Here is a 57,671-nt window from a genome sequence, read left to right as displayed (position 1 = left end):
TGCCGCCGCGCGCCGACAGTTGGCGGGCGATCAGCGCGGTGCGGCCGAGTTCGCGGCTCCACAGCGGGACCAGCTGGGCATGCGCCGATCCGGTGACCGGATCCTCGGCCACCCCGAGATCGGGTCCGAAGACGCGGGAAACGAAATCGACCCGCTGCCCCTCGGATTCGGCGCCGCGCGCGGTGATCACCGCGTCGAACGCGATGGCGGGGAAGGCGGCGAAATTCGGGCGGGCCGCCCGCACTTCGGCCGCCGAGCCGACCACGATCACCTCGTCGAATCCGGTGTAGGCGCGCACGGGGCGCACACCGAGCGCCGCCACCAGTTCCGGATTCGGCTCCACCTCGGTGGATTCCAGTGCGGGCAGGGTGAGCACGTACTCGTCGTCATCGGTCCGGTCGACGTGCAGCCATCCGCTGCGGGTATAGAAACTGACCCGGTCCGCGCCCGGATGCACATCCTCGATCACCTGCGCCGCCGCGGCCATGGTGGCGTGTCCGCACATCGCGACCTCGAGCGCCGGGGTGAACCAGCGCAGGTGGTAGGCGGGCCACTCCCCCGGTGGCCCGTCCGCCTCGGCCGGTAGCCGCGAGGTGTAGAAAGCGGTTTCGGCCAGGTTGTTCTCCACGGCCAGGTTTTGCAGCAACTCGTCCGGCAACCACTCCGACAGCGGCATCACCGCGGCCGGATTTCCCGAGAATGGGGCATCGACGAACGCGTCGATCTGGTGCAGCAGTACCTCCATAGTGGGAGAAGGTACTCCAACACCGAATCAGCGCTTCGCACAAGGCATCTCGCGGCGCGGCGGGTCGGTCGTCCAGTTATCGGGCGGCGGCGGGTCCACCCGGTGTCGGGTGGGCTTCGGTGCCGGTGATCCGCGCGCTCACCCAGAACGCGATCTCCACCAACACGATTCCCACCGCACCGCAGAGGACCGCGAAGGTGGTGAGTGCGATATCGGAGGGGTCGAGTTTGAAGAAGTGCCGGGTGAACGGGACGGTGAACAGGAAGACATACGCCGCCACGGACGCCCCGATCAACACGTACTTCCACCACACGAACGGCCGCGCCACAATGGCCAGCACCCATACCGCGATCATGATCAGGGTGATCAGCGCCGTGGTGCTCGCCTGCACCTTCTCGGTCTCCGTGGCATGCGGCCCGGCGTAGGCATAGAGGTAGGACACGAAGGTGCACGCGCCGATCACCACACCCGACGGAATCGCCAAACGCATGACGCGCCCGACGAATCCGGAACGCGCCCGCTCGTTGTTGGGGGCGAGGGAGAGGATGAACGCCGGAATGCCGATGGTGAACCAGGCCGCGATGGTGACGTGGCGCGGCAGGAACGGATAGCCGAGCGGGTCGTAGCCGAACATCTTGGAACCGACGCCCGCCACACCGACCATGAAGGCCAGCAGCACCGAATACACGGTCTTGGTGAGGAACAGATTCGACACGCGCTCGATATTGCCGATGACCCGGCGGCCCTCGCCGACCACATAGGGCAGCGTCGCGAACTTGTTGTCCAACAGCACGATCTGCGCGACGGCGCGGGTGGCCGGACTGCCCGAGCCCATGGCCACGCCGATATCCGAATCCTTCAGCGCCAGCACATCATTGACACCGTCGCCCGTCATGGCGACGGTGTGGCCCCTGGATTGCAGCGCGCCGACCATGGCCCGCTTCTGATCGGGACGGACCCGACCGAAGGTGGTCTTGCGCTCGAGCACATCGGCGAGTTCGCTTTCGGCCTCGGGCAATTCGCGCGCGTCGACCGGGTGGTCGCCGCCGGGCAGGTGCAGCGAGGAGGCCACCGCGCCCACCGAAACGGCATTATCGCCGGAGATCACCTTGATCGAGACATTCTGCTCGGCAAAGTATTCGAGGGTTTCGCGGGCGTCGGGGCGCACCTTCTGCTCCAGGACCACCAGCGCGGCCGGAGTGACGACACCGGGCGCGTCGGCGGCGTCGACCGGGCGGTCGCTGGCGGCCAGCAGCAGGACGCGCAGACCCGACGCGCCCAATCGCTCGGCGACGCGGGCGTCCTCGGAGGCCGGATCCAGCAGTACGTCCGGGGCGCCGAGCAGCCAGTTGCCGTGCTCGCCGTAGGAGTAGCCGCTCCACTTCTTGGCGGAGGAGAACGGCGCGATGGCGGTGTGCGCCCAGCCGGGACCTTCGGGCAGTGCCTCGCGGATGGCCTGCACACTGGCATTGGGCCGGGGATCCGCAGCGGCCATGGCGGCCAGCGCGGACCGGGCCGCGTCCTGCTCGCCGTGGCCGAGCGGGCGAATCTCGCTGAGCCGCATACCGTTCTCGGTGAGGGTGCCGGTCTTGTCGGCACAGACCACGTCCACCCTGGCCAGTCCCTCGATGGCGGGCAACTCCTGCACCAGGCACTGGCGCCTGCCCAGCCGCACCACACCGACGGCGAAGGCGATGGAGGTCATCAGGACCAGGCCCTCGGGCACCATCGGCACCAGCGCGGCCACCATGCCGGTCAGCGCGGGCCGCCACGACTCCCCACTGGAGAACAGTTGGTTGTAGATGATGAGCAGACCCGCCGGAATCAGCAGGTAGGTAATGAATTTCAGGATGCGGTCGATACCCGTGCGCAATTCGGAATGCACCAGGGTGAATTTGCTGGCCTCGTCGGCCAGTTTGGCCGCGTAGGCGTCCTTGCCGACCTTGGTGGCGCGGTAGGAGCCCGAGCCGGAGACGACGTAGCTGCCCGACATGACGGTGGCGCCGACCGCCTTGTCGATCGGGTCGGCCTCGCCGGTGAGCAGCGACTCGTCCACCTCGAGCAGGGCGGACTCCTCGACCACGCCGTCGACGACGATCTGGTCGCCGGGGCCGAGTTCGATCAGGTCGTCGAGGACGATCTCCTGCGGCGCGACCTCCTGCGCCTTGCCGTCGCGGCGCACGGTGGGTTTGGCCTGGCTGACGATGGCCAACTGGTCCAGCGTGCGCTTGGCGCGGATCTCCTGGATGATGCCGACCGCGCTATTGGCCACGATGAGCAGGCCGAACATCCCGTCGACGATCGATCCGGTGGCGAGCACCAGTAGGAACAGCACGCCGAGGATGGCGTTGATCCTGGTGAAGATGTTTGCCCGGACGATATCGCGGACCGAGCGCGAGGCCCGGTCGGGGACGTCGTTGGTGCGTCCGTCGCGGCGGCGTTGTTCTACCTCGGCCGCCGTCAGACCGATCGCACCCGATGCCTGAACGGTTATGGACATGTCAGCCAGCGTAACGGGCCGGTCCGAGCGGCCCGTTCGCAAACCACTCCGAGCGGCCCGCTCGCACACCGCATGGGGCAGGCCCGACGGGTTCCCCGCCCCCATGTGCACAACCCGATTCGAGCCCGGCTCAGCCCGTTACGTCGCGCACATTCGCCACCAGTTCGTGCGGATCCCGATCCGGATCGGCGATGCCGAAGGCGATGATCCGCTCGGGATGAATCCGGATGATCGCCCCGTCGATACCTCGCAGCGGTCCGTACGCGGAATCGGTCGGTTCGGCGATGGCCTCGCCGCGCCCGCGAATCTCCAGGCAGCGCACCCGCCACGGATCGACCGAGACGACATCGTCGACCACGAAGGCCACGCGCCCGTTGGCCGCCACATTCCGGAACTTCCGGGTGCGCGCCATCTGGATACCCGCGATATCGATCGTGGTGCCGCCGGGCCGATAGCGGAATCCCACCGGACTCACCTGCAGGGTGCCGTCCGGCTGGACGGTGGCCAGCCGCCCGAGCCGCTGCCCGGCCAGATAGGCCCGCTCTTCCTCGGTGAAAACCATGGCTGTCCCTTTCACGAAGTCGATCCGACGCCACCAGCTTTCAACATCATCCACGGTTCAGGTCAACTACCAGTCCGTATTGATGTGGCCCGGAGTCCAGGTGCCCCAGCGCCGCACCTGATCCACCGCGACCTCGGCGGGTTGCGCGGTGGGGTCGACCGGAACGTACTGCTCGATCGAACCCCAGTCCCGATTCCAGTCGGAGTCCAGATACGCGGGCAGGGTGCGCGAGGTGAACAGCAACTGCGTCCATCCCAGCGGGCCGCCGCCGTCGTGCGCCTGCCACAGGTTGGTGATGGTCGCGCCATTGCGGTCCGGCAGGATTCGATACTTGGGCAGGTCGGAGACACCGTCGTGGGTGGGCACCGGATTCTGGCACGGGAAGTTCAGTCCGACCGACCAGTCCAGCAGCACCGGAGTCTTCGAACCCACCAGGGCGTTCAGGGTTTTCGTTTGCGGCACCCGCGGCGGGGTGACGGCGAACCACTGATCCCGATTCGGATCCTTGTCCTCGCCGACCAGCCGCACCACATCGGTATCGCCCGGCATCCTGTCCAGCGGGACCCGCAGGTTCCGCCACATCGGCGCGGGTCCGATATCGAGGGGCACGGCCCGTCCTTCGACGGCGACCTGCCCATCGGCCCCCAGGTGACCGTATTCCACTTCGAGCCGCTGCCCCGGCCGGACCAGACCGTCGGGGTCCACGGAGTGGATGCGTCCGGCCACCGCGATGGCGATGATCTGCCCCCGGCTGCCATTGACCGGATCCGGCAGCCGGTACCAGTCGCTGGTCAGCGTGGCGGGCAACTGGTCACCGTCGCGGTAGCTGCCCAGCACCGGCGTGGTCGCCGGATCGAGGCCGAAAGGCAGCGCGATAGTGCTGCCGTTGATCCCGCTGCCGTGCGAGGTGTCCGAACCGGAACCCGCCGTCTTCGCCGCGTCGCGCAACTGATTCGGATCGCTGGACACGGAATTGGCCCGACCCGTGGTGGATTCGACCTCATCGGAGGTCAGCACCGGCGCGACCCCATTGGGGCTGAATCCGGTGGACTCCGCACCGCCGAGCCCGGCGGCGATATCGGCGGACAGCGGACGCAGCATGGAGGCGTTGGGATCGGTCTCCACCAGCACCTTGTCGGCCAGACCGCATCCGCCCTGGAAGGTCGCCGAAAGGTTCGACTGCGCCAGGGAATACGACGGATACTGCGCCACAGCGGCTTTCGCGAACGACAGCAGCAGGAACAGCACCATACCCGCGGCCGCCACCGCCAGTACGGGCACCCGCGTGAGCCAGGCGAAGCGGCGGCCGGGTCGCGAATCCGGCCGGATGTGGAACCACCCCGCCGCCAGCAGCGCCAATGCCGTCAGCCCGACGAAGACGGTGGACAGGCCGTGCCCGTGATACGACGGCGCCTTGTCCCACCACGGAATGCCCCACGACGAGACATACCAGTACCCGTTGGCGGCGACGAAAGTCATTGCCAGCGCGAAGAATACGACCGCGGCGAACAGCGCCCGATTGCGCAGCGGGCGCAGCACCGCCGGACCGACCGCCACGGCGGTGAGCGCCACGACGCAGGTGGCCAAACCGGCGAAAACACCGAACTGGTGGGTCCACTTGGTGGGCGCGAACATCATGAAGCCCATGGCGGCGACGGTGATCCCGACGACGCGTCGGGCAGGCCCCATCGCCGTTCCCGGAATGTGCCCGCCCCGACGCAGCATGGTGGCCGCGCACACGACCAGCCCGAGCAGCATGGCGAACATGCCGAAGCGCCGGGTCAACCAGCCGTCGGCGTTGAACTGGAGCAGATACTGGTAGCGCAGGTATTCGGCGAACCAGGAGTCGCCCGGTCCGATCAGCCCGTGCACGTAGGTCATCTCCATGGTCGCCGCGAAGGTCCGGTCCGCGAAGACCACGGTCAGGATGATGGCCCCCGCCGCGGCCAGCGGCAACAGCAGCGCCAGGTAGCCGACATCCTTGGCGCGCCGCAGCACCACCGCGGTCATACTGCGCGCGCCCGCCAGCAGCGCGCCGACGCAGATCAATCCGGAGGGCGCGACGGTCAAGGTCAGCGCGGCGAGGAAGAGGGCGAGCGCGGCGGGCAGCAGCCGCCGCGTGGCGATGGCGCGTTCGACCGAGACCCAGGTGAGGATGACACCGCACGCGACGAACGGTTCACCGCGCAGGCCGTTGTTGTAGGGCAGCCAGAAGGCGAGGAAGACCAGCGCGGCCGTCCACACCGCGATCCTGTTGTCCCGGAAGACCGTTCCGAGTCGGGGCAGGACCTCGCGGCTGATCACCCACCAGGTCAGCACCGCGACCAGCAGCGTCGGCAGCCGGACCCACAGGCTGGCCGTGGAGATGCGCGCCATCCAGCCGATGATGTCGGTGTAGGGCGTGTAGAACGGTCCCTCGTCCACCGAGAACCAGCGGTAGTAGTTGGACATGTAGCCCGAACTCTGGGCGCCGCGCGCCATGCCGAGGATGTAGCCGTCGTCGGAGGTGTTCGCGCCGAGGAAATGCCAGATCAGCAGCACACCGAAGACAATGAGGTCGCTGGGTCGCAGCCGCCACCACCGCTGGGGCAGGAAGCGGCGGGTGCGGCGGCCGTCGCGGCGGTCGAGTTGATGCAGGGCCGCGAGCGCGACCACCGTGGCCAGCACGGCCAGCACCATGACGACGAATTTGAGCACCGTCGGGGAGGTGGAGAAGCGCGAGTCGACCGCGACGTCCACGTGCAGACCCTGCGGCGGCATCCCCGTGAGCTCGGTGAACACCCCGACAGCCTGCGGGCGCAGATCACCGGCGGTCACCTTGGCGGCATCGTCGGCGCCGGTGAGACGCACCGAGGCCCGCGCGGCGTCGATGGCGATATCGAGCCCGCAGGCCCGCTCGCGCACCTCGTTCAGCGGGGCCGACCACAGCAGCGTATTGCGGGAGACCACATCGACCCGGCCGGGCCGCTCCCCCGCGTCGGCGACCACCTTGACGACGAAGCCGTAGTGCTCGATATCCGGGGACTGGCGGGGAATGGTGGAGACCGCGACCCCGCCCGCATGGTCGAGCGCGGTGAGCGCCGCACACGGCACCTGAAGCGAAAGATCAAGCGGCGCATAGGAAAGCAGCGGCGACTCGACATTGGTGAGCGCGCCCGCCTGCGGCCAGCTCACCCGAGCGGCCTCCTGACGCACCGGCAGGAACGGAACCGCCACCGCGAGCAGCAATCCCACCAGGCCCGCGATGATCGCGACCGGTCGAGCCCATCCCCCGCGTTCAGATCTGTTCGCCGTACCGCGTTGGGAATCCTCGACGGACGGCTGCCCCGCCCACACCATTGTGTCAGCCACGGCAGGAGATGTTAGCGGTGCGACATCGACGTCGAATACCCAAGTGGGGTGAGCGATTTCACAAATATGACGAAAAAAGCCGGGCCACCAGGAAGTTCGTGGGCTTCTCGGAGAAGCTGAGAACTTCCGGTGACCCGGCTCGGGGCGAATCAGGCGGTGCAGGCCACCGACTGCAGGTTCGCCAGCGACAGCATCTGGCAGGCCCAGGTCTTCTGCACCTTCCACTTGCCGTTCTCGGCGACGAACGGCACGTCGACGATGTTCTCCTGGCCGTTCAGGCTGAACTTGGCCTTGGCGTTGACGGTATCGCCGAAGGCGGTCACATCGGTGACCTCGACCTTCGCGTTGACCTGCTTGTAGGCCTCGCTCAGGCGGACCGGCAGCTCCGGATCGGCCTGCGCGCCCTGCACCATCTCCAACTTCTCCGCCACGGGAACCGCCGGATCCAGCGCGCGCTGCAGTTCGGTGTTGAGTTCGGCGGCGCTCGGGGTGGGGGGCAGGTTGGACGCGGCCGCCTTGACACTGGTGGTGGTCTTGGCCGGTTTGGCCGCACTCTTCTTGTCGTCGTCGCCGCAGGCGGTCATGCTCAGGGCGGCGAGGATGGCCAGGCCGGCGATTGCGATGCGTCCAGTCTTCTTCAACTGCTCGTCCTTTGCGTTTCTGGTCGGGTACGGGTCGAATTCACCAGGCGGCGGATGCCCGAACCGCGGCACCGCTGCACGAGGTAACCAGGCTACCCGTCAGCCCAGTGAGCCGAGCGGATCGGCCCGCGACAAACTGATGTCGTCGGCTGCGAACGTACGCGCCGGACCCGGCCCTGTCGAACTGGTCTCGAAGCGGACGGTCACCACGCCGAGGCCCGCGCCCTGCACCCAGCCGTGCCCGAAATCGGGATGGGCGACATCCAATCCGGGATACCACAGCCGTTCCCCCGACGCTACCCGCGACGCGGCGACCGAACCGCCGGGACCCGAAATCGGCTGCGGCTCTTGCATTTCGGAGATGGGGTCGCGATCCAACTCCGGAAACAGCGACTCCTGGCGCACGGTAGAGAACCCGGCGTAGCCGACCCCGACCAGCCGGATCGGCCCGAGTTCCACCGGGTCGATGGCCGAGCGCTTGGCCGCGGTGGTCAGGGTGGCCAGATCCGTTGTGGCGTAAGGCAGGGTGAACGACCGGGTGACGATCGACATATCGGACTTCTTGAGTTTCAACACCACGGTGCGCACCGCGCGCCCGTCCTCGGACAGCCGCCGGTGCGCGGCGGCGGCCATCGCCTCGATGGCCGTGCGCAATTGGGCCAGGGTGCGGATGTCGTGCTCGTAGGTGGTCTCGGCGCTGATCTGCTTGGACTCGTTGCGCTCGGCCACTGGGCGGTCGTCGATGCCGCAGGCCAACCGGTGCAGCGCCGTGCCGACGGCGCCGCCCAGGATGGCGGCGGCCTCGGCCTGCGGCAGCGCGGCGAACGCACCGACGGTCTCGATGCCCAAGGTGCGCAGCCTGGCCTCGGCCACCGGGCCGATCCCCCACAGTTTGCGCACCGGAAGCGCGGCCAGCAGCCCGCGCTGCTCGCTCGGCGAGATCACCCGTATCCCATCGGGTTTGGCCAGACCGGAGGCGATCTTGGCCAACTGCTTGCCCGCACCCGCGCCCACCGAGGCGGTGAGTCCGGTGCGCTCGCGCACCGCCGCGCGCAACCGGGCGCAGAAGGCGAACACCTCGCCGACCGTCGCACCCGCCAATTCCTCGGGCTCGCCGAACGCCTCGTCGTAGGACAGCGTCTCCAACACCGGGATACGCGCGCGCAAAGTATCGAAGACCTGCGTGCTGAGGACCCCGTACACCGACCCGCGCGCCGGAATCACCACCGCCGCCGCCCCTACCAAGCGCCGCGCCTGATGCATCGGCATGGCCGAACGCGCGCCGAACACCCGCGCCTCATAGCTGGCCCCCGCCACCACCCCCCTGGCGCCGCTGCCGCCGACCAGCACCGGTCTGCCGCGCAGGGTTGGCCTGGTCAGCTGCTCGGCCGAGGCGAAGAAGGCGTCCATATCGATGTGCAGCACCCAGCGACGGCCACGCTCGCCCGCCCCCGGTAGGGGCGCGTCCGCTGCGACGCGACCGGCATCGTGGGTGCTCACGCCCCGGAATCTACCGGTGGGCACCGACAGCTTCGGCACACCAGTCTGTGCTGGGGATAGCAGTTGCGCGACACGCCGATATGTGATGATCGGACCCATGAAGATCCGCAAGGCCGTGATCCCGGCCGCCGGAATAGGCTCCCGGTTGCTCCCGCTGACCAAGGCCATCCCCAAGGAGATGCTGCCGGTCGGCGACAAACCGGTCATCGAGCATACGGTTCGCGAGCTGGTCGCCTCCGGCATCACCGATATCACCATCGTGGTGAGCGGTGGAAAATCCTTGATCCAGGACCATTTCCGTCCGAATCCGGCGCTGGTGGCGCAGTTGCGCGCCGACGGGAAGACCGCGTACGCCGACGCCGTCGAGGAGGTCGGCGAACTGTCGCGCCTCGGCCACATCACCTACCTGGACCAGCACGGCCCCTACGGCAACGGCACCCCGGTCCTGAACGCGGCCCGCCACCTCAGCGACGAACCGATGCTGGTGCTCTGGCCCGACGACGTCTTCGTCGCCGAGGTCCCGCGCGCCCAGCAGCTCATCAACGCCTACGACCGCACCGGCGCACCGGTGCTCGCCCTGATGCCGATGGATCCGAGCGAATCCCAGCGCTACGGCGTCCCCGTGGTGGCCGACGACCTGGGCAGCGGCCTGCTGCGCATCGCGGGCCTGCGGGAGAAGCCCAAGCCCGAGGACGCGCCGTCGAATTTCGCCGCCATCGGCGGCTACGTGGTCACCCCCGGCATCATCGACGAACTGCGCGCGCAGACCAAGAGTTGGTACGAGCACCGCACCGGCGAGGTGTACCTCACCGACGCCATCAACGCGCATGCCGCCGATCACGCCGTATTCGCCCAGGTGATCCAGGGCCGCTGGTACGACACCGGCAATCCCGCCGATTACCTTGTGGCGCAGTTCGCTTCGGCGCTGGCGCATCCGCAGTACGGCGGGCACCTGCGTCGCATGGCCAACGAATTGGCTTGATCCGCGCCCGAGATCGGCTCGGCACTGCCGAAATCGGCTCAGCCGCTACCGAATCGACTCGACTCCCGCCGAGCGATTCGGTGGCGCGGGACCTCGCCTCGTCGTCCGCGCGTGCCGCGCACCCGCACCGATCGCCGCCGGTCAGAACCGGCGGATGGCGTAGACGAAGAACTGGCTCAATGGGGCGAGTCCGACCGGCACACCCCAGTCGTAGGCGTTGAGTATCTGCCCGAAACCCGCGTAGATACCGACGTGCGAGGCGTCCTCGTTCAGGATCACCACATCGCCGGGCGAGAGCGCGCCCAATGGCACCGGCAGGCCCACTTTCGCCTGCTGCCAGGTGGTGCGCGGCAGTTGGACACCCACCTGCCGGAAGGCCCACTGGACCAGCCCGGAGCAATCCCAGGCGTCGGGTCCGACGCCGCCCCACTCGTAGGGTTTCCCAGTCTGTGTCGCGGCGGCGATCAGCGCGCCGAGCCCGCTGCCGCTGGGCAGCGGCAGCGCGGCCGAACCGCTGGAACTGCCGGAGGCCGACCCCGAGGACGATCCCGCCGATCCGGAGGCGGATCCCGATCCGCTGCCGGAGGCCGCGCTGCCGGTATCGGACCTGGCCGTCCCGGCGAGGAGCGCGGTGGCGACCAGACCGGTCGCGAAGCCGAAGAGGATGCGGCGCAAAGGCTTTCGGGTCACGTTCTCGACCTCCCGGCGATCGGCCGCGCCCGATGTGCGTATCGGGCGCGACGACTACATCAGGGTCAAGCGATTGAACGTTTACTCGCGTCTCACAGCTTTACTGTCACCTCAATAGCAACAGAGCCGATTGTGCCGCGCGCCCCGAAATCCGATCCGGGTTTCAGCAAATCTCCAGCATGTGATCTTGATCACATGCTGGAGATCGCCCTCAGACCTTGGCGATCGAGACTCGAACGCCGCCAACCACATCCGCCGCGTCCGGACCCGCAGGCCCGAAGCTCAGCGCGGTGGCCAGGATCTCGCCCGCGATCAGATCGCGATGCCGCCGCGCCCACTGCGCGCGCTCGGCGGGCACCTCGAGCACCACCGAGATCCGATCGGAGACATCGAGCCCCGAGGATTTGCGAGCCTCCTGCAGGTCACGAATCAGGTCACGCGCCCACCCCTCGGCCTCCAACTCCTCGGTGACCACCGAATTCAGCACCACCAGACCGGCATTGCCCGGCAGCGCGGCGGTGGACTCGGGTTCGGCCGCCACCAGGCGCCGGGTGTACTCCTCGGGCAGCAGCGCGATCCCGGCGGCGGTGACCGTGCCGTCGGCCGACTCCTGCCACTGGCCCGCCTTCACCGCCTTGATCACCGTCTGCACCTCTTTACCGAGGCGCGGACCGGCCGCACGCGCATTGACTACCAACTCGAAACGGCCGTGCGCGGCCACCTCCGAGGTCAGGTCGACCCGCTTGACATTGACCTCGTCGGCGATGATGTCGACGAAGGGCCGCAAACGCTCGGCATCCTCGGCGGCGATGGTGACCTCGGCCAGCGGCAACCGCACCCGCAGATTCTGCGCCTTGCGCAGGCTCAGCACCGTCGAGCACACCGTGCGCACCTCGTCCATGGCCGCCACCAGTTCCCCGTCGCGCGGCAGTTCGTCCTCGCGCGGCCAATCCGCCAGATGCACCGACTCGCCGCCGGTCAGCCCGCGCCAGATCACCTCGCAGATCAGCGGCAGCAGCGGCGCGGCCAGCCGGGTGACCACCTCGAGCACCGTGTGCAGGGTGTCCACCGCGTCGCGGTCCTCGTCCCAGAAACGCGAACGCGACCGGCGCACATACCAATTGGTAAGCGCGTCGGCAAAGCCGCGCAGCTCGTCGCACGCGCCCGCGACATCGTAGGTCTCCAGCGCCTCGGTCATCGCGTCGCGGGTCGCCGCCAGCTTGGCCAGGATGTAGCGATCCAGCACATGCGGCGAATCCGTGCGCGACACACCGGGTTTCGAGGCGTAGAGCTGCAGGAAGGTCCACGCGTTCCACAGCGGGCGCAGCGCGTGCCCCACCCCCTCGCGAATACCGCGCTCGGTGACGATGAGGTTGCCGCCGCGCAGGATCGGCGAACTCATCAGGAACCAGCGCATGGCATCGGAGCCGTCCCGGTCGAACACCTCGTTCACATCCGGGTAGTTGCCCTTGGACTTGCTCATTTTCAGCCCGTCGTCGCCGAGCACGATGCCATGCGCGACAACGGTTTTGAACGCCGCACTATCGAACAGGGCGGTGGCCAGCACGTGCAGCGTGTAGAACCAGCCCCTGGTCTGTCCGTTGTACTCGACGATGAAATCGCCGGGGAAGTGGGTGTCGAACCACTCCTTGTTCTCGAACGGGTAGTGCACCTGCGCGTAGGGCATCGACCCCGATTCGAACCAGCAGTCGAACACCTCGGGCACCCGGCGCATGGTCGACTTGCCGGTCGGATCATCGGGATTGGGCCGAGTCAGCTCATCGATCATCGGGCGGTGCAGATCGGTCGGTCGCACACCGAAATCGCGCTCGAGTTCGTCCAGCGATCCGTAGACGTCCAGGCGCGGGTAGGCCGGATCGTCGGAGATCCACACCGGGATCGGACTGCCCCAGTAGCGATTGCGACTGATGTTCCAGTCCCGCGCGCCTTCGAGCCACTTGCCGAACTGGCCGTCGCGGATGTGCTCGGGCACCCAGGTGATCTGCTTGTTGAGCTCGACCATCCGATCGCGGAACTTGGTGACCGCGACGAACCAGGACGGCACCGCCATATAGATCAGCGGCTGACCGGAACGCCAACTGTGCGGGTAGGAGTGCTCGATCGTCTCGTGCCGCAGCAGCTTTCCGATCGCCTTCAGATCCTTGAGGATGACCGGATTCGCGTCGAATACCATCAGCCCCTCGTACGGGGGCACCATGGAGGTGAACTTGCCGCCCGCGTCCAGCGGCTGCACCACCTCGAGACCGTTGGCGGTCGCGAGTTCCATGTCCTCCTCACCGAAAGCCGGTGCGAGGTGCACGATTCCGGTGCCGGAGTCGGTGGTGACGTAGTCGGCGAGCAGGACCCGGTGCGCGCGCGGATGGCCGAGGAAGAAGTCGAAGGGCGACTCGTAGGCCAACTCGGCCAGGGCCGCGCCGACGTATTCGCCGAGCACCTCCGGCTCCGCACCGAGTTCGCGCGCGTAATGCCCGACCCGCTCGGCGGCCAGCAGGTAGCGTTTGCCGTCGGTGCCGCGCACCTGCACGTATCGCACGTCCGGATGCACGGCGATAGCCAGATTGGATGGCAGGGTCCACGGCGTGGTGGTCCAGATGAGCGCGTTCACGCCGTCGAGGTCGTGCAGCGGATGGTCGGCGGGCACCCGCAGCGGCATATCCACGGTGGCCGCCGGATCCTGGCGCATCTTGTACGCGTCGTCGAGCCGGGTTTCCTGATTGGACAGCGGAGTCTGCTCATACCAGCTGTAGGGCAGCACCCGGAATCCCTGGTAGATCAGCCCCTTGTCGTACAGCGACTTGAATGCCCACATGACCGACTCCATGAAGTCGAGATCGAGGGTCTTGTAGTCGTTGTCGAAGTCGACCCAGCGGGCCTGACGCGTCACATAGTCGCGCCACTCGCCGGTATAGCGAAGCACCGAGGTTTTACACGCGGCGTTGAATTCCGCCAGGCCCATGGCATCGATCTGTGATTTGTCCGTGATACCGAGCTGCTTTTCCGCCTCGATTTCGGCGGGCAGGCCGTGGCAATCCCAGCCGAATCGCCGATCGACCCGTTTTCCGCGCATGGTTTGAAAACGCGGCACCAGATCCTTGACGTATCCGGTCAGCAAATGACCGTAGTGTGGCAGCCCGTTGGCAAAGGGGGGGCCGTCGTAGAAGACGAACTCCTTCTCACCACCGCGGTTTTGGATGCTGGCGCGGAAGGTGTCGGCCGCCGCCCACGCGTCGAGGACGCGGCGTTCCATCTCCGGGAACCCGCTGCCCGCGCCGCCGCTCAGGTCGAGCCGCGGATAGGCGCTGCTCGTGGAAGTGTCGTCCGCCATCGCGGTGCGTCTCCTCGTGCCGTATCAAGATCCGTGGGCACGGGGACGAATCCGGCGCCGGTGCGCCGAAACCGCGGTACCACCCCGCTTGTCCGGCGGCCTGCGCCGGACCTCTCGTTCTGAGCTGTGACGGGCTCACCCGTTCGGTTCTACTGGGCGACGGGACGGACCCGTGCGCCGTTCTTCCGAAGACTCCCCGGTGATGGCCGGATCGATGCCGTTGACATGTTTGATTCTAGCCGGCGCGGTCAAACCCTTAACGGTGCGACCAGCCTGCCACGCCGAACACCTTAGGTCACTCAGCGTTTGGCGTGCCGCCCCGGTGGGGGCGTGGCGTCGCCGTCGGGTCTGCGCATGGCGAGTGCGCTCACCAGCAACAGCACCGCACCGATCACGCACACGATGATGCAGCCCCAGGCCCAGATCACCGAACCGGTGGTCAGCGCGGTCACGAGCAGGGCGAAACCGATCGCGGCAAGGACGAGCGTCAAGACGAGCATGTTGTCCCCCTAGGCATGCCAGGCAGCTCGACAGGACCTCTAGCTACTTCGAACTCGGGTGGCCGGGCGGCCTTTTACTTGCCACCCTTGACGAAGGTCGCGGGCTGCAGGTTGTTGGCGGTGTCGACCGCACCGAATTCGCCACCGTCCACCGGAACCGCCGAGCCGCGGTTCTCCAATTCCTCCAGCTGGGATTCCAGGTAGGACTTCAGCCGCACCCGGTACTCCCGCTCGAAGGTCTTGAGCTGCTCGATCCGGCTTTCCAGCACACTGCGCTGCTGAGTGATGGTGGCCATGATCTCGGTGTGCTTGCGCTCGGCATCGGCCTGCAGGGCGTCGGCCTTCTCTTTGGCCTGCCGTAGCTGATTGTCCGACCGGCTCTGCGCGTCGGTGAGCATGGCGTCGGCCTTTTGGCGGGCATCGGCGACCATGGCCTCGGAGCGGGTCTTGGCATCGCCGACGAGTCGCTCGGAATTAACCCGAGCATTGGCGAGCAGGCCCTCGGCCTCGGACTTGGCATCGCTGGTGAGCCTGTCGGCCATCTCCTGGGCGAGGCTGAGCACCTTGGCGGCCTGCAGGTTCGCGTCCGCGCTCGGCGCTTCCTTGGGAATCGGCGCGGGCATCGGCGCCGGCGGGGCGACCGGCACCGGCGGCTTCATCGGCTCCGGCGGTGGCGGCGCTTGTTGCACAGGCGGTTTCACGGTTTGCGGAATAGGTGCCGGGCCGCGATTCTTCTTGGCGTCGGCCAATTCGGCATCGAGTTCGGCGACCCGCTGACGCAGATCGGCGTTCTCCTCGATCAGACGCGAGAGTTCCTGCTCGACCAGATCCAGGAAGGCGTCGACTTCGTCCTCGTTGTAGCCGCGCTTCCCGATCGGCGGTTTGCTGAACGCGACGTTGTGCACATCGGCTGGGGTCAGCGGCATCGAAGGATCCCTTCACGCGTCTTTTGGAGATCTAGCAGATCTAACGAGCTATCTTCTCGGGCCATTCTGTCACACCGCGGCTACCGGGTGCCGAGGCTGCCCACGATCGTCATCAGCGTGAAGACGACGAATAGCAGGATCAAAATCGACAGATCCAGGCGAATTCCGCCCATTGACACCGGAGGTATCAAGCGCCGCAACAGTTTTACCGGCGGATCCGTGATCGTGAAGATCAGCTCCAGGATCACCACGACGAAGCCGGTCGGCCGCCAGTCGCGAGCGAAGTTACGGATGAACTCGATGACAACGCGACTGATCAGCAACAGCCAGAAGATGAACAGTACGGAGTACAGCACCGCGAACAAGGCCACCGGTTCACTCTGCCCGAAAATCCGCGTCCCGCAAAATGTCCGCGCCGCACCACCGGCGACAGGTCCGATCCGATCCCCCGATCACGAGCTTATTTCTGGTTGTAGAAGCCGGTTTCGGCGATGCGCCTGCGTTCCTCGGCCGAGACGTCCACATCGGCCGGTGAGAGCAGGAACACCTTGGTGGCCACCTTGTCGAACGAACCACGCAGCGCGAAGGCCAAACCCGCGGCGAAGTCGACCAGGCGCTTGGCGTCGGCGTTGCTCAGATCCACCAGATCCATGATCACCGGATTGCCCTCGCGGAAGCGTTCGCCGATGATCCTGGCCTCGCTGTAGTCGCGCGGGCGCAGCGTCGTGATCTTGGACAAGGGACCTCCGTCCTCGAAGATCCCCGGCCGCCGGGCGGGTTCGGGGCGCACGCGCTCCTCCAGCCGCCGCTCCTCGGCCTCAGGATCGACGGCGAGCGCACCGCGGGTGGCTCCCCGCAGCGGCGGCGCGCCACCGCCCGCGCGGAATCGGTTCGACGAGGGGGCCGATTCGATACGGGTGGGACGCCGCGACGACTCGTAGCGGTCGTCGGCATAGGGCTCGGCGTACTCCTCGCGGCGGGCGGCCGGATATCCGGCCTGATACGGCGATTTGTAAGCCGGTTCCGGATAATCGGATTCGTCCTCGAACCGACCCGGCGCGTACCGGTCGTCCTGATAACGGTCCTGGTATCCGCCACGTTCGGGATAGTCGCGACGCGGACGACGAGAGCCGCGTTCATCGGCCTCTCGGGCCGCCGCGCGGGTATCACCGGAACGGGTGTCCGGCTCGGCGACGTAATCGTCTTCGTATTCCTCGAGGGGAACCATGCCGAAGTACGCCTTGAACTTGTGCAGGGTGCTCATGCCCGCACCTCGCTTGCACTCGACGCAGGCACGAGCACGCTCGCAGCCGCATTAATTCGCCGCTCGCTCATCGCCTCCACCTCGCTGACGCTCCGCTCCGGCACGAGCACACTCGTGGCTGTAAATATCTGCCGCTCGCTTCGCTCGCTCATCTGGTCGACCTTCCTTCGGCCCCGGTGGCGGCCGGGTGTTGAAGTCTTGCGCAGCCCTCGTCAGTTCTCAGCATATGTGTCAAATGTGACTGATGAGGTTTCTTTGCTACGCCGAGGTTATCGGTCGAGCGCCCATCAAGGCGGTACCGACACGCACAACCGTCGACCCGTACGCGATGGCGGATTCGAGATCTCCCGACATTCCTGCGGAAAGTTCGGTCGCCTCGGGATGATCCGCGAGCAACATCGTGTGCAAAGTCGCAAGACGGGCAAATGACCTATCAGACTCCGCCCCCAAGGGCGGAATCGCCATGAGACCCGCTAATCGCAGGCCCCGCGACGAAGCGATCAGATCGGCGAGCGCACCCACGTCGGCCTGCGCGAGACCACCGCGTTCCGGATCGGAATCGAGACTCACCTGAAGCAGGACCCGCAGCGGTTCGGCGCGCTCGCCCGCGTCGAGAGCGGCCGACGCCGCACCGTCAAGGGCTGTTGCCAGACGTTCGCTGTCGACCGAATGCACGGTATGTGCCCACCGGGCCACCTGGCGGGCCTTGTTGCGCTGCAGGCGGCCGATCATGTGCCACCGAATGTCGGCGAGCGCACCCAGTTCGGCCACCTTCGCGGTGGCCTCCTGCTCGCGCGACTCACCGAATTCGCGCTGCCCCAGTCCGTACAGGATCTCGACGTCGGCGGCCGGGAAGAATTTCGTCACCGGCAGCAGGCGCACCGACCCCGGCGCCCTACCGGCAGCGCCGCGCGCCGCCTCGATGCGCGCGAGCAGACCGTCCAGATTGGCCGACAACTCGGCCGTGCGCCGATCGACCCGGCCGGCAACGGATTGCGCACTCATGCCCGATCCCCCGGCTCCATCCAGATCGCCCCGGCCAGTCGACCCGTCGGCGCGCCGCGCCGATGACTGAACAGGGTGCGGTCCTCGATGGTGCAGCGCGGATCCTCGGCGACCGCACCTACCCCGGCCTCGGTCAACTGGCGGCGGATGCCCGCGCGCAAATCCAGGGCCGGGGTGCCGCGCACCGTGGTGGTGGCGCTACCGGGCAGGTGGGTCTCCACATCGGCGCGCATGGCCGCGGGCACCTCGTACTGCCGCCCTGACGCCGCCGGACCGAGGAAGGCGCCGATGCGGTCGATCCGCGCGCCCACCGAGACCATCGCCTCGAGTACTCGGGGCACGATGCCGATGCGGGCGCCGATCCGGCCCGCGTGCACGGCGGCGAGCACCCCGGCCTCGTCATCGGAGAGCAGGATGGGGACACAGTCGGCCGTAACGACCACCAGGGCCAGATCGGGCACGGTGGTGACCAAGGCGTCGGTGGCGGGCACCGGTTCGGACCTCGGTCCGTCGAGGATCTCGACATTGCGGCCGTGGATCTGTTCCATCCAGACCAGCCGCTCGGGCGGTAGCCCGATCCCCTCGGCCAGACGAGTGCGATTGCGCCGCACGGCGTTCGGATCGTCGCCGACATGGTCGCCGAGATTGAACGAGTCGAAGGGCGGGGCGGAGAAACCGCCCGCCCGCGTGGTCACCACCCGTCGGACGGTGAGCGTCGGCGCAGATGTCATGTGTCCGAGGGTAATAGGCCCGCGGAACTGGGCGGTAACCTCACGCGGCGATACCCCCGGAGGCTGGGAATATGCCGACGGCCCTACCTTCTTCGGGTAGAGCCGTCGGTCGATCAGCGACGCATGAAGTGCGGGACGTCGACATCGTCGTCGTCGTCCGGGGGCGCGATGTGGTCGCGGCTGTTGTTGGTGACCGTCGGATCCTTGGGGGCCGGGCGGTCTCGGTCGGTGAAGGAAAGCCGGCTCGACTGGGCAGGTGTCTCGGTGCGGGACACCGGGGTGTACTCGGCCCGCGGCGTCGGAGTGGACACGGCCGCGGTGTAGGTGGACGACGAGGACCCGGTGCGGGTGACATCACGATGGTTCTCGAAGGTGCGCCGGGCCGGGCCGCCCCCGTCGAATCCCGCGGCGATCACGGTGACGCGCACCTCGTCGCCGAGCGAATCGTCGATGACGGTGCCGAAGATGATGTTGGCCTCGATATGCGCGGCCTCCTGCACCAGCGAGGCGGCCTCGTTGATCTCGAACAGGCCGAGATCCGAACCGCCCGCGATCGACAGCAGCACACCGTGCGCGCCGTCCATCGATGCCTCGAGCAGCGGTGAATTGATCGCCGACTCCGCCGCTTTCACCGAGCGACCTTCGCCGCGGGCCGAGCCGATACCCATCAGGGCGCTGCCCGCACCGGACATGACGCTCTTGACGTCGGCGAAGTCGACATTGATCAGGCCGGGGGTGGTGATCAGGTCGGTGATGCCCTGGACACCGTTGAGCAGCACCTCGTCGGCGGAGCGGAACGCGTCCATCAGGCTGACCGCGGCGTCGCCGAGTTGGAGCAGTCGGTCGTTCGGGATGACGATGAGCGTGTCGCAGGATTCGCGCAGCAGGTTGATACCCACTTCGGCCTGATTGCCCCGGCGCTTGCCCTCGAACGAGAAGGGCCTGGTGACCACGCCGATGGTGAGCGCGCCGAGTTTGCGCGCGATGCTGGCCACCACGGGCGCGCCACCGGTGCCGGTGCCACCGCCCTCACCCGCGGTCACGAAGACCATATCGGCACCCTTGAGCACCTCTTCGATCTCGTCCTTGTGGTCCTCGGCGGCCTTGCGGCCCACCTCGGGATCCGCGCCCGCGCCGAGGCCGCGGGTCAGTTCGCGGCCGACGTCGAGTTTGACGTCGGCGTCGCTCATGAGCAGTGCCTGGGCGTCGGTATTGACGGCGATGAACTCGACTCCCTTGAGTCCCTGTTCGATCATCCGGTTGACGGCGTTCACGCCGCCGCCGCCGATACCGACGACCTTGATCACTGCAAGGTAGTTGTGCGGGGGCGTCATGGGCTCTCGCCTTCCTTCGATCTCAAGCCTGTCGTTTGCGGATGCGAGACATTATTCGCGCGGGCGGCGCCACCGCCACAGCGGTCCGCCGCTCGGGTGAACCGAGCGAACCCTAAACCTCAACCATAGGGTTAGCGTTATGTCAAGTATCCGACTGGTGCGGAACGCTATTCGCAGCCGCCGCGATCGGCGTGCAGGCGCGCCGAAACAAGAGACAGAATCTTGTGTGATCCCTCTCGTCTCACCACTCCGCACACCGTATCGTGGGACGGTTGCCCCCCTGCCCGGAACTCCTCCGGTAGCGGACCTTCGAAAACTCGCTGGGCACAATGGGTATGGATCACTTTACCGTGACAAGATTGGGACTCGAAACGTCGAACACCGTTCCCTCGCGGGTCAGTAGCACCACCACCACCGCCGCCTTGCGCGCGACCTCGTTGGCACCGCCCCACAGCACCGTGCGCCCATCCTTCAGATTCAGCGCGATATCCGAAATCGAGCGCGCCGCAACCTCGTTCACCTGAATGGTGAGCGCGGGCGGCAACGCCGCCACCACGGTGACCGCGGCCTCGGTCACCGGATCCGCACCCGCCGGATGCGCGGTGATCAGCTTCGGCACACCGATGGGCGGGGCCTCGATGGCGTACTCGACGCCCTGCGCGTCGACCAGGTGCGCGCCCTGCGGACTGTCGAAGTACAGCGCCGGAACTCGCTCCTGCACTGTCACCTTCACCGTCGAAGGGAACAGGCGCTGCACCCGGACCGACCGCACCTTCGGCAGCGCGGCCACCCGCCGCGCCATGGCCTCGGTGTCCAGCCGCAGCATCGAACGGCCATCCGGGATCTCGAGCAGTTCGCGCACGCTGTCCTCGGAAACCGCGGCGGCGCCGTCGATCTCGACGGTGCGCGCCGCCAGCACGGGGGTGAACCAGGCCGCGGCGGCCAACGCGAGCACCGCGACGACGGCCACCGCGATCCACAAACGCGTGCGCCGCACCGCCATCCGGCTCACCGCCGCGCGCACCCGCTCACCGCCCGCTGTGCGGACGCGCCCTGAGCCCGTCGAGGATCTGACCACCGAGCATGGTCACATCACCCGCGCCCATGGTGATCACCACATCGCCGGGCAGCGCCAACCCGGCCACCTGACGGCCGACGCGCGACATATCCGGTTGGTAGTGCACGGGTTCGGTGACGTACTGGGCCACCAGCGCGCCATTCACACCGGGCAGTGGATCCTCGCGCGCGCCATAGACATCGAGCACCACCACCTCGTCGGCCAGGCTTAGCGCCGCGCCGAAATCGGCGGCGAAAGTGGCCGTGCGACTGTAGAGATGCGGTTGGAACACCACGATCACCCGACCCTGGCGCGAGCGCGCGCCATCGCGGGCCTCCTGCTCGACCAGTTCGGCGGCGGCGCTGAGCACCGCGCGCACCTCGGTGGGATGGTGGGCGTAATCGTCGAAGACGCGCACGCCGTTCTCTCGGCCGGTGAACTGGAACCGGCGGTGCACACCGCCGAAACCCTCCAGCCCCTGGACGATCTCGCCCACCTCGGCGCCCGCGGCGTGGGCCGCGAGCAGCGCCGCGAGCGCGTTGAGCGCCATATGTCGACCCGGCACCGACAGTCGCAGCGTGCGCGGGGCAGGCTCGTCGGCCAGTTGGAATTGGGCCAGCCCCCCTACATCGCGCGGCTCCCAACTGTGCAGCCGCACCCCGACCGGCACCGGAGCGTCGGCCAGTTCGCCGGACCCGTAACCCAGGACGCGCACACCCTTTTCGGCCAGGCGGGGGCCGACGCGGGCGGCCAAGGCGCGCGAACCCGGATCGTCCAGGCACACCACCAGCAGCCCGCCCGGACCGAGCCGGTCGGCGAAATCGTCGAATACCTGCGTGTACGCCTCGGCCGTGCCGAAGAAGTCCAGGTGGTCGGATTCGATATTGGTGACGACCGCGACATCCGGGTCGTATTGGAGCAGAGAGCCGTCGCTCTCGTCGGCCTCGGCGACGAAGATATCGCCGGTGCCGTGGTGAGCGTTGGTGCCCGCCTCGTTGAGCTCCCCGCCCACCGCGAAGGACGGATCGACCCCGCAGTGCTGCAGCGAGACGATCAGCATGGACGTGGTGGAGGTCTTGCCGTGGGTGCCCGAGACCAGCAGGGTGCGATGCCCCCGCATGAGCGCGGCCAGCACGGTGGGGCGCAGCAGCACCGGGATGGCGCGCCGATTCGCCTCGACCAGTTCGGGATTGGTCTTCGGGATGGCGGCGTAGGTGGTGACCACGGCGGTGGGGCCGCCGGGCAGCAGATCCAGCGCGGTCGCGTCGTGGCCGATGCGGACCTGCGCACCCCTGGCGCGCAGGGCGAGCACGCCCCGGCTCTCCTTGGCGTCGGATCCCGAGACCGCGCCGCCGCGCGAGAGCAGGATCCGCGCGATACCGGACATCCCCGCGCCGCCGATGCCGACCATGTGCACCCGCCGCAGTGCGGCGGGCAGCTCGGAACGCTGCTCCTGCGCCGTCATCGGCCTGCCACCTCCCGCACGATGCGCGCCACCGTGTCGGCGGCGTCGCGATGTCCGGCGCCCGCGGCGGCGCGGGACATCTCGGTCAGCCGTACGGAATCCATGAGCAGTGGAATCACCTCGTCGATCACGTACTTCGGCGTCAGTTCCGGATCGGGCACAATTCTGCCACCGCCCTGGCGGACCACCGGCCTGGCATTGAATTCCTGTTCACCATTGCCGTGCGGCAGCGGTACATAGAACGCGGGCAGACCGACGGCGGAGATCTCGGCGACGGTCATCGCGCCCGAGCGGCACACCGCCGCGTCGGCGGCGGCCAGCGCCAGATCCATTCGGGACAGGTAGGGCACCGCCGCGTAGCGCGCCGCACCCTCGCCCTGGCTCGGCAGGTCCAGCGAATTCTTGGGTCCGTGCGCGTGCAGCACCGAGATGCCCGCCGCGAGCAGTTGGGTCGCCGCGCCCGACACGGCCTCGTTGATGCTGCGCGCGCCCTGCGAACCGCCCGTCACGAGCAGGACCGGTCCCTCGGCGGGCAGCCCGAAATGCGCGCGCGCCGCGCCGCGCAGCGCCGCCCGATCGAGGGAGGTGATGGACTCGCGGACCGGAATGCCGACCACCTCGGCCCGCGCCAGACCGGAATCCGGTACGGCCGCCAGCACCCTGGCCGCCCGGCGCGCGCCGATCTTATTGGCGATACCCGCTTTCGCGTTGGCCTCGTGCACCACCACCGGCACCTTCCGCCTGCGCCCGAACACACCGGAACCGGCGGCCAGGTAGGCGGGCAGCGCGACATAGCCGCCGAACCCGATGATCACATCGGCCCCGACCTCGTCGATGACGGCGCGGGTCCTGGCCACCGAGGCGCGCACCCGACCGGGCAGGCGCAGCAGGTCGGCGGTGGGTTTGCGCGGCAGCGGCACCGGCGGGATCAGCTCCAGCGGATAGCCGCGTTCGGGCACCAGCTCGGTCTCCAGACCGCGTCGGGTCCCCAATGCCGTGACCCGGATCGAGGGATCCAGTCTGCGCAGCGCGTCCGCCACCGCCAGCGCGGGTTCGACATGGCCTGCGGTGCCACCACCGGCGACGATCACCGACAGCGTCGGCAGGTCGGAACTCACCTCGGTCTACCCCGTTCTCTCGCGTGCGGCATCGGATAGTTCGGCTCCCACGCCCTGGTCGCGCGGGCGGAGCTGGTGCCGCGGCTCTCCTGGCCCCGGCGGCGCGGCTCACCGCCGGCCAGCGTACGGCGGGCGGCGGCCTGCCGCGACGGCAGCGCCGCCGCCGCGCCGCGGCGCGGTGGCGCGCCGGATGCGGCGCGCGCTCTGGCCACACCGGCCCGAGCGGGCGAATATACCTCGGGTTTGGGCAATCTCAGCAATCGGCTGAACCGGCCGTCCTGTCCGGCGCGCAGCGCGGCCACCGCCTCGGGTTCGTGGCGGGCGGCGCTGGCCAGGATGCCGAACATGAACAGCGTGATGGCCAATGAGGAACCGCCCGCCGACACCAGCGGCAACTGCAAGCCGGTGACGGGCAGCAGATTGACCACGTAGCCGATATTGATCAGCGCCTGCGCGGTGATCCAGGTGGTGGCGGTGGCGGTGAGCAGGCGCAGGAACGGATCCGCCGACCGGCTGGCGATGCGCAGACCGGTATAGACGAACAGCGCGAACAGGCCGAGCACCAGGGCGCAGCCGAGGAAGCCGAGTTCCTCGCCGATGATGGCGAAGATGAAGTCGTTGTGCGAATTCGGCAGGTAGCTCCACTTGGCCCGGCTCTGGCCGAGCCCCCGCCCCCAGATACCGCCGTCGGCCAGTGAGTAGAGCGCCTGGCGCGCTTGGTAATTGATGCCCTGCGGATCGTCGCCCGGATTGAAGAACGCGCGCATGCGATCGGAGCGGTAGCCGGCCGAGAGTGCCAGCACCAGCGCCGCGACCAGACCGGAGGCCGCGATCGTGACGAACAGCCGCACCGGCAGGCCGCCGAACCACAGCAGCGCGGTGAGCACGATGCCGAGCGCGATGGTGGTGGACAGATTCGGCTGGCGCACCACCAGCAGACACACCAGCAGACCGGCGGGCACCAGCGGCACCAGGATGTCGCGCAGACCCGCCGTCTCCGAACGGCGCGAAGCCAGCAGGTGCGCACCCCAGACCACCAGGGTCACCTTCACGAACTCCGAGGGCTGAATGGAGATCGGACCGAGCACGAACCAGCGCCGCGCGCCCTGCGCCTGGGTGCCGATCCCCGGTATCAGCACCAGCACCAGCGCCAGCACCGACAGCGCGAACAGTGGAAACGACCACTGCCGCAACCGCTTCAACGGAATGCGCAGGGCCAGGTAGAACAGCACGCAACCGATCCCGGCGAACATTGCCTGCTGCACGAACAGCGAATAGGCCGAACCGGCCTCGGCGTAGGCCTCGACACTGGAGGCCGAGAGCACCATCACCAACCCGAGCACGGTGAGCAGGGTGGCGATGGTGACGATCAAGTGGAACGACGCGAGCGGACGCGCCAACCAAGCCCCGAATCGGGTGCTCACCGCTCGCCCGCGTCGCTCGGTCACGACTGCCGCCCGATGTCACCGTCTTCCAGCGCGTTGACCGCCGCGGCGAAACTGCGGCCGCGGTGGGTGTAGTCGGCGAACATATCCAGCGAGGCCGCCGCCGGGGCGAGCAGCACGGTATCGCCGCCGCGGGCGAATCCCACCGCGACGGCGACGGCGCGGGCCATGATGGCATCGGCCTTGTCGGCCCCCCCACCCATCGGCATCGAATCACCCATCGGCCCATCGTCTCCCGAGTCCACCTCGACCACCGGGACCTCGGGCGCGTGTCGCGCGAGCGCGGCGGCGATCGTCGGGGCATCGGCCCCGATGAGGACGGCGGCGACGAGTCGGTCGGCCACCTCCTCGATCAGATCGTCCACGTGCGCGCCCTTCAACTGACCGCCCGCGAGCCAGATGACCTGCTGGTGGGCCAGGATCGCCGAGCGCGCGGCATGCGGGTTGGTGGCCTTGGAATCGTCGATGAATTCCACGCCGCCCACCTCGCGCACCAGCGCCGAACGGTGCGGACCCACCCGATGCTCGAGCAAACCCTCGCGCACGAACTGCGGCGCCACATCGATGGCTCGGGTCAGCGCGGCGGCGGCCAGTGCGTCGGCCACCCCGGCCGGACCCTGCGGGCTGATATCGCCCACCTCGGCCAGGATCGCGGCCTTGGTGAAGGCGCGGTCGAGGAGTTTGCCGTCGACCACGCCGAGTTCGCCGTCGGCCGGGACGCCGATGCGGAACCCGACGGTGCGGCGGGCCTTGGATTTGCGGGCCAGGCTGGCGGCCACCGGATCATCGAGGCCGACCACCCCGATCCGACCGAACAGCGCCCTGGCCTTGGCGGCGGCGTAGGCGTCGAGGCCGCCGTGCCAATCCAGGTGATCCTCGGCCACATTCAGCACCACGCCCGCCTCGGGACGCACCGAGGGCGCCCAATGCAGTTGGAACGAGGACAGTTCCACCGCGAGCACCTGCGGGCCTGGATTGCGGCGCAGTGCGTCCAGGATCGGCAGCCCGATATTGCCGCAGGCCACGCTGGCGATACCGGCGGCGCGCAGGATGGCGTGCACCATCGAGGTGGTGGTGGTCTTGCCGTTGGTGCCGGTCACCACCAGCCACTTGCGCACCGGCCCATAGATTCTGGCCTGATCCACCCACCAGGCGAATTCGACATCGCCCCACACCGGGGCGCCCTCGGCCACGGCCGCGGCCAGCACCGGCGAATCCGGCCGCCAGCCCGGACTGGTGATGACCAGCGCGAACCGGCTCCAATCCGTGGTCTCCAGCGAGACCGACGTGGCGATCTCGAGTCCGAGACCCGCCGCCTCGGCCAGCGCCGCCGCGCCCGCGTCGGTGACCACCGGACGCGCGCCGATATCGCGCAGCGGTTCGATCAGTGATCGACCCGATACGCCCCAGCCCGCGACGAGAACGTCACGGCCGCGCAGGAATTCGAGCATGGGTCCCGGTGAACGCAGAGCCCGAGGAGAGTGTTCGACCATCGTTGTGCTTCACCCGACCGCTGAGAGGTATTCGCTGTAGAACAGACCGAGGCCGACCGCAGAGGCGATTCCGGCCAGTAGCCAGAATCGGATGATCACGGTCGTCTCGGCCCATTTGCTCAATTCGAAGTGATGATGGAACGGGGCCATTTTGAACAGCCGGTTGCGGGTGGTCCTGAACACCACCACCTGCAACACCACCGAGGCGGCTTCGGCCACGAACAGCGCGCCGATCACGATCATCAACAGTTCGGTCCGGCTGGTGATGGACAGTCCGGCCAACAGACCGCCCAGCGCCAGCGAACCCGTATCGCCCATGAAGATCTTCGCGGGCGCGGCGTTCCACCACAGGAACCCGATGCAGGCCGCCGCGGCGGCCGCGCACACCAGTGCCAGATCCAGTGGGTCGCGCACGTTGTAGCAGCCTGCCTCGGGTTTGGTGGAGCAGGCGTGGTAGTACTGCCAGAACGTGATGACCACGTAGCCGCCGAGCACCAAACCCATGGAGCCCGCCGCGAGCCCGTCCAGGCCATCGGTGAGGTTCACCGCGTTCGACCAGGCCACCACCACGAAGCAGACGAACAGCAGGAAGATGATCACGCCCATGGACACCGTGGTCACATCGCGAACATAGGACAGATGCCTGCTGGCGGGGGTCAAACCGTTGCGCCCCTTGAACTGCAGCGCCAGTACGCCGAAAACCACCGCGGCCCCGAGCTGCCCGACATACTTGCCCGCGGCCGTCAGACCCAGATTGCGCTGCTTGCGGATCTTGATGAAATCGTCCAGGAAGCCGACGACGCCCAAGAAGGTCGCCAAGCCGAGCACCAGCAGCCCCGACGCCGAGGGACCCTCGGCGCGATAGCCGATGCCGATCAGATGCGAGCCGAGGTAGCCCGCCCACATGCCGATGACAATGGCCACCCCGCCCATGGTGGGGGTGCCGCGCTTGGCCTGGTGACTGGCCGGGCCGTCGACCCGGATCTCCTGACCGAAACCCTGCTTGGCGAACATCTTGATCAGCAGGGGCGTCAGCAGGATCGACACCGCCAGCGCGATCGCGGCGGCGAAAAGTATCTGCCTCACAGCTGCTCCTCTGTGCCCTGCGCACCGGTCAGATGTTCGGCGACCTCCCAGAGACCCACCGACTTGGATGCCTTGACCAGCACCACGTCACCCGATTCGACCGCGGCGTCGAGCAGCGCGATGGCCGCGCCGATATCGGGAACGAGGACCGACTCCTCGCCCCACGAGCCTTCCATGACCGCGCCCTGGTGCATCGCGCGGGACGGGCGTCCGGTGCCGACGACCACCAGTCGGTCCACGTCGAGGCGCACGGCCAGCCGTCCGATGCGGTCGTGTTCGACCACCGATTCCGGTCCCAGCTCACCCATTTCGCCGAGGACGGCCCAGCTGCGGCGCGGTGTCGCGCCCGCGCGGGACAGGGTGACCAGCGCCTTGAGCGCGGCCCGCACCGAATCCGGATTCGCGTTGTAGGAATCGTTGACCACCGTGATGCCGCCGGGGGTGGTCCGCACATCCATGCGGCGGGCCGAGGCGGCGTGCGCGCCGGACAGCGCGGCGGCGATCTGCTCGGGTGTCGCGCCGCATTCCAGCGCCACGGCTGCCGCGGCCAGGGCGTTGCCGACCTGATGTTCACCGTGTACTGCCAGTTCGACCGGGACCGAGCCCTTGGAAGTATGCAGGGTGAAGCTCGCGCGGGCCTCGGCGTCTAGTCGGATGTTCTCGGCGCGAATCTGCGCGCCCGCCACTCGACCGAAAGTGAGCACGCGGGCCGTGGTGCGCGCGGCCATGGCGGCCACCTGCGGGTCGTCGGCATTGAGCACCGCCAGGCCGGTGGCCGCGAGTGCCTGCACCAGTTCGCCTTTGGCCTGCGCGATGCCCTCGCGGCTGCCGAATTCGCCCAGGTGCGCGGTGCCCACATTGAGTACGACGCCGATCGCGGGCGGCGCCAGGCGCGTCAGGGCGGTGATGTGGCCCGGTCCGCGGGCGGACAACTCGAGCACCAGGTAGCGCGTCGCGGCGTCGGCGCGCAGCGCCGTCCACGGATGGCCCAGTTCGTTATTGAACGATCCGGGCGGCGCGACCACGGGGCCGAGCGGGGCCAGCACGGCCGCGAGCAGATCCTTGGTGGAGGTCTTGCCCGCCGAACCTGTCACCCCAATGACGGTGAGACCGCCTGCCGCGACGAGCCTTTCGACGCTGACGCGGGCCAACTCACCGAGCGCCCGCAGCACCGCGGCCCCGGAACCGTCCGAATCGCCTTCCAGGGCAACCGAAGTCGCGGGGACCGCACCGGGACGCGGCGCGACCACGATGGCGGGCACACCCACCGGCCTGGCCGCCAGCACCGCGACCGCACCCGCCGCGACGGCCGCACCGGCATGGTCGTGGCCATCGGTGCGCGCACCGGGCAGCGCCAGGAACAGATCGCCGGATTCGATTCGGCGCGAATCGAATTCCACCTTTCCGGGCACTCGCGCCTCCGGATCGGGGACGTCGTGCAGCGTGCCGCCGACGACCGCCGCGATCTCCCGCAGTGTCATCTCGATCATGAAACCGTCAAATCCTCTGTGGTTTTCCGCCGCTGCAGCGCGGCGGCCAATACTTCGCGATCGTCGAACGGATATTTCACACCGAGGATCTCCTGCCCCGGCTCGTGGCCCTTGCCCGCGATCAGGATCGCGTCACCGGGACCCGCCCAGGCCACGGCGGCCTCGATGGCGGCGGCCCGGTCGCCGATCTCGCGGATCTCACCGCGTTCGGCCTCCGGAACCTCCAGCGCGCCCGCGCGTATGGCCCCGCGAATCGCGGCGGGATCCTCGCTGCGCGGATTGTCGTCGGTGATGACCAGCAGATCGGCGCGCGCGCCCACCGCGCCCATGTACCGGCGTTTGCCCGCGTCCCGATCGCCGCCCGCGCCGACGACGACAGCCAATCGGCCAGGGGTCGAAGCGGTTTCGGCGGCGAGGTGGCCGCGCAGGGTAGCCAGCACCGACTGCAATGCGGCAGGCTTGTGCGCGTAGTCGACCACGGCGAGGAAATCCTGTCCGCACTCGACCCGCTGCATGCGGCCCGGCACCTCGACCCTGGCCAGCGCGGCGGCCGCCGCGGCCGGATCAGCGCCCGCCGCAGCGCAGATCGCCAGGGCGAGCAGGCCGTTGGCGACGTTGTAGTGGCCGGGCAGGCGCACCCGCACCGGGAATTCTCCGACCGGACCCACCGCCGTGAACTCCTGCCCACCGCCGTGCTCGCGGACACCGCCCGCGACCCGCCAGTCGTCGCCGCTGCCGGGACTGCTCGCCGAGACCGTGATCGGCTCGGCCAACCCCTCGGCCAGCCTGCGACCCCATTCGTCGTCGACGCAGATCACGGCGCTGCGCGCGGCGATCGGCGAATCCGCCTCGAACAGGCGGCGTTTCGCGGCGAAGTAATCCTCGAAATCGGCGTGGAAATCCAGATGATCCCTGGAGAGATTGGTGAACGCGCCCACCGCGAAGCGCACCCCGTCCACCCGGCCCAGCGCCAGCGCGTGGCTGGACACCTCCATCACCACCGCCGCCACGCCGCGCTCGACCATCAGCGCGAACATGGCGTGCAATTGCGGCGCCTCGGGGGTGGTGAGGGCGCTGGGCACCCGCTGCCCGCCGATGCGCGTCTCGATGGTGCCAATCAGCGCCGTGGACCAACCAGCCGCCGCCAGCCCGGCCTCCACCAGATAGGCGGTGGTGGTCTTGCCGGAGGTTCCGGTGATGCCGATGATGCGCAACTTCTCGGAGGGGTTGCCATAGACGGTCGCGGACAATTCGCCGAGCACCGCGCGGGGCGCGGCGCGCACCAGCACCGGAACGGGCAGCGCGCCCACGATTTCGGCGCCGGCGGGATCGGTGAACACCGCCACCGCCCCCCGCGCCACGGCCTCGCGGGCGTAACTCGCCCCGTGCGCCCGTCCGCCCGGCAGCGCCACGAACAGGTCACCTGGCTCGACCGCCTCGGAGCGCTGCTCGATTCCCGTCACCCGCACCGCATTATCCGGTGCGCCGCCCCATCGCGCGGCTACGGCGGAGGCCAACGCCGCGAGCGGTGTCGCGGGCGGGCGTGCCGGGCGCAGGACGCGCGGTTGACCGGACTGCACAGAAATCAGGCTCCTCTCAGCGGCGGCGATCGATGCGTCAGATTACCGGCGGCGGACCACCGCGCGACGACGCGGCCCGGTCCGCAGTCCCGGCGGCACCAACCCTACGGTGTCGCCGAATCGGGTTCGGCACCGCCACGCTGCCCGGTGACTCGCCGCGCCGGACGCGGTCGCCGCGCGATCGCCGAGAGGTCGAGCGAACACGACAAAACGGGCAGGAGCGGCGGGATTCGGACGCGGCCGGGCGACTTCGGCGCCGCCGCGCGATCCGCACTCAACCCGCTTGCAGCACAAAGTGTTTCGACGGCTCCAGCGACGGCGGGACCCGATCGCGCTGCAGCGCCCACGAGGCGATGCTGTGGAACAGCGGCGCCGCCGACTGACCGCCGCTGCCATCGGAACTGCGCACCGGATTGTCCATCATGAGTCCGATGACATAGCGCGGATTGTCCGCGGGCGCCATCCCCGCGAAGGTGATCCAGAACGACGAGGTCGAATAGCAGTGGCAACCGGGATCCACCTTCTGCGCGGTGCCGGTCTTGCCCGCGATCTGATAGCCCTCGACGGCGGCGGGCCACCCGGTGCCATTCTGCATGGCGTTCATCGGATCTCGCTGCACCACCGACTGGAACATGGTCCGCAGCGTCGCGGCCGTCTGCGGGCTCACCACCCGCACCCCGTCGGGGCGCGGCTCCTCGGTGCGCGCGCCGTCGGGGGCCACCTTGGCCTTCACAATGCGCGGCGGGATGCGCACCCCGTCATTGGCAATGGCCTGGTACATCCCCGTCATCTGCAGGGTGGTCAGCGAAAAGCCCTGCCCGATGGGCAGATTCGCGAAGGTGCCGCCGGACCACTGATCGCGCGGCGGCACCACGCCCGCGCTCTCGCCCGGCAGGCCGACACCGGTGCGCTGACCGAGCCCGAAGCGGTTGAGCATATCGGCGAAACGCTGTTCACCCACCCGCTGCGCCAGCATGAGCGTGCCGACATTGGAGGACAACCCGAAGATGCCGGTGCTCGTATACGGCGCGACACCGTGCGACCAGGCGTCGTGCACCGTCACACCGGCCATTCGGATCTCGCCCGGCACCTGCAGGACCTCGTCCGGGGTGGTCAAACCGCTCTCGATCGCGGCGGCGGCGGTGACGATCTTGTTCACCGAACCGGGTTCGAACACATCGGAGACCGAGGGATTGCCCATATCGGCCGTGGCCCAATGCTGCGCGCCGAGCCGCGGATTGAAGGTGTTGTCATTGGCCATGGCCAACACCTGGGCGGATTTGGCATCGAGCACCACCGCCGAGACGCTGTTGGCCCCCGACAGCTCCTTGGCCTGCTGCACCTGCTGCTGCACGTAGTACTGCAGATCCGAATCCAGGGTCAGCTCAACGCCATTGCCGTCCACGGCGGGCACCCTGTCGCGCCAACTGCCGGGGATGACCGCACCGTCGGAACCGCGATCATAGGTGTGCGAGCCGTCGGTGCCCGCGAGCACCGAATCCAGCGAGGATTCCAGGCCGATCTGACCGTGCCCGTCCCAACCGGTCGCACCGATCACATTGGCCGCCAGCGAACCGCCGGGATGTTCGCGCATCGGCGTGGTCTCCGCGCCGACCTCGGGAAACTGCCTGCGGATCGCATCGGAGACCAGGGGGTCCACCCCGCGCGCCAAATAGGCGAAGGCGTCGTCGCTGCGCAGTTTGGCCAGCAGATCCGCCTCGGCGGGCGCGTTCTGACCGAGTTTGTCGTGAATGGTCTTGGCGATGGCCTGCAACCGCTCGTCCGGATCGGGAGCCTTGTCACTCTTGGCCCTGGCGTCGGCCAGATCCTTGCGCACCCGGACCGGCTGGAAGGTCAGCGCCTTGGCGGCGATGGAGAAGGCCAGCGACTTGCCATTGCGATCGGTGATCGGTCCCCTGGTCGCGTAATCCGGCTCGTAGGTGGTGCGCTGACTGGCCGCCTGCGCCGAGAGTCCCGGCGCGGCGATGCTCTGGATCCACAGCAGTTGCAGCGCCACCACCAGCAGCGCGATCAGCATGATGATGCGACCGAATCCCAGCCGCAGCCGCAGCGGCCGATCCGGCCCCCCCGACCGCTGCTTCGGCGCGGACGACGGCCCGCGTCGCTGCCGCGGCGCGGGCCTGCTCTGCCTGCGAGGTGGGGCCTGTCTCGTCACTGCGCCGCACCAGCGGGCCGCGCCGGATTCGGCGCGGGCACGGCCGCCTGCGGGGCGGTCGAATCCGCGGCGGGATCGGCAGGCACGGCGGGACCTGCGGGCGGATTGGCGGCGAGCAATGGCGAATTCGCCTGGGCCGGGGCGAGACCCGGATTCAGCGGAGCCGGAGCAGGCTGAGCCGCATTCGCGGGCAGCGGTGCGGCCGCCGAATTCACGGGCGGATGGGCCGGATTCACCGGACGCTGCGGCTGATTCGCCGCCGCCTGAGTCGAATTGGCCTGGGGCTGGGCCGGATTCACCGGCGGCAGTGCCGCGTTCGCGGCCGGACCGGGCACCGCCGGAGCCGATTGGGCCGCCTGCACCGCGACCGAATTGGCGGCAGGATTGGACGGCTGGGCCGGATTCGGCTGCGGGGTGGGCGGTTTCGGAACCGGGACGACGCGTTCGCCGCGCGCCTGGGCGTTGCCGGTCTGCGGCGCGGCCGGGGCGGTGGGCGAGACATTCAACGGCGGGACCGGGGCGCCCTGGGCCGGGGTCGGCTTGCCGACCACGGTGATCGCGCCGTCGGGGGCGATGACCAGGCGGGCCGGATCCTTGGCCGGGATCATACCGAGTTCCCTTGCCTTGGCGGCCAGTTCGGGTGCGGAGTCGGCCATCTCGACCTCGCGCTGCAGAGCCGCCCGCTCCTCGGACAGTTTGCGGTTGGTCGCCCTGGCATCGCTGAGTTGGTAGCTGTCCTCGGCGGCGCGGGTGGTGAGCAGCAGGGTCAGCGCCAAACCGCAGCCGAGCAGGGCCAGGATCGCCGCGACGAACGGGATGCGAGTCGCCATGCGCGATCCGGTGCGGGTCCGCAGCGCCGGACCGTCCCCCGACTGTTCGGCGCGCAGTTTGCGCCGCGCGTAGGCCCGTTGCGCCGCGCCGGTTTTCACCTTGTCGGCAGCTTTGGCGCGGCGGGCGACCCGACCCGGCGCGGCCTCGACTCGCGTGCGAATGCTCATACCGTCCCCTCCTGTGTCTGCGCGGAACACCCGCTTGCGACAGGGCCGGGGCGGGCGCACTCGCTCATCGACCCTCCTCGATGCGTTCGGCGGCCCGCATGCGCACCGGGGCCGCCCTCGGGTTCTCCTCGATCTCCGCTTCGGTCGCCTTCTCCGCGCCTCGGGTCAGCATCCGGAATTCCGGTCCCATGCCGGGCAATTCGACCGGTAGACCCACCGGGGTGCGCGAGACCGTGCGCGGGGCCAACTCCTGTTTGACCACGCGATCCTCGAGCGACTGATACGACATGATCACGATCCGACCGCCCACCCGCAGCGCATCGAGCGCGGCGGGCAGCGCCGACCGCAGCGAATCGAGCTCACCGTTGACCTCCACCCGCAGCGCCTGGAAAGTGCGCTTGGCCGGATGCCCCCCGGTACGCCTGGTCGCGGCCGGAATCGCGTCGTAGAGCAGTTGCACCAGTTCGGCGCTGGTGGTGAAGGGTTTGACGGCCCGACGGCGCAGCACCTCCGAAGCGATCCGGCCCGCGAATCGCTCCTCCCCGTAGGTTTTCAGCACCCGCGCCAGATCGCCGTGGCTATAGGTATTGAGCACATCGGCTGCCGTCAGACCGACCGAGGGATCCATCCGCATATCCAGCGGCGCGTCCACCGAATAGGCGAACCCGCGCTCGGCCTCGTCCAACTGCATGGACGACACCCCTAGATCCATCAGGATGCCGGAAACCGATCCGGTGACCGCGAGCTCCGCCTGGCGCAGCGCGGCGGCGATACCGTCGTATCGGGTGTGCACCAACGTGATTCGGTCCGCGTAGGGCGCCAGCCTGGCGCGCGAGAGGCGCAGCGCCTCGGTATCGCGATCCAGCCCGATCAGGCGCAGTCGCGGATAGGTCCGCAAGAAATACTCGGCGTGCCCGCCGAGACCCAGCGTGGCATCCAGATAGACGGCCCCCGGCTCGGCCAGCGCGGGACCCAGCAGCGCATCGGCGCGCCCGAGCAGCACCGGGACATGACGGGGGCCGTGCTCTTCACGGTTCACCTCGACCTCCCGGATGCCGCCTCACTTACGGTCGTCTTGTCACACTTGATATTTCGCGGCAGCGGGTGCCACGTGGTCTCTGACCGAAGTCGGCACCTGGCGTCGGGGAAGTACGTCAGGGTCCGGTCCGGGCAGAGGCCGCGGGGCACCCGCCGCGCTCGGGTTAGAAAATTCCGCCAAGCGACTCGTCTCTGGCCTGCGCGTAATCCTCCTCGTGCTCGGCGAGGTAGGACTGCCACGCCTGCTCATCCCAGATCTCGAGGAAGTCGACCGAGCCGATCACCACGCAATCCCTGGTGAGATTGGCGTAGCGGCGATGGTCGGGCGACAGCGTGATCCGGCCCTGGGAATCCGGACGCTGTTCATCGGTTCCGGCCGCGAGAGCCCGAACGAAGGCGCGTGCTTGCGGATTGCTGCGAGACGCCGCGGCGGCACGCCGCGCCAGCGCGGTGAACTCTTCCCTCGGGTACACGGCAAGGCTGTGGTCCTGGCTCTTCGTGACCATCAACCCTCCCGCCAGATCGTCTCGAAATTTCGCGGGCAACGTGAGTCGCCCTTTGTCGTCCAACTTCGGTGTGTAGGTACCGAGAAACACCTCGATACCTCCCTACTGGATCACCTCAGCTGAACGGTCTCTCCTGTAGTGCGCGCTCCACATTACCCCACTTTCCCCCACTTTCAATCGAAACCAGCGGTGATCTGGCTCCCCGCCGTGGCAATTGCCCTGGTCATCCCAGCTATCACGGGGTGGGAGAACTTTTTGCGTGTTCTGCCGACACGCGCGGCCCGCCGACACGATCGCCCGGAAACACCCAGCAAATCCCGCCATCGACCCGTTCGGACCGGTTTCGCGGGGCTGTGAGGTGGGGTGTGGGGGAAGGTGAAGATCGACACGGGCGGAGGGTGGGAGGAACACGGGCGGAGGGTGGGAGGAACACGGGCGGAGGGCGGGAGGAACACAGGCGGAGGGCGGGAGGAACACAGGCGGAGGGCGGGAGGAACACAGGCGGAGGGCGGGAGGAACACGGGCGGAAGGTGGGGGGAGGTGGAAATCCGATGCCGAAGATCACCGGCGGATACCCGAAAAGGCGGCGGCGTCGCATCGGAATCCGATGCGACGCCGCCGCCTGTCCAGAACGCTCGGCTACGGCCGGGCTAGTCCTGCTCGAACCGCCTGCGGAAGCGATCCTCCATTCTTTCGGAGAATCCGCCCGCCTTGCGCTGGCGGCCCGGCCCGCCGGAACCACCACCGCTCGGACCGCCGGGCTGCTTGTGGGCATCGCCACCGCGACCCGCGCCGCGCGCCATACCCTTCGCGCCGCCGACCAGCAGCAGCACGCCCGCACCGAACATGACGATGAATCCGATCAAGCTGATGATCGGAAAGCCGCCGGGCTTCACGGGTGCCGCGATGCCTGCGACGAGTAGAAACAGGCCGAAGACGAACATGGCCGCGGCCTGAAGTCTGCGGCGACTAGAGGTGGAACGAAGACGTCCGCCGCGGACGGACGAGGCGAACTTCGGATCCTCAGCATAGAGAGCGCTCTCGATCTGTTCGAGCATGCGCTGCTCGTGCTCGGAGAGTGGCACGGTACCTCCCCCGGCACTAGGACGTTGGCTGTCGCCTCCGGGTAGGCGACAGACGGCCGATTTTTCGGACCATCTGCCACCAATGATACGAGTTCGATCAGGGCCGTACCACCTACTCCGGCATAACTAAGCGGTCATGCCGTCCGAGATCCCCGGCGCGGGCCGCAAACGCGAGGCAGTGGCCAGCACATCTTCCACGTCGTGCAGGAATGCGCCCACCCGCGAGGCGAACTCGTCGGCGGTGTGATCATCGACATCGCGATCGAGTCCGGCCTCGAGCGCGGCGCGCAACTCCGAGCGGGCGGCGAAATAGTCGGCCCACATCACGAATTCGGGTGCGGCGCGCTGCATCAGCACCCAGGCGTTGCGCGAACGCGCGCGAGGAGCCATATCCGCACCCGTATGGGCGAGCACGGCGCCCGCACCGCGCAGCGCGGCCAAATACCCGGTGCGGAAACGCTCGCGCGGGTCCGCCTCGCCCGCCGCCTGCATGAGCAGACCGTCCGCCCGCCGCAGCAGGGCACCGGCGCGTCCGGACTGTCCGGGATGATTGTTGCGACCAGACATCAGTCGTCCCTCCACCATCGGCCACCCTCGGCCCCTGATGCGCGCCGTACCCGAGAGGATCGCACCGCGCGGACCGAACAGGTATTCGAACGTTTGAATTGAGCTTGAATATAGAGACACCCACCGACAACTTCTTCCACGCAGGCTCGACCCGACTTCCGAACCGGCGTGGCCCGACGAGAGATATGACAGCCGTCAAGCCGAATCACGCCCCAGCCCCCGTCGTCGTCGACCTGTCCGTGGCGGCGCTGCGCTCCCGACTGCACGACGCGCTCGCGGTCTATGTCGCCGCCATGGACTATCCGCATGGCACCGAGAAGCACCGCGCCCCCATGTGGACCGAGCACACCACCCGGCCAGGGTGGCAGGCCGTCGCCGCCGTGCTCCCCGACGAGTCCGGACAGATCGATCTGCGCCGCGCGCCGATCCTCGCCATCGCCTACGGCTATCGCGGTGCGCCGCACCAGTGGTGGCATCAGCAGGTCCAGAGCGGGATGCGCCGCTCCGGTTGGCCGGAAAACGCCGCGCGCGAACTGCTTTCGGACTATTTCGAACTGACCGAACTCCACGTGCACCCGGCCGCGCAGGGGCGCGGCATCGGCGGGGTCCTGCTGGGCAGGCTGCTGCGCGAGCGGCGTGAGAGCGCGGTGCTGCTGTCCACCCCCGAGGTGGCCGAGGAGGACAACCGGGCCTGGCGGCTGTATCGGCGAGCCGGATTCGGTGACGTGGTGCGGAATTTCGTCTTCGCGGGCGACAACCGGCCCTTCGCCATCCTCGGGCGGCGCCTGCCGATGTCGGAACCGGTGCCCGCGCCGTGACCGCGCCAGGGCCTGTCCTAGTGGTCGGCTCCGGACACAACGCGCTGGTCGCCGCCTGCTATCTGGCGCGGGCGGGCGAGCAGGTGGAGGTGCTCGAGCGCGATACCGTGCTCGGCGGCGCCGTCTCAACCGTCGAGCGCTTTCCCGGACACAGGGTCGATCGCGGGTCCTCGGCGCACATCATGATCCGGCACACCGGGATCATCGAGGAGTTGGCGCTCGAGCAATTCGGGCTGCGGTACATCGATTGCGACCCTTGGGCTTTCGCGCCCGGTGTCGACGGGTCGGCGCCGCTGGTCTTCCATCGGGACCCGGCACGGACCTGCGCCTCGATCGAGGCGGCCTGCGGTGCGCGGGAGGCCGATGCCTATCGCCGGTTCGTCGAGGTGTGGGGGCCGCGCAGCGCGCGGGTGATGCGGGCGTTCGGGGGTCGGGCCGCGGCGGGGCCGCTGCTGCGGTCCATTTCGGGTCTCGACCCGCGCGGCGCCGAGGGGTCGCGCGGGCGCACCGACGGCTCGGCCATCTCGCGGGAATTCCTCCAGTCCGGGGATGCGTTGCTGGACAGTTGGTTTCGCGACGAGCGGCTGCGGGCGGCGCTGGCCTGGTTCGGTGCGCAGTCCGGGCCGCCCATGTCCGAGCCGGGTACGGCGTCGATGGTGGGGTTCGCGGCGCTCATGCACACGCTGCCGCCCGGACGGGCGGTCGGCGGCAGCGGCGCGCTGAGCGCCGCCCTGGTGGCGCGGCTGCGCGCCGACGGCGGCACGGTCACCGCCGACGATGCGGTGACCGCGCTGCGCCGCGAGCGCGACGGCTGGCGGGTGCGCACCGCGTCGGGTCGAAATCTGTTCGCGCGCACCGTGATCGCGGGCACCCATATTCTGACCACGCTGGATCTGCTGCAGGCGGGCGGATTCGACGCGGGCCTGCTGGCGGACTGGCGGCGGCGGATCCGGGTCGGACCGGGCATCGGCATGGTCGTCAGAGCCGCGACCTCCGCACTCCCCCACTATCCGGGCGCGACCATCGACGAAAGCGCCCGAGGGCTCCAGCTTCTCGCCACCGATCGACGGCAACTCCGCCTGGCGCACGGCGCGGCCCTCGCGGGCGACCTGCCGCCCCGACCGGTCGTCCTGGCCATGAGTTTCAGCGCCCTCGATCCGAGCATCGCGCCCGCGGGCGAACACCAGTTGACGCTGTGGTCGCAGTGGCACCCCTACCGCCTCGCCGAGGGCGCCTGGCCCGAGCACGCCGAACGTGAGGCGGATCGCATTGTCGCCGAGGTGGATTCGCATGCGCCCGGCTTCGCCGACACCGTACTGCGCCGCCATATCCAGACCCCGGTCGACCTCGAGCGCGAGATGGACCTGCGCGGCGGCAATGTCATGCACGTGGAGATGTCGCTGGACCAGATGTTCTTCTGGCGGCCGCTCCCCGAACTCGCCGACCAGCGCGTTCCCGGCGCCCCCGGCCTCTATCTGACCGGGGCCTCCACCCATCCCGGTGGCGGCGTCTCGGGTGCGAGCGGCCGCACCGCCGCCCGCTTGGCGCTGCGCGATCGTCGACGAATTCGGCTGCCGCGCAGACGATGACGGTGCGCGACCGGCGCGGAGCGGGCCTGCTCGGCGATCGGGTCCGGTAGGGGGCTCCGCCGCCGTTTCGGGTCGCCGACGGCGGCATATTCCACTACCTCGCCGGTAGGGCGGTGTCGCGTGGCATTCGGGGTGGACGGCCTGGCACGATGTGAGCCGTGCAGCCGAGTCCCCACACCACCGTGCCCGATGCTCCGAACCGTTCGGCGCGCCGCAATCGCCTGCGACTGCTGGCCGCGCTGCTGCTCGCCGCGCTGGTCGTGCCCGTATTGGCAGGCTGCCTGCGGGTGCAGGTGTCGATGGGGGTGTCCTCCAACGACCGGGTGTCGGGGCGGATCGTGGCCGCGGTGGTGCCCGCGAGCGCCGATGACAAGGGACCGCAACTGAAGGCCCCCGACGCGATCTCGTCGAAGGTGCGGGTGGAGAAGTACGCGCAGGACGGATACGTCGGCAGCCAGGTGTTCTTCGACGACCTGTCCTTCGGTGAGGTCCAGCAACTCAGCGGCCTGTCCGACCAGACGCAGGGCATGTTCACCCTCCAGTTCGCCCGCAGCGGCGACCTGGTCAGCATGACGGGGCGGGTGGATCTGAAATCCGTTCCGCCGCAAGGGTCCGACGTACAGTTCACCATCGCCTTCCCCGCCAGGGTCGCCAAGACCAATGGCACCCGCGACGACGATTCCACCGTGTCGTGGAAGCTGCCGCCCGGCGATGTGTCCACCCTGCGCGCCGAGGTCAGCTACGCCGATCCCAACACCCGATCCTTCGCGGGCTGGGCGGGCATTGTCGGCGGTATCACCCTGGCGGTAGCGGCCGTGGTGGCGGCGGTCGCCTATATGGATCGCAATCCCGCTCCGGCACAGGGCTATCCGAGGGTGCGGCTGTCACTGTCGCGGTGGTGGCGCGAGCGCAGTCGACGCTGACCGTCTACCTCGGGCGATCCGGGGCAACCCCGGATCATGCCTGTCGCAGCGGTATAGGCGCGATCGAACCACTCGCCATGGTCGCTCGTTGGTCAGCAAGAAGGTGACGCCCGGATGACCTACGCAACGGCGGTGATTCCGACGGTCGGCAGGAAGAAGCAGGATTTGCCGCCATTGTCGACTGTGCCGTATACGGCTGCCAGCACGGTGCCCGAGCCGGTGTCCACGGGGACCGCGCGGACGCCGCCGACCGGCAGGGCCGCGAAGAAGAACTGCTGGATCGCCTGTTCGGCGGCGGGGCGGATCTCGGCGGGCACCGAGGGCGGGATCATGGCGCGCACGATATCGCCGAGCGGTCCCATTTCGGCGATGCCGCTGCGGCCGGTGCCGAGGTTCACCCAGGCCACCCGCATACCCGAGGTGTTGGCGCTGTCGGGTCCGAGGCCGTAGGGCACGAAGGTGAACAGTGTCTGCCCGGCCTTCGCGGCGGTCAGGTCCAGGCCGGGGATGGCGAGGGTCGTCTTCGGCCACGGGCCGGGCATGGCGACGCCGAGGGCGGGGGCCAGCCCGAGTGTGCTGCCGCCCACGCAGAAAGCGGAAGCGGTGGGGTAGAGAAAGGGATTCATACCGAAGGAGCGCAACCGTTCGATGGCGCCCTGGTATGCCTCGATCAGTTCGTTGGTCGAGGCGGGTTGGGAGGGGATATCGCCCGAGTGCGCGGGCTGCGGATCCGCCGCACCCGGTGCGGCGTTGGCGGCGGGGAGGGCGACCAACGGGATGGTCAGAGCAGCGGCCAGAACGATCACACGGCGTAGCACGGACACCTGGGACCTCCTCCTCGTCGGGCTCGATCGAGGCACACGGTACCGCGTGCGACAGTAGATGATCGCTATCGACACGACGGCGCGTCGCGGCCGGGCGTGGGAGGCGAACCTGCCACATCATCGGCCGGGGCGCACCCGCCGACAAGGGCTACGTTCACTGTGATTCCTACGGTTGTCGCGCGGATCGACTGTTACGCATGATCATTGGACTCGACGCTGCGGCCGGTTCGTGTCGCGGAGTCGGACGACACCATCCAGAGCGACCGAGAGACCTGGCTCGTCGACGTCGCAGCAACCCCCCGCCGATCGGGTGCGGGTGCTTCCGCCGGGAACGATGGAGGAACCGGGATGATCATCGATTCGAACCGAATCCGCTGGGGACGCTCCCCTATCGATCTGTGCGCGGCTACCGCCGGTAGCTGTCCGAGCTAGCCGCGCGCCAGATCACGCACCCGTCGCTGGCCGGGTGGAGAGACCGTCGCCTCAGGGGGGCGCGGTCTCGCAGCTCTGTTGTTAAGGATCCGAATATGAGTGTGTCCACCGCATCGGCCGCCACGGCGGTCCGCCGCTTCGACGGCAGACCCGAGACGGCGCGATCGGACGCGCCGACCCTCGCCCGTGCTCGTCATCCGTGGCGCTGGGTCGGCAGTGGGGTGGCGCTGCTGCTGGTGGCCCAGTTCGCGCACGGTCTGATCACCAATCCCGGCTGGGATTGGCCGACTTTCGGGCAGTATTTCACGGCGAGTTCCGTACTGGCCGCGCTGCGGGTCACCCTGGAGCTCACGGTGTGGGGCACCGTGCTCGGCTTCCTGCTCGGTGGCGCGCTCGCGGTGGCGCGATTGTCGAACAACCCGGTGCTGCGGGTGATCTCGTGGGTGTATGTATGGGCGTTCCGCTCCATCCCGCTGATCGTGCAGTTGCTGTTCTGGTTCAATATCGCCTACCTGTATCGCAGGCTTTCGATCGGAATCCCGTTCGGGCCTGCCTTCTACGAGTTCCCGGTGAACGAGGTGCTGAGCGGGTTCACCGCGGCGGTGATCGGGTTGGCCCTGCATCAGGCGGCGTATTCGGCCGAGATCATCAGGGCCGGTTTCCTTTCCGTCGATCCCGGACAGCTCGAGGCGGCGGCGGCACTGGGACTGCCCCGGATGCGGCAGTTCCGCACGATAGTGCTGCCGCAGGCCATGCGCTCGATTCTGCCGAATGCGAGCAATGAGGTGATCAGCCTGTTCAAGGGCACCTCGATCGTGTCGGTGATGGCGATCGCCGAGCTGTTCTACCAGGTCCAGGTGGTGTACGGCCGCAATGGGCGGGTGGTGCCGCTGCTGATGGTGGCCACGGTCTGGTACATCCTGCTGACCACGGTGTTGTCGGTGGTGCAGCACTACATCGAGCGGCACTACGCCAAGGGCGCGCATCGCACGCCGCCGCCGACACCACTGCAGCGAATCGGTATCAGGTTTCAGGAGATCGCCGTCATCGCGACCGGACCGCGTGGAGGGACCCGATGAGTCTGTCGACGGGTGCCGTGCACGGCGAGCCGACTCCGGCGGTGGAGGTGCGCGGTCTACGCAAAGCCTATGGGGCGCATCAGGTTTTGCGCGATATCGATTTGACGGTGCGACCGGGTGAGGTGGTCGCGGTGATCGGTCCGTCCGGTTCGGGGAAGTCGACGCTGCTGCGCGTGCTCAATCGACTGGAGCCGCTGGATTCGGGCACGGTGCGGATCGCGGGCGAGTTGATCGGATATCGCCTGCGCGGCAACAGGTTGCACGCGCTGCCGGATCGTCGGGTGCGCAGGCAGCGCACCGGGATCGGTTTCGTATTCCAACAATTCAACCTGTTCGCGCATCTGACGGCGCTGGAGAATGTCGCGCTCGCCCCGATCGCCGCGCAGGGTCGCCCGCGCGGGCAAGTCGAGGCCGAGGCGCGGGAGTTGCTCACGCGGGTCGGTATCGGCGAGTTGGCCGGGGCCTATCCGCGGCGCCTGTCCGGTGGGCAGCAACAGCGGGTGGCCATTGCCAGGGCGCTGGCGCTGCGGCCGCCGGTGATCCTGTTCGACGAGCCGACCTCGGCGTTGGATCCCGAACTCGTCGGCGAGGTGCTCGATGTCATTCGCGGACTGGCCCACGGGGGCACCGCCCTGGTGATCGTCACCCATGAGATCGGGTTCGCCAGGGAGGTGGCCGACACGGTCGTCTTCCTCGACGACGGCGCGATCGTCGAGCAGGGGCCGCCCGCGGTGGTGCTCGACCAGCCGCGGCACCCGCGCACCCAAGCCTTCCTGTCCCGCGTCCGCTGATCTCGCAAGGAATTCGATGAGACTCTCCGCCATGATCGCGGTCACCGCCGCCGCCCTGCTGCTCGCGGGCTGCGGCGGCCCGGATCCGGATACCAAGTCCCAGAACGTCGAGGCCGCGGGCTTCGACCTGTCCCCCGCGCAGGCCGGGCGGGTGCGCGCGCCGAAGGTGGACGCCATCGCCGCGGCCGTGCCGCAGGCCATTCGCGACCGGGGCGCGCTGGTGGTGATCGGCACCGCCGGTTCCGCGCCGCCGCTGCGTTTCCACGCCACCGATGACAAGACCGTGGTCGGCATCGAGGTGGATATCAGCGCCCTCATCGCCGACATCCTCGGTCTGCGGGCGCAGCAGGAGGTGGCGGACTGGTCGCAGAGCTTCGTGCGGGTGGATTCCGGCGCGGCGGACGCGATGTTCTCCAACGTCACGGTGACCGAGGAGCGCAAGGAGAAATACGACTTCGCCACCTACCGCAGCGACACCCTCGCTCTGGAGGTCCCGATCGCGAGCACGCTCGAGTTCCAGGACCGAAAGAGTCTGGCGGGCAAGCGAATCGGCGTCGGCACCGGAACCAATCAGGAGCAGTTGCTGGTCGAGTGGAATCGGCGCAATCTCGCCGAGGGGCTGGCCCCGATCGATATCGCCTATTTCAAGCAGGTCACCGACTACTACCTGGCACTGGCCTCGCAGCGGCTCGACGGCTATCTCGGCCCGAATCCGACGGCGGTCTACCACGCGACCGTTGCCAAGCAGACGAAGGTCCTCGGCACCTTCTCCGGAGCGGGCGAGCAGTTGCAGGGCGAGATAGCGGTGCTCACCAAGAAGGACAACGGCCTCATCGGCCCCATTCATCAGGCACTCGAATACGCCATCCAGCACGGCCTGTACCAGCAAACGCTCGACCGCTGGAAGCTGCACGACGAGGCCGTGACCACCTCGCGGATCAATCCGCCCGGACTACCGAAGAAGTAGCGAATCACCCAATGACACACGATTTTTCCCCCGACGATCTGCGAGTGCACCAGGTGCTGCAGGACGATCCGCTGGCCGCGCCGCTACTGGCCGAACTGGCCGTGGAGTACAGCAGCCGCCACGGCCGCAGCGCGGGGCAGCAACACGCGGAACTGCTGGCACATCCACTCGACGCGTTCGCGCCGCCCGGTGGCGCGCTGCTGGTCCTCACCTACGAGGGCGAGGCGGTGGCGGGCGGAGCGTTCCAGCGCTTCGACGCGGAAACCGCGGAGCTCAAGCGCATTTGGACCGCGCGCGAACGGCGTAGGCGTGGGCTGGGTCGCTTCGTGCTGGCGCGGCTGGAGGCCGAGATCGCCGGGCGCGGCTACCGCCGCATCGTCCTGACCACCGGGCCGCGTCAACCCGAGGCCGTCGGCCTGTATCTGGCGGGCGGCTACACCGCGCTGTTCGACGCCGAGCGCTCGGCCGAGGAGATCGGCCCGCACCGGTTCGAGAAATATCTACCTGTAAAGGCCGCCGCATGAAATTCCTATTGTTCACCCTGGTCACGCGGGTACCCGATCCGAGCACCGGCGCACTGCCCGAGACCAGGCAGCGATTCCGCGATGTCGTCGAACAGGCAAGGCTGGCCGAGGAATTGGGCTATGACGGCTTCGCCGTCGGCGAGCGGCACGAGGATCCGTTCCTGTCGGCCGCGCCGCCGGTGCTGCTGGCGCACCTGGCCGCCGTCACCGCGCGCGTCACGCTGTTCACGGCGGTGACCACCCTGAGCCTGCTGGATCCGGTGCGCGCCTTCGAGGACTATTCGACGCTGGACAATCTCGCCGACGGTCGACTGGAATTGATCATCGGCAAGGGCAATGGCGCGGCGCAGGCCCGGCTCTACCACGTCACCACCGAGGATCAGTGGGACCGCAATCGCGAAGGCTACGAGCTGTTCCGGCGGCTGTGGGACAGCGAGGAAGTCACCTGGTCGGGTCGGTTCCGCCCGGAACTGCGCGCGGCCAAGGCTTTGCCGCGCCCACTGCAGGCACGGGTGCGGATCTGGCACGGCAGCGCGACGAGTCGGGATTCGGTGGAATTGGCGGCGCGCCACGGTGATCCGCTGTTCTCCGCCAATGTCACCAATCCGATCGAGCCCTATTCCGAACTGGTGCGGCACTATCGGGAGCGGTGGGCGGCCCACGGCCACGACCCGGCCGACGCGCTGGTCGGCGCGGGCACCGCGGGTTTCCATGTGGCTCGCACCTCGCAGGAGGCGCGGCGGGTATTCGAGCCGATCTTCGCGGCGCGCGCCGGGCTGGCCCGCGCGCACGGTCTGCCGATCGTGTTCGAGTCGCTGGAGGATTTCCTTTCCCGCAGTTCGGCATTGGTGGGTAGTCCGGAGCAGGTGATCGACAAGGTCGGCCGCTATCACGAGCAGTTCGGGCACGAGGTCATCCACCTGTCCGCCGAGCGGGACGGTCGCCCCGATGCCCCGTATCGCGAGAGCCTCGAGTTGTTCCAGTCCGAGGTGGCGCCCGAGCTGCGCCGCCGCATTCCCAGCAGGCCGCTCGCGGGCTCGGCTCAGCCGACCGTTGCCGAATCGGCAGGCTCCGCCCAATTGACCGAGGTCGCCCGGTGATTCGCATTCGATATCGCCTCGCAGCAGTGGCGGCAGTGGCGGCGACCGTGCTGACCGGATGCGGCAGCGTCGCTTCGACACCGGATGCCGAGACCGGACCGCCCCGGCCCGGCGGCACCCTACGCTACGGACTGTCGCAGGCTCCGACCTGCTCCGATCCGGCCCAGGCCGGGACCAATCAGACGGTATATGTCGTACGGCAGATCGTGGATTCGCTCACCGATCAGGATCCGACGACCGGCGAACTGCGGCCGTGGCTCGCGCAGCGCTGGGAGATCGGCCCCGACGCACGGGAATTCACCTTCCATCTGGTCGACGGTGTCACCTTCAGCGACGGCACCCCGCTGACCGCCGAATCGGTGCGCAACACCTTGGATTCGGTGGTGCGCCTGGGCGGGGTCAAGGCGGCGCTCCCGACGAGCTACCTCACCGGCTACGCGGGCACCACCGTGGTGGATCGATTGACCGCTGTGGTGCGCTTCGACCGACCGAACGCGCAATTCCTCCAGGCGACCTCGACACCACAGCTGGGCATACTCGCCGATGTCACCACCGCGAAACCGGCCGAGCAACGCTGCCTCGGCGACAATATCGGCAGCGGACCGTTCACCTATGCCGCCTATCGGCAGGACAGTTCCGCGACATTGGCGAAACGCGCCGGATACCACTGGGGCTCGGCCGTTTTCGGCCATCGCGGGGAGGCGTATCTGGATCGGATCGAGTTCACCGTTGTCCCCGAATCCGGGGTGCGCGCGGGCAGCGTCGCCTCCGGCCAACTCGACGCCATCAGCGACGCCCTGCCCCAGGACGCGCCACAACTGGAGGCGGCGGGTGGGCGGGTGCTCACGGCCGCCAATCCCGGTGTGCCCTTCGGCTTCCAGCCGAACCTCACCAGGGGACCGCTGCGCGACCCGGCGGTGCGACAGGCCCTGCTGCCTGCGATCGACCGGAAACAGTTGGTGGACACCGTCCTCGGGCCGCAGTTCAAACCGGCGACCAGTGTGCTCGCGAGCAGCACGCCCGGCTACCAGGATCTGTCCGCGCGCCTGACCTACGACCCGGCCAAGGCGCGCGCGATCCTCGATCAGGCGGGCTGGGTGCCGGGACGGGACGGCATCCGCGGCAAAGAGGGTGCCCGGCTGTCGTTCTCGGTGATGTTCAGCCAGGTCTTCGCCGGGAACCAGGCCATTATCGAGCTGATGCAGCAGCAGTTGCGGCAGGTCGGGGTGGAAATGAATCTGGATCTGGTGTCCACGCCCGAGCAAACGGCGCGCCAGAACAGCAAGGATTTCGACTCCGTCTACTACAACTCCACCCGCGCCGACGGGGATATCCTGCGCGCCTCCTTCGGCGTCGACACCCGCAATCTCAATGTGCGCGAGCGAATCCCGGCACTGGACGACCTGCTCGACGGGCAGTTGAGCGCGGTGGATCCGGCCGCGCGCACCGCGCTGGTCCGCACCGCCCAGCAACGCCTGCTCGACGGCGGACTGTGGATTCCGACCGTGGAGTTGTCCCAGGCCATCGGGGCGGGACCGGCCGCGCACGAGATCCGATTCGAGGCCTCGGCCCGATTGCAGTTCTTCGACACCTGGCTGAGCGGGCGCTGATATGGCACGCTATGCGATTTCCCGGCTGCTGCAGGCGATCTGGGTGCTGTGGGCGGCGTTCACGATCTCGTTCGGAGTGCTGTACCTGCTGCCGGCCGATCCGGTCTCGCTCGCGGCGGACGGCGCCGGGGCGGGCACGCCGGTGGACAAGGCCGCCATCGCCGAACTCCAGGCCCGCTACGGACTGGATCGGCCGTTCTGGGAGCAGTACCTGACCGCGATGAGCCATGCCGTGCGCGGCGATCTCGGCCACTCCATCGCCACCGGTCAGCCGGTGACCCGCGCCCTGGGCGACGCGCTGCCCTCGACACTCCAATTGACCGGTCTGGCATTGGTATTCGCGCTCGTCGGCGGCACCAGCCTGGCACTGGCCGCGAGCGCGACCCGCCGACCGCGACTGCGCGCGACGCTCACCGCGCTGCCCGCGCTCGGGGTCGCGGTGCCCACCTTCTGGACGGGTCTGCTGCTGCTGCAGGTGTTCTCGTTCCGGCTGCGATGGGTGCCCGCCTTCGGCGAGCACGGCTGGGGCGCGACGGTGCTGCCCGCGCTCGCCCTCGCCATCCCGATCGGCGCGGTGATCGCACAGGTGCTCACGGCAGGACTGGAGCACACCTGGCGGCAGCCGTTCACCGAAGTGGCGCTGGCCAAGGGAGGTTCACGATGGTGGGTGCTGCGCACACACGTGCTGCGGCCCGCGAGCCTGCCCGCGTTGACCATCGGTGGGGTGCTGGTGGGCACCATGCTCGCCGGATCGGTGGTGGTGGAGACGGTCTTCGCCAGGTCCGGTGTCGGACGGTTGACCCAGACGGCGGTGCTCGCGCAGGACATTCCGGTGGTGCAGGGCATCGTGCTGCTCACCGCGACCGCGTTCGTCGCGGTGAATCTCGCCGTGGACCTGGCCTACCCGCTGCTCGATCCGCGCATCGGCGGCCGTTCGCGCCGCCGATCCACCGAGGTGGAGGTGGCCGCCCATGGTTGATCTGTTGCCCCGGCGAGTAGCGGAGCCGCGCCCCGAGATTCGGCGCCGACGGCGACCGGCCGCGTGGAGATCACTGCGACACAGCGCCGGTCTGCTGGTCGCGGGCGCGGTGGCACTGCTGGCCGTCGGGTGGGCGCTGCTGCCTTCGGTTTTCGCCGCCGGTGATCCGCGCGTCGGTGTCCCGGTACAGCGGTTCCGGCCACCGAGCGCCGAACACTGGTTCGGCACCGACAATCTCGGCCGCGATCTCTACACCAGGATGGTGCACGGCGCGGGGCTCTCGCTCACCGCGACCCTCGCCGCAGTCGGGATCGCGCTGGTCGCGGGCTCGCTGCTCGGATTGTTGGCGGGGGCGCTCGGCGGTCCGGTCGACGCGGTGGTCATGCGCGTGGTCGATGTCCTGTTGGCGATTCCGTCCCTGCTCATGGCACTGGCGTTGGTGACGGCGCTCGGGTTCGGGACCGGCAATGTGGCCGTGGCCGTGGGGGTCTCGCTCGTCGCCAACTTCGCCAGGGTGATGCGCTCGGAGGTGCTTCGGGTCCGTCAGGCCCCCTATGTGGAGGCCGCCCACGCCTCGGGCGTGCGCGGCTGGGCGGTGCTGATTCGGCACGTGCTGCCCAATGCCTATCAGCCCGTGCTGGCGCTGGCCGCGGTCGAATTCGGCATGGCGGTGCTGTCGGTGTCGGCGCTCAGCTTCCTCGGCTACGGCGCCAAACCACCCACCCCCGAATGGGGTTCGCTGATCTCGGAGGGACGCAACTATATGGCCACCGCGTGGTGGATGACCGCGGTGCCCGGACTGGTCATCGTCGCGGTCGTCCTGGCGGCCCAGCGACTGGGCCGCGCCGTCGGAAGGAGTGAACGGTCTTGAACAGCCATCTCATGCACGGTGAATCCGCCGTCGCGGCCACCGACCGCATCGGCGCCGCGCGAGCGGCGACCCTCGAATTCGACCGGCGGAGCACCGAAGCCGACTCGGCCGCGCAGCCCGGACCGGACGGTGCCGGAATCTCCGATGCGCTGCTCGAGATTCGCGATCTGTGGGTCGGGTACCGCTCGCCATCCGGACCGATCGCGGCGCTGTCCGGAGTGTCGCTCACGATTCGACGCGGTGAGGTCGTGGCCCTGGTCGGCGAATCCGGTTCGGGCAAGTCGACTCTGGCGCAGGCCGTGATCGGCTTGCTCGGACACAATGCCGAGGTCGGCGGCGGTGCGATCACCTTCGACGGCAGGGTGCTCGACACGGGCTCGGAGCGGATCATGCGCGAGATCAGAGGGGCCAGGATCGGATTCGTCCCGCAGGATCCCGGTCTGTCGCTGAATCCGGTGCGCCGCATCGGGGATCAGGTGGCCGAGGCGCTGCTGGTGCATCGCCGGATCAATCCGCGCGGGGCGCGGCGGCGGGCGGTGGAACTGCTCGCCGAGGCCGGATTGGACCACCCCGACCTGCGCGCCGGACAGTACTCGCACGAACTGTCGGGCGGGCAGCGTCAGCGGGTGCTCATCGCGGCCGCGCTGGCCTGCGCGCCGGATCTGATCATCGCCGACGAGCCAACCAGCGCGCTCGACGCCACGGTGGCGCGGCGGGTCATGGACCGCCTCACCGAGCGCACCGCCGCGCGCGGGGCCGCCGTGCTGCTCATCACCCACGATCTGGCAGTGGCGGCCGAGCGGGCGCACCGGCTGGTGGTGCTCAGCGGCGGCGAGATCGTCGAATCCGGGCCGACCGCGCGAATACTCGCCGAACCCGCCCACCCCTACACCCGGCGACTGCTCGCGGCGGCGCCGAGCCTGAACGGGTTCACCGAATACCGGCCCGCACGGGCCGTCGCGGGTGCGCCGCTGTTGGCGCTCAATGGAATTCACAAGCGGTTCCCGCTGCGGGACGGCGCGAGCACGGCCGCGGGCGGCGGCGCCATCACCGCCGTAGACGGCGTCGACCTGACGCTGCACCCCGGCGAGACCCTGGCCCTGGTGGGCGAATCCGGCTCCGGCAAGTCGACCACGGCGCGGATCGCGCTGCGGCTCACCGACGCCGACCGGGGCACCGTCGTGTTCGAAGGCGGCGACCTGACCAAGGTGCGCGGCGAGCGACTGCGCGCGCTGCGCCGCCGCTTCCAGGTGGTCTATCAGAACCCCTATGCCGCACTGGATCCGCGCTGGCGGGTCGGCGCGATCGTGGAGGAACCGCTGCGCGCCTACGGGGTCGGCGAGCGCGCCGAGCGCCGGGCCAGGGTGCGCGAACTACTCGAACAGGTCGCGCTCCCGGCGGATTTCGCGGCGCGCAGGCCCGCGGAACTGTCCGGCGGGCAGCGTCAGCGGGTGGCCATCGCCCGCGCGCTGGCATTGCGACCCGCGCTGCTGGTGCTCGACGAACCGGTCTCCGCGCTCGACGCCTCGGTGCAGGCGCAGATCCTCGACCTGCTCGAGCGGCTGCAGCGCGAACTCGCGCTGAGCTATCTGTTCATCTCCCACGACCTGGCGGTGGTGCGACGGATCGCCGATCGGGTCGCGGTGTTGCGCGCGGGACGCATCGTCGAATCCGGCCGCACCGCCGACATCTTCGAATGTCCCGCGCACGAGTACACCCGAGAGTTGTTGGCCGCCATCCCCGTTCCCGCCGCCGCGAAAGGATCCTGATGCCACCCCACCTGATCGCCCTGGTCCGACGGCAGTGCCGCGCGGCCGCGACCGCCCGCGACGCGCTGTGGCAGCGCGCCCATTTCCTCGCCCCCGACCTGGCCTGCGCCGGACTGCACCCTGCCGCGCGCCCGCTCGTCTGGGACGCGGCCCAATTGAAAGGACCGTACTGATGCCCTCTTCCGCACCCTTCCTCGCCGTCGAACTCGCGGGCGCCGGTGCGCATCCGGCCGCGTGGCGGCGGGCGGATTCGCGGGCCGAGGCGGTGTTCACCGGCGACTACTGGGCCGACGCCGTGCGCGCGGCCGAGAACGCCGGAATAGACGCGGTATTCCTGCCGGACGCCTTCGGCCCGCAACCCGGCGGTCCCGGTGTGGTGCGCGGGCGGCTGGACGCGGTCGCGGTCGCCGCCCGCGCCGCCGCGGGCAGCACCGGCATCGGTCTGCTGCCCCAGGCTCCGGTCACCCATACCGAACCCTTCCACCTGGCCAAGGCGATTCAGAGTCTGGACTTCGCCACCAAGGGCCGGGCCGGTTGGGAAGTGACCGTCTCCGAAACCGCCGCGGAGGCGAAGTCATTCGGCCGCAAGAACGTTCAGAACGCCGAGAGCCTCTGGCACGAGGCCGACGAGGCCATCGAGGTGGCCACCCGGCTGTGGGACAGCTGGGACGACGACGCCGAGATCCGCGATCTGCCCACGGGCCGGTTCATCGATCGGGACAGACTGCATTACATCGACTTCACCGGGGACAATTTCTCCGTGAAGGGTCCGTCCATCACGCCGCGCTCACCGCAGGGCCAGTCGATTCTCACGGTGCGCGCCGACCATCCGGCCGCCGCCGCCATCGCCGTGCGGCGCGCCGACCTGATCCGCATCGCCGCGCCGGATCTCGACGCGGCCCGCACCCGCCGCGACGGGTTGCGGGCCGCCATCGCCGACGCGGGCCGCGATCCCGACACCGTCCGAGTGCTGCTCGACCTCGATATCCACCTCGCCGACACCCCGGAGACGGCTGTCGCCGAATTCGACCGGCTCGAAGACTTCTCACCCACACCGATTCGGCTGCGACACCTCGGAACCGCCGCGGGACTCGCCGAATTCGTCGACACCGCCGTCGACTCGCGCGCCGCCGACGGACTCACCCTGCGTCCGCTCGCCCTCGCCGCGGCCCTGCGGCGCCTGCCCGAACTGGGGCGAAATCCCCTCTCCGCCACCACCCTGCGCACCCGGCTCGGCCTGCCGAGACCCGAGGGCCGATACGCGACCGCCCGACAAGGAATCCACTAGATGAGCTCATCGCGACCCCGCCGGACCGTGCACCTGGCCGCGCACTTTCCCGGCGTCAACAACACCACCGTATGGAGCGACCCGGACTCCGGCAGTCAGGTCGACTTCGACTCCTTCGTCCACCTGGCCCGCAGCGCCGAACGCGGTCTGTTCGACTTCTTCTTCCTCGCCGAGGGGCTGCGGCTGCGCGAACATCGCGGCCGCATCCACGATTTGGATGTAGTCGGCAGGCCGGACACCTTCACCGTGCTCAACGCGCTCGCCGGGGTGACCGACAAGATCGGGCTGGCGGGGACGATCAACAGCACCTACAACGAACCCTTCGACGTGGCAAGGCAATTCGCCTCGCTGGACCATCTGTCCGGCGGGCGCGCCGCCTGGAATGTCGTCACCTCCTCCGATGCCTTCACCGGCGAGAACTTCCGGCGCGGCGGCTATCTGGCGCACGATCAGCGCTACCGACGCGCGGCCGAGATCGTCGACGCCGCCCGCGCGCTGTGGGACGCCTGGCCCGCCGACGCGCTCACCGTGGACCGCGACCGGGGCGTCTTCGCCCGCGATATTCCCGAAACCCGTTATCGAAGCACCCAATTCGACTTCGCGGGCGTCGCGCCGCTACCGCCGAGCCCGCAGGGCCACCCGGTGCTGTTGCAGGCGGGCGACTCCGAGGACGGCCGCGAATTCGGGGCGGCCACCGCAGATGCCATCTTCACCGGCCACGGCACCCTCGACGACGGGCAGCGCTTCTTCGCCGATATGAAGGGTCGCCTGGCCAAATACGGTCGCGCACACGACGATCTGAAGATCCTGCCCGCCGCGACCTTCGTCCTCGGCGATACCGAAGCCGAGGCGCAGGAGCGCGGCAGGCACATCCGCCTGCAGCAGGTCGGCCCGCAAACCGCCCTGGCCTTCCTCGAACAGGTCTGGGGCCACGACCTTTCCGGCTACGACCCCGACGGGCCGCTGCCCGATATCGATCCGGTCGACAATCCCGACATCACCAGGGGCCGGGTGCGGCACGCGAAAGATCCACGCGCCGTGGCGCAGGCATGGCGCGACAAAGCCGAGGCCGCGCACCTGAGCATCCGCGAACTGGTCATCGAGGTGACCGCACGCCAGCAGTTCATCGGCACACCCGCGCAGGTCGCCGCGCAGATCGACCACTACGTGCAGTCCGAGGCCGCCGACGGCTTCATCCTCGTCCCGCACCTGACACCCGCCGGGCTCGACGAATTCGTCGACCGGGTCGTGCCGGAACTCCAGGAGCGCGGCAGCTTCCGCACCACCTACACCGGTTCGACGCTGCGCGAGCACCTCGGGCTGCGCCACCCCCACCATCGCCTGTCCGCCACCGAAGGAGTCCGCGCCTCATGACCACGAGCACCACCACCCTCTTCGAAACCGACTGGGCCGCCTGGCACGCCGCGCGCGAGAACCAGATCCGCGATCCCCTCGGCTTCCTGAGCGTGACCGGATTGCACTGGCTCACCGATCAACCCGAGCTCCTACCCGACGTGCCGGGCACCTGGTGGGTCACCGACGACAAAGTGTTCATCACCGCCCAACCCGCCGACCGACTGAGCTACGACGGCGACCGGATCGCGGGCGTACAGATCGTCGTCCCCGTGGAGGGCGCGCCGGGATTGACCGTGCGCCACGAGAATCGGGTGCTGGAGGTGATCCGGCGCACCGGCCGCCACGCGGTCCGGGTGCACGATCCCGCCGCGCCCGGACTGCGCGAATTCACCGGCATCCCGGCCTACGCGCCGGATCCGCGCTGGGTCGTGCGCGGACGCTACCTACCCTTCCCCGAACCGCGCACGGTGACCACCGGTGCGGTGGTGGAGGGACTCGAACACCACCACACCGCCTCGGGCGCCATCGAATTCACCGTCGACGGCGTCACCGAGCGGGTCGTGGTGTTCGGCCCGGCCGAGGACCTGCGGCTGCTGTTCACCGACGCCACCAGCGGGATCACCACCTATCCCGCAGCCAGATCGCTGGTCGTCGGTGTCCCGGACGCGGACGGGGACGTGCTGCTCGACTTCACGCGGGCGGCCAATCTCCCATGCGCCTTCACCGATTTCGCGACCTGCCCCCTCGCGCCGAGGGAGAACCGGCTGCGGGTCGCCATCGAGGCCGGCGAGCAGGATCCCAGGGGGGTGCGCGCATGACCGTCCCACTATCCATTCTGGATTTGGCCCCGATCAGCGCGGGCTCCACCGCGCAGCAGGCGCTGCGCAATACCGTCGAACTGGCCCGCCGCGCCGAACAGTGGGGCTACCACCGGTATTGGCTCGCCGAACACCATTTCGTCGCGGTCGCCAGCTCCTCATCGATGACACTGCTCGCGCTGGTCGCCGCAGCCACCGAGCGCATTCGGGTCGGCACGGCGGCGGTGCAGCTCGGCCACCACACCTCCGCCGCCATCGTCGAAGCGTTCGGCACCGTGGACGCGCTGTATCCGGGCCGGTTGGATCTCGGCATCGGCCGGTCCGGACATCGCCGGGCGCAGTTCGGTTCCGAACCCGAACCGAAGAAAGGCGTGCGACCCGTGGTGGATACCGCGACCCGACGCACCGTGGTGCGCGACGGCGTCGTGGTGCCACCGCCCTTCGAATTCCGCCGCATCGCCGACAGGTCGCGCTACCTGGCCTCGCTGGGCGCGTTGCATCAGCGCGGCGCGCGACCGCTGGAGTTCACCGAGCAGGTCGACGAGGTGCGCGCGCTGCTGGAGGGCACCTATCACAGCGCCGAAGGTGTGGCGCTGCACGCGGTTCCGGGTGAGGGCGCGCAGGTCGACCTGTGGGTGTTCGGCAGTTCGGCCGGGGAGAGCGCCGAATTGGCCGGGCGGCTCGGGCTGCCGTTCGCGGCGGCATATCACGTCTCGCCGGGATCGGCATTGGACGCGGTCGAGGCGTATCGGGCCGCGTTCGAGCCCTCCACCCGACTGGCTCGTCCGTACGTGGTGGTGTCGGCGGATGTGGTTGTCGCGCAGGACGACGCGACCGCGCGACACCTCGCCTCGACCTACGGTCACTGGGTGCACGGGATTCGCACGGGCGCGGGCGCCGGCGACTACCTCGATCCCGATACCGCGGCCCCGCTCACCGCCGAACAATCGCGCCTGGTCGACGACAGGCTGGCCACCCAGTTCGTCGGCTCGGCGGCCACGGTGGTGTCGAAACTCGAAGCGCTGCAACGGGTTACCGGCGCGGACGAACTGCTCGTCACCAGCGTCGCCTATCGGCACGCCGACCGGCTGGAATCGCACCGCCTGCTCGCCGACGCCTGGGGACTGCGCGCCGCACAGGCGGCCTGATATCGAGTCGGGACCCCTTGTCCGGCAACGGAATCCAGGGGTCCCGACCGGTCTTACGCGCTGATCGGCGCGGCGGTGACGCCGTAGCCGAGATTGGCCAGCACCTCACCGGTGGCCTTGGCGAAATTGAGCGTGATGAAATGCAGGCAGGGCGCGCCCTCGGCGATCAACCGCTCCCCCATCTCGGTGGCGATCTCGATACCGGTCTCGCGCACCGCGGCCCGATCCTCCTCGGGACCATCGCCCGCCGCGCGCCGCAACCGGGCCAGCACGGACTCCGGCAGCGACCGCCCCGACAACTCCTCCGCGCGCGCCACCGTGCGCAGCGAGGTGATCGGCATCAACTCCGGAATGATCGGCTTGAGAGCCTCGACCGGATCGCACGCCGCGACCCGATCCCGCAGGCGCAGATAATGGTCCACGTCGAAGAACATCTGGGTGATCGAATACTCCGCGCCCGCACGCAGTTTCGAGACCAGGAACCGGGTATCGGACTCCAGATCGGGTGAGCGGTGATGCCCCTGCGGGAACGAGGCCACCCCGACGTGGAAATCGCCGAGATCGCGCACGATGCGCACCAATTCCTCGGCGTATTCGACACCCTCGGGATGTTTGTGCCACTCGCCCAGCGGATCACCCGGCGGATCGCCGCGCAGCACCAGAATGTTGCGGATGCCGCAATCGGCGTAACCACCCATCAGGGAACGCAATTCGGCCAGACTGTGGCCGACCGCCGTGAGATGGGCCACCGGGAGCAGGGTGGTCTCCTCGGCCAGTTCGCCGGTGATCCGGACGGTGCGGTCGGCAGTGGAACCGCCCGCGCCGTAGGTCATCGAGACGAAGGCCGGATGCATCCGCTCGAACTGACGCACCGCCCGCCACAGCCGCGCCTCGCCCGCCGCGTCACGCGGCGGATTGAACTCCACCGAGAACGGCACCGCCCGGCCCGAATGCGTCCGCAGGCTACGCACGACGGAGGGGGTGGCGGAGACGTTCGGCGGCGGCTGGTCCGGCCCCAGGGTCGAGCGACCCGGCACGTTGTCGAAAGTCACCGAATCAGTCTAGAGGGCCTGCCTTGACGCGGCGTCGAGCCGTCGGGTCGGGACGCGTATATTTCGACCCGAGGCGGCGCCGAATACCATGCCGCCGTACGCACCCCCGAGGAATCGCCGCGGGCACCGCCCACGGCACATATCGCCCCGTCGCAGGCGAGGCATCCACCGCAACGACCCTGGAGGCTCCCCTGTCCGCCGGACCCGGTACCCCGACTCGGACCCCCGCGGCCGACCCCGACGCACCGGGCGAGCTATCCGGCCGCCCGCTCCCCGACCTGGTCGACGCGGTGGAGCGGGCACTTCGAACGTTCTTCACCACCCGCCGCCCCCTGGTCCGGGATCTGGGACCGGTCTTCGAGGAGGCCGCCGCAGCACTCGAGCACTTCGTCCTGCGCGGCGGCAAACGCACCAGACCCGCGTTCGCCTGGACCGGCTGGCTCGGCGCGGGCGGCGATCCCGCCGCGCCCGAGGCCGCCGCCGTACTCACCGCCTGCGCCGCGCTCGAACTCGTGCAGGCGTGCGCGCTGATCCACGACGATATCATCGACT

Annotated in this window: 49 protein-coding genes, 1 pseudogene and 1 riboswitch (2 of these 51 only partly in view); of the genes and pseudogenes, 19 read left to right on the top strand and 31 right to left on the bottom strand. The window is 68.9% G+C overall.

Annotation, left to right across the window (positions count from 1 at the left end; all coding sequences use genetic code 11):
- The 6 genes from D5S18_RS31320 to D5S18_RS31295 form a co-directional block, all read right to left on the bottom strand.
- Nucleotides 1–745, bottom strand: partial view of a PhzF family phenazine biosynthesis protein gene (locus D5S18_RS31320; protein WP_120044738.1) — the 5' portion only. Its footprint begins 95 nt before the window's first position; only the first 745 of its 840 coding nucleotides appear in the window; it begins with the start codon at nucleotides 743–745; its stop codon lies beyond the left edge, outside the window.
- Between the two features lie 76 nt (nucleotides 746–821).
- Complete coding sequence (locus D5S18_RS31315) at nucleotides 822–3,245, bottom strand: cation-translocating P-type ATPase (protein WP_120044737.1); 2,424 nt, start codon at nucleotides 3,243–3,245, stop codon at nucleotides 822–824.
- A gap of 130 nt (nucleotides 3,246–3,375) precedes the next feature.
- Entirely contained in the window at nucleotides 3,376–3,807 is a 432-nt protein-coding gene (locus D5S18_RS31310) for a PPOX class F420-dependent oxidoreductase (RefSeq protein ID WP_120044736.1), read from the bottom strand.
- Nucleotides 3,808–3,873: 66 nt separating this feature from the next.
- On the bottom strand, nucleotides 3,874–7,146 hold the full coding sequence (locus D5S18_RS31305; protein ID WP_120044735.1) for an arabinosyltransferase domain-containing protein: 3,273 nt from the start codon (nucleotides 7,144–7,146) through the stop codon (nucleotides 3,874–3,876).
- Between the two features lie 161 nt (nucleotides 7,147–7,307).
- Nucleotides 7,308–7,799, bottom strand: a complete 492-nt coding sequence (locus tag D5S18_RS31300) for a WKL family lipoprotein (protein ID WP_120044734.1) — start codon at nucleotides 7,797–7,799, stop codon at nucleotides 7,308–7,310.
- Between the two features lie 99 nt (nucleotides 7,800–7,898).
- A complete protein-coding gene (locus D5S18_RS31295) occupies nucleotides 7,899–9,209 on the bottom strand; it encodes a DNA polymerase IV (RefSeq protein WP_239004141.1) in 1,311 nt (436 codons plus the stop codon).
- A gap of 187 nt (nucleotides 9,210–9,396) precedes the next feature.
- Between D5S18_RS31295 and D5S18_RS31290 the strand changes: the two genes are divergently transcribed.
- Entirely contained in the window at nucleotides 9,397–10,281 is an 885-nt protein-coding gene (locus D5S18_RS31290; RefSeq protein WP_120044732.1) for a UTP--glucose-1-phosphate uridylyltransferase, read from the top strand.
- A 141-nt stretch (nucleotides 10,282–10,422) separates the two neighbouring features.
- Here the strand turns inward: D5S18_RS31290 and D5S18_RS31285 are convergent, their stop codons facing one another.
- From D5S18_RS31285 to D5S18_RS31175, 23 genes are all read right to left on the bottom strand, one after another.
- Nucleotides 10,423–10,956: an NlpC/P60 family protein gene (locus tag D5S18_RS31285; protein ID WP_439651202.1), complete on the bottom strand. Its 534-nt coding sequence runs from the start codon at nucleotides 10,954–10,956 to the stop codon at nucleotides 10,423–10,425.
- 226 nt (nucleotides 10,957–11,182) lie between these two features.
- Entirely contained in the window at nucleotides 11,183–14,317 is a 3,135-nt protein-coding gene (ileS, locus tag D5S18_RS31280; RefSeq protein ID WP_120044730.1) for an isoleucine--tRNA ligase, read from the bottom strand.
- A gap of 299 nt (nucleotides 14,318–14,616) precedes the next feature.
- Nucleotides 14,617–14,817: a hypothetical protein gene (locus D5S18_RS31275; RefSeq protein ID WP_120044729.1), complete on the bottom strand. Its 201-nt coding sequence runs from the start codon at nucleotides 14,815–14,817 to the stop codon at nucleotides 14,617–14,619.
- Nucleotides 14,818–14,891: 74 nt separating this feature from the next.
- The gene (gene wag31, locus D5S18_RS31270; RefSeq protein ID WP_120044728.1) at nucleotides 14,892–15,743 is read right to left on the bottom strand and encodes a DivIVA-like cell division protein Wag31; all 852 of its coding nucleotides are present in this window, start codon (nucleotides 15,741–15,743) and stop codon (nucleotides 14,892–14,894) included.
- Nucleotides 15,744–15,823: 80 nt separating this feature from the next.
- A complete protein-coding gene (locus D5S18_RS31265) occupies nucleotides 15,824–16,114 on the bottom strand; it encodes a YggT family protein (RefSeq protein ID WP_120044727.1) in 291 nt (96 codons plus the stop codon).
- Nucleotides 16,115–16,203: 89 nt separating this feature from the next.
- Nucleotides 16,204–17,007, bottom strand: a complete 804-nt coding sequence (locus D5S18_RS31260) for a cell division protein SepF (protein WP_120044726.1) — start codon at nucleotides 17,005–17,007, stop codon at nucleotides 16,204–16,206.
- 258 nt (nucleotides 17,008–17,265) lie between these two features.
- Nucleotides 17,266–18,012 (bottom strand): YggS family pyridoxal phosphate-dependent enzyme, encoded by a 747-nt coding sequence (locus tag D5S18_RS31255; protein ID WP_120044725.1) that lies wholly within the window; start codon nucleotides 18,010–18,012, stop codon nucleotides 17,266–17,268.
- Nucleotides 18,009–18,743 carry a peptidoglycan editing factor PgeF gene (pgeF, locus tag D5S18_RS31250; protein WP_120044724.1) on the bottom strand — a complete coding sequence of 245 codons (735 nt, stop codon included), beginning with the start codon at nucleotides 18,741–18,743 and terminating at the stop codon, nucleotides 18,009–18,011. Before pgeF ends, D5S18_RS31255 begins: the two co-directional genes overlap by 4 nt.
- Nucleotides 18,744–18,856: 113 nt before the next feature.
- The gene (gene ftsZ / locus D5S18_RS31245; protein ID WP_120044723.1) at nucleotides 18,857–20,077 is read right to left on the bottom strand and encodes a cell division protein FtsZ; all 1,221 of its coding nucleotides are present in this window, start codon (nucleotides 20,075–20,077) and stop codon (nucleotides 18,857–18,859) included.
- A 340-nt stretch (nucleotides 20,078–20,417) separates the two neighbouring features.
- On the bottom strand, nucleotides 20,418–21,101 hold the full coding sequence (locus D5S18_RS31240) for a cell division protein FtsQ/DivIB (RefSeq protein ID WP_345789822.1): 684 nt from the start codon (nucleotides 21,099–21,101) through the stop codon (nucleotides 20,418–20,420).
- A gap of 4 nt (nucleotides 21,102–21,105) precedes the next feature.
- Nucleotides 21,106–22,599, bottom strand: coding sequence for a UDP-N-acetylmuramate--L-alanine ligase (gene murC / locus D5S18_RS31235; protein ID WP_120044722.1), 1,494 nt, complete (start codon nucleotides 22,597–22,599; stop codon nucleotides 21,106–21,108).
- Nucleotides 22,596–23,717 carry an undecaprenyldiphospho-muramoylpentapeptide beta-N-acetylglucosaminyltransferase gene (gene murG, locus D5S18_RS31230; RefSeq protein ID WP_120044721.1) on the bottom strand — a complete coding sequence of 374 codons (1,122 nt, stop codon included), beginning with the start codon at nucleotides 23,715–23,717 and terminating at the stop codon, nucleotides 22,596–22,598. The genes murC and murG overlap by 4 nt, the downstream gene beginning before the upstream one ends.
- Entirely contained in the window at nucleotides 23,714–25,165 is a 1,452-nt protein-coding gene (gene ftsW / locus D5S18_RS31225; protein WP_239004109.1) for a putative lipid II flippase FtsW, read from the bottom strand. Before ftsW ends, murG begins: the two co-directional genes overlap by 4 nt.
- Nucleotides 25,162–26,613, bottom strand: a complete 1,452-nt coding sequence (gene murD / locus D5S18_RS31220; protein WP_120044720.1) for a UDP-N-acetylmuramoyl-L-alanine--D-glutamate ligase — start codon at nucleotides 26,611–26,613, stop codon at nucleotides 25,162–25,164. Before murD ends, ftsW begins: the two co-directional genes overlap by 4 nt.
- A 51-nt stretch (nucleotides 26,614–26,664) precedes the next feature.
- Entirely contained in the window at nucleotides 26,665–27,741 is a 1,077-nt protein-coding gene (gene mraY / locus D5S18_RS31215) for a phospho-N-acetylmuramoyl-pentapeptide-transferase (RefSeq protein ID WP_120044719.1), read from the bottom strand.
- A complete protein-coding gene (locus D5S18_RS31210) occupies nucleotides 27,738–29,231 on the bottom strand; it encodes a UDP-N-acetylmuramoyl-tripeptide--D-alanyl-D-alanine ligase (protein ID WP_120044718.1) in 1,494 nt (497 codons plus the stop codon). Before D5S18_RS31210 ends, mraY begins: the two co-directional genes overlap by 4 nt.
- Nucleotides 29,228–30,811 (bottom strand): UDP-N-acetylmuramoyl-L-alanyl-D-glutamate--2,6-diaminopimelate ligase, encoded by a 1,584-nt coding sequence (locus tag D5S18_RS31205; RefSeq protein WP_203237006.1) that lies wholly within the window; start codon nucleotides 30,809–30,811, stop codon nucleotides 29,228–29,230. The genes D5S18_RS31210 and D5S18_RS31205 overlap by 4 nt, the downstream gene beginning before the upstream one ends.
- 274 nt (nucleotides 30,812–31,085) lie before the next feature.
- Entirely contained in the window at nucleotides 31,086–32,987 is a 1,902-nt protein-coding gene (locus D5S18_RS31200) for a peptidoglycan D,D-transpeptidase FtsI family protein (RefSeq protein WP_439651199.1), read from the bottom strand.
- Nucleotides 32,984–33,985: a cell division protein FtsL gene (gene ftsL, locus D5S18_RS35495; RefSeq protein ID WP_203237005.1), complete on the bottom strand. Its 1,002-nt coding sequence runs from the start codon at nucleotides 33,983–33,985 to the stop codon at nucleotides 32,984–32,986. The genes D5S18_RS31200 and ftsL overlap by 4 nt, the downstream gene beginning before the upstream one ends.
- A 64-nt stretch (nucleotides 33,986–34,049) precedes the next feature.
- A complete protein-coding gene (gene rsmH, locus D5S18_RS31190) occupies nucleotides 34,050–35,024 on the bottom strand; it encodes a 16S rRNA (cytosine(1402)-N(4))-methyltransferase RsmH (protein WP_120044715.1) in 975 nt (324 codons plus the stop codon).
- A gap of 163 nt (nucleotides 35,025–35,187) precedes the next feature.
- Nucleotides 35,188–35,619 carry a division/cell wall cluster transcriptional repressor MraZ gene (mraZ, locus tag D5S18_RS31185; RefSeq protein WP_120044714.1) on the bottom strand — a complete coding sequence of 144 codons (432 nt, stop codon included), beginning with the start codon at nucleotides 35,617–35,619 and terminating at the stop codon, nucleotides 35,188–35,190.
- A gap of 560 nt (nucleotides 35,620–36,179) precedes the next feature.
- Nucleotides 36,180–36,614, bottom strand: a complete 435-nt coding sequence (locus tag D5S18_RS31180; protein ID WP_120044713.1) for an SCO2097 family morphological protein — start codon at nucleotides 36,612–36,614, stop codon at nucleotides 36,180–36,182.
- A gap of 126 nt (nucleotides 36,615–36,740) precedes the next feature.
- Nucleotides 36,741–37,181, bottom strand: coding sequence for an SAV_6107 family HEPN domain-containing protein (locus tag D5S18_RS31175; RefSeq protein ID WP_120044712.1), 441 nt, complete (start codon nucleotides 37,179–37,181; stop codon nucleotides 36,741–36,743).
- A gap of 185 nt (nucleotides 37,182–37,366) precedes the next feature.
- Between D5S18_RS31175 and D5S18_RS31170 the strand changes: the two genes are divergently transcribed.
- The 3 genes from D5S18_RS31170 to D5S18_RS31160 all read left to right on the top strand — a co-directional run bounded on the left by D5S18_RS31170 (nucleotide 37,367) and on the right by D5S18_RS31160 (nucleotide 40,511).
- Nucleotides 37,367–37,999, top strand: a complete 633-nt coding sequence (locus D5S18_RS31170; RefSeq protein ID WP_120044711.1) for a GNAT family N-acetyltransferase — start codon at nucleotides 37,367–37,369, stop codon at nucleotides 37,997–37,999.
- Nucleotides 37,996–39,588, top strand: a complete 1,593-nt coding sequence (locus tag D5S18_RS31165; protein WP_120044710.1) for a phytoene desaturase family protein — start codon at nucleotides 37,996–37,998, stop codon at nucleotides 39,586–39,588. The genes D5S18_RS31170 and D5S18_RS31165 overlap by 4 nt, the downstream gene beginning before the upstream one ends.
- 158 nt (nucleotides 39,589–39,746) lie before the next feature.
- A complete protein-coding gene (locus D5S18_RS31160) occupies nucleotides 39,747–40,511 on the top strand; it encodes an LppM family (lipo)protein (RefSeq protein ID WP_439651198.1) in 765 nt (254 codons plus the stop codon).
- A gap of 119 nt (nucleotides 40,512–40,630) precedes the next feature.
- On the opposite strand, the gene D5S18_RS31155 is transcribed toward D5S18_RS31160, so the two are convergent.
- Nucleotides 40,631–41,335 carry a hypothetical protein gene (locus tag D5S18_RS31155; RefSeq protein WP_120044709.1) on the bottom strand — a complete coding sequence of 235 codons (705 nt, stop codon included), beginning with the start codon at nucleotides 41,333–41,335 and terminating at the stop codon, nucleotides 40,631–40,633.
- A 247-nt stretch (nucleotides 41,336–41,582) separates the two neighbouring features.
- Nucleotides 41,583–41,676, top strand: a riboswitch (SAM riboswitch).
- A gap of 186 nt (nucleotides 41,677–41,862) precedes the next feature.
- Here D5S18_RS31155 and D5S18_RS31150 point away from each other — a divergent pair.
- The 14 genes and pseudogenes from D5S18_RS31150 to D5S18_RS31090 all read left to right on the top strand — a co-directional run bounded on the left by D5S18_RS31150 (nucleotide 41,863) and on the right by D5S18_RS31090 (nucleotide 56,067).
- Nucleotides 41,863–42,846 (top strand): amino acid ABC transporter permease, encoded by a 984-nt coding sequence (locus D5S18_RS31150; protein WP_120044708.1) that lies wholly within the window; start codon nucleotides 41,863–41,865, stop codon nucleotides 42,844–42,846.
- Nucleotides 42,847–42,944: 98 nt separating this feature from the next.
- Nucleotides 42,945–43,637: pseudogene (locus tag D5S18_RS31145) on the top strand (amino acid ABC transporter ATP-binding protein); the annotation flags it as partial.
- Between the two features lie 16 nt (nucleotides 43,638–43,653).
- On the top strand, nucleotides 43,654–44,604 hold the full coding sequence (locus D5S18_RS31140; RefSeq protein WP_120044706.1) for a transporter substrate-binding domain-containing protein: 951 nt from the start codon (nucleotides 43,654–43,656) through the stop codon (nucleotides 44,602–44,604).
- A gap of 11 nt (nucleotides 44,605–44,615) precedes the next feature.
- Entirely contained in the window at nucleotides 44,616–45,128 is a 513-nt protein-coding gene (locus D5S18_RS31135) for a GNAT family N-acetyltransferase (protein ID WP_120044705.1), read from the top strand.
- The gene (locus D5S18_RS31130; protein WP_120044704.1) at nucleotides 45,125–46,228 is read left to right on the top strand and encodes an LLM class flavin-dependent oxidoreductase; all 1,104 of its coding nucleotides are present in this window, start codon (nucleotides 45,125–45,127) and stop codon (nucleotides 46,226–46,228) included. The genes D5S18_RS31135 and D5S18_RS31130 overlap by 4 nt, the downstream gene beginning before the upstream one ends.
- On the top strand, nucleotides 46,225–47,838 hold the full coding sequence (locus D5S18_RS31125; RefSeq protein WP_120044703.1) for an ABC transporter substrate-binding protein: 1,614 nt from the start codon (nucleotides 46,225–46,227) through the stop codon (nucleotides 47,836–47,838). Before D5S18_RS31130 ends, D5S18_RS31125 begins: the two co-directional genes overlap by 4 nt.
- Before the next feature lies 1 nt (nucleotide 47,839).
- Nucleotides 47,840–48,817: an ABC transporter permease gene (locus tag D5S18_RS31120; RefSeq protein WP_120044702.1), complete on the top strand. Its 978-nt coding sequence runs from the start codon at nucleotides 47,840–47,842 to the stop codon at nucleotides 48,815–48,817.
- On the top strand, nucleotides 48,810–49,688 hold the full coding sequence (locus D5S18_RS31115) for an ABC transporter permease (RefSeq protein WP_120044701.1): 879 nt from the start codon (nucleotides 48,810–48,812) through the stop codon (nucleotides 49,686–49,688). Before D5S18_RS31120 ends, D5S18_RS31115 begins: the two co-directional genes overlap by 8 nt.
- An 11-nt stretch (nucleotides 49,689–49,699) precedes the next feature.
- A complete protein-coding gene (locus tag D5S18_RS31110) occupies nucleotides 49,700–51,457 on the top strand; it encodes a dipeptide ABC transporter ATP-binding protein (RefSeq protein WP_120044700.1) in 1,758 nt (585 codons plus the stop codon).
- The gene (locus tag D5S18_RS35120) at nucleotides 51,457–51,630 is read left to right on the top strand and encodes a hypothetical protein (protein WP_158608038.1); all 174 of its coding nucleotides are present in this window, start codon (nucleotides 51,457–51,459) and stop codon (nucleotides 51,628–51,630) included. Before D5S18_RS31110 ends, D5S18_RS35120 begins: the two co-directional genes overlap by 1 nt.
- Nucleotides 51,630–52,745 carry an LLM class flavin-dependent oxidoreductase gene (locus D5S18_RS31105; RefSeq protein WP_120044699.1) on the top strand — a complete coding sequence of 372 codons (1,116 nt, stop codon included), beginning with the start codon at nucleotides 51,630–51,632 and terminating at the stop codon, nucleotides 52,743–52,745. Before D5S18_RS35120 ends, D5S18_RS31105 begins: the two co-directional genes overlap by 1 nt.
- A complete protein-coding gene (locus tag D5S18_RS31100; RefSeq protein ID WP_120044698.1) occupies nucleotides 52,746–54,119 on the top strand; it encodes an NtaA/DmoA family FMN-dependent monooxygenase in 1,374 nt (457 codons plus the stop codon).
- Nucleotides 54,116–54,919: a DUF1684 domain-containing protein gene (locus D5S18_RS31095; protein ID WP_120044697.1), complete on the top strand. Its 804-nt coding sequence runs from the start codon at nucleotides 54,116–54,118 to the stop codon at nucleotides 54,917–54,919. Before D5S18_RS31100 ends, D5S18_RS31095 begins: the two co-directional genes overlap by 4 nt.
- A complete protein-coding gene (locus tag D5S18_RS31090) occupies nucleotides 54,916–56,067 on the top strand; it encodes an LLM class flavin-dependent oxidoreductase (protein ID WP_120044696.1) in 1,152 nt (383 codons plus the stop codon). Before D5S18_RS31095 ends, D5S18_RS31090 begins: the two co-directional genes overlap by 4 nt.
- A 53-nt stretch (nucleotides 56,068–56,120) precedes the next feature.
- Here D5S18_RS31090 and D5S18_RS31085 read toward each other — a convergent pair whose 3' ends face one another.
- The gene (locus tag D5S18_RS31085) at nucleotides 56,121–57,119 is read right to left on the bottom strand and encodes a methylenetetrahydrofolate reductase (protein WP_120044695.1); all 999 of its coding nucleotides are present in this window, start codon (nucleotides 57,117–57,119) and stop codon (nucleotides 56,121–56,123) included.
- Between the two features lie 179 nt (nucleotides 57,120–57,298).
- Between D5S18_RS31085 and D5S18_RS31080 the strand changes: the two genes are divergently transcribed.
- Nucleotides 57,299–57,671, top strand: the 5' end (the start) of a protein-coding gene (locus D5S18_RS31080; protein ID WP_120044919.1) for a polyprenyl synthetase family protein. 785 nt of this gene lie beyond the right edge of the window; the window shows 373 of its 1,158 coding nt (coding positions 1–373); it begins with the start codon at nucleotides 57,299–57,301; its stop codon lies beyond the right edge, outside the window.

This window comes from Nocardia panacis, from assembly GCF_003598715.1.
Lineage (GTDB): Bacteria > Actinomycetota > Actinomycetes > Mycobacteriales > Mycobacteriaceae > Nocardia > Nocardia panacis.
The sequence above is the reverse complement of the archived record's forward strand: the minus strand, read 5'-3'. Positions and strand labels throughout refer to the sequence as shown.

What these genes read in the sequence shown, in the direction of transcription:
- ileS (WP_120044730.1), bottom strand. Translation starts at nt 14,317, where the DNA reads ATGGCGGACGACACTTCCACGAGCAGCGCCTATCCGCGGCTCGACCTG.
- D5S18_RS31095 (WP_120044697.1), top strand. Translation starts at nt 54,116, where the DNA reads ATGACCACGAGCACCACCACCCTCTTCGAAACCGACTGGGCCGCCTGG.
- D5S18_RS31260 (WP_120044726.1), bottom strand. Translation starts at nt 17,007, where the DNA reads ATGAGCACCCTGCACAAGTTCAAGGCGTACTTCGGCATGGTTCCCCTC.
- D5S18_RS31115 (WP_120044701.1), top strand. Translation starts at nt 48,810, where the DNA reads ATGGTTGATCTGTTGCCCCGGCGAGTAGCGGAGCCGCGCCCCGAGATT.
- D5S18_RS31140 (WP_120044706.1), top strand. Translation starts at nt 43,654, where the DNA reads ATGAGACTCTCCGCCATGATCGCGGTCACCGCCGCCGCCCTGCTGCTC.
- D5S18_RS31100 (WP_120044698.1), top strand. Translation starts at nt 52,746, where the DNA reads ATGAGCTCATCGCGACCCCGCCGGACCGTGCACCTGGCCGCGCACTTT.
- D5S18_RS31170 (WP_120044711.1), top strand. Translation starts at nt 37,367, where the DNA reads ATGACAGCCGTCAAGCCGAATCACGCCCCAGCCCCCGTCGTCGTCGAC.
- D5S18_RS31120 (WP_120044702.1), top strand. Translation starts at nt 47,840, where the DNA reads ATGGCACGCTATGCGATTTCCCGGCTGCTGCAGGCGATCTGGGTGCTG.
- murC (WP_120044722.1), bottom strand. Translation starts at nt 22,599, where the DNA reads ATGACGGCGCAGGAGCAGCGTTCCGAGCTGCCCGCCGCACTGCGGCGG.
- D5S18_RS31275 (WP_120044729.1), bottom strand. Translation starts at nt 14,817, where the DNA reads ATGCTCGTCTTGACGCTCGTCCTTGCCGCGATCGGTTTCGCCCTGCTC.
- wag31 (WP_120044728.1), bottom strand. Translation starts at nt 15,743, where the DNA reads ATGCCGCTGACCCCAGCCGATGTGCACAACGTCGCGTTCAGCAAACCG.
- D5S18_RS31135 (WP_120044705.1), top strand. Translation starts at nt 44,616, where the DNA reads ATGACACACGATTTTTCCCCCGACGATCTGCGAGTGCACCAGGTGCTG.
- D5S18_RS31310 (WP_120044736.1), bottom strand. Translation starts at nt 3,807, where the DNA reads ATGGTTTTCACCGAGGAAGAGCGGGCCTATCTGGCCGGGCAGCGGCTC.
- D5S18_RS35120 (WP_158608038.1), top strand. Translation starts at nt 51,457, where the DNA reads ATGCCACCCCACCTGATCGCCCTGGTCCGACGGCAGTGCCGCGCGGCC.
- D5S18_RS31210 (WP_120044718.1), bottom strand. Translation starts at nt 29,231, where the DNA reads ATGATCGAGATGACACTGCGGGAGATCGCGGCGGTCGTCGGCGGCACG.
- D5S18_RS31090 (WP_120044696.1), top strand. Translation starts at nt 54,916, where the DNA reads ATGACCGTCCCACTATCCATTCTGGATTTGGCCCCGATCAGCGCGGGC.
- D5S18_RS31105 (WP_120044699.1), top strand. Translation starts at nt 51,630, where the DNA reads ATGCCCTCTTCCGCACCCTTCCTCGCCGTCGAACTCGCGGGCGCCGGT.
- pgeF (WP_120044724.1), bottom strand. Translation starts at nt 18,743, where the DNA reads ATGACATCTGCGCCGACGCTCACCGTCCGACGGGTGGTGACCACGCGG.
- D5S18_RS31305 (WP_120044735.1), bottom strand. Translation starts at nt 7,146, where the DNA reads ATGGTGTGGGCGGGGCAGCCGTCCGTCGAGGATTCCCAACGCGGTACG.
- murD (WP_120044720.1), bottom strand. Translation starts at nt 26,613, where the DNA reads ATGCTCGAATTCCTGCGCGGCCGTGACGTTCTCGTCGCGGGCTGGGGC.
- D5S18_RS31315 (WP_120044737.1), bottom strand. Translation starts at nt 3,245, where the DNA reads ATGTCCATAACCGTTCAGGCATCGGGTGCGATCGGTCTGACGGCGGCC.
- D5S18_RS31150 (WP_120044708.1), top strand. Translation starts at nt 41,863, where the DNA reads ATGAGTGTGTCCACCGCATCGGCCGCCACGGCGGTCCGCCGCTTCGAC.
- ftsL (WP_203237005.1), bottom strand. Translation starts at nt 33,985, where the DNA reads ATGAGCATTCGCACGCGAGTCGAGGCCGCGCCGGGTCGGGTCGCCCGC.
- D5S18_RS31295 (WP_239004141.1), bottom strand. Translation starts at nt 9,209, where the DNA reads ATGGACGCCTTCTTCGCCTCGGCCGAGCAGCTGACCAGGCCAACCCTG.
- D5S18_RS31255 (WP_120044725.1), bottom strand. Translation starts at nt 18,012, where the DNA reads ATGAGTGCGCAATCCGTTGCCGGCCGGGTCGATCGGCGCACGGCCGAG.
- D5S18_RS31290 (WP_120044732.1), top strand. Translation starts at nt 9,397, where the DNA reads ATGAAGATCCGCAAGGCCGTGATCCCGGCCGCCGGAATAGGCTCCCGG.
- ftsZ (WP_120044723.1), bottom strand. Translation starts at nt 20,077, where the DNA reads ATGACGCCCCCGCACAACTACCTTGCAGTGATCAAGGTCGTCGGTATC.
- D5S18_RS31110 (WP_120044700.1), top strand. Translation starts at nt 49,700, where the DNA reads ATGCACGGTGAATCCGCCGTCGCGGCCACCGACCGCATCGGCGCCGCG.
- D5S18_RS31130 (WP_120044704.1), top strand. Translation starts at nt 45,125, where the DNA reads ATGAAATTCCTATTGTTCACCCTGGTCACGCGGGTACCCGATCCGAGC.
- D5S18_RS31175 (WP_120044712.1), bottom strand. Translation starts at nt 37,181, where the DNA reads ATGTCTGGTCGCAACAATCATCCCGGACAGTCCGGACGCGCCGGTGCC.